Raw genomic sequence first — 57,671 nt, forward strand, 5'->3', positions numbered from 1 at the left:
TGGGCGCTGAGATTGCAGGTAAGATCATTAAACTGAATGTACGAAAAGGTGACTCAGTTAAAGCCGGTCAGTCTATCGCTCAAATCGATCTCGGTGATTTGCAGATACGCTTAGAGCGTGCTCAAGCGATGCTAAATGTCAGACAGCAAGAATTCAACGCCTCTAAATCTTTAAAAAGTAAAGGACTTCAAGGTGAAGTTGCCTACTCAACCGCTGCCGCTAATTTAACTGAAGCAAAAGCTATGGTGAGTGCGGCGAAGTTGGCACTACGTAACACATCAGTTAGAGCTCCATTTTCCGGTATTGTAGACCATCTGTATATTGAACTTGGTGATTTTGTTTCGGTTGGTGACCCTGTGGCGACGCTGATTGATTTAGAAACGTTGATCATCGAAGCGGATGTCAGCGAGAGACATATTCAGCAATTGGTCACTAGTCAACCATCGCAAATCCGCTTTATTGGCGGTGATGAAGTGACCGGAAAGTTGCGCTATATCTCTCGAGTCTCTTCCGAGTCGACGAATACTTTCCCGATTGAAATCGAAGTGCCAAACCCTAATCAACGTATTCCGGCAGGCGTCAGTGCTGAGGTTGAGCTTGCGTTAGATGAGCAATTAGCGATTAAGATTACGCCTGCAATGCTGGCGCTAGATGAAAGTGGAAATCTAGGGGTGAAAACTCTCAAGGAAAATCGAGTCGCCTTTATACCGATTCAGCTTGTTAAGGCTGAGCAAGATGGCGTTTGGTTGACCGGACTGGGCAAGCAAGTAGACATTATTGTGCTCGGACAAGGGTTTGTTCGTGATGGTGACAACGTTGAAGCGATCAGTGTTGAGCAAGCCAATCAAATCGCCCAGCAGCAAGAGCAATAAGGAGCTGCCATGTTTGCATTAATTGATGCGGCGCTGTCTCGCTCCAGAACCATGTTGAGCTTACTGGTTCTAATTTTGATTGCTGGTATTGCGACTTATAACTCGATACCAAAAGAATCGAGCCCAGACATTACCATTCCAATCATTTATGTTTCTGTTAGCCACCAAGGTATTTCTCCTACTGACAGTGAACGCTTGTTAGTCCGTCCCCTTGAAAAAGAGATGCGCTCCGTAGAGGGAGTGAAAGAGATGACGGCGAAGGCTTCAGAAGGGCATGGCTCAGTGACGTTGGAATTTAACGTCGGTGTCGATCTGGCCAAAGCGATGGCCGATGTCAGAGATGCGGTAGATTTAGCGAAACCTAAGTTACCCGATGGCAGTGATGAGCCGACGGTAAACGAAGTAACCCTTGCCTCTGAGCAACCGGTCTTATCAGTCGTTCTTTACGGTACAGTTCCAGAGCGCACAATTGTCCAACTCGCTCGCCAATTGCGCGATAAGCTGGAAAGTTATAGGCAGATCCTTGAAGTGGATATCGCAGGTGACCGTGAAGACATCGTTGAAATCGTTGTCGATCCATTATTGATGGAAAGCTATGGCTTAGATCAGGGCGATATCTACAACTTAATCGCATTGAACAACAAGGTGGTGGCTGCAGGTTTTGTCGATACTGGATATGGACGTTTTTCCGTTAAAGTCCCTTCCGTGTTTGATAGCTTGAAAGATGTGTTAGAGCTACCAGTTAAAGTCGATGGCAAACAGGTAATTACATTTGGTGATGTGGCGACAGTGCGCCGCGCATTTAGAGATCCTGACAGCTTTGCCCGTTTAGATGGTCGTTCGGCAGTGGTACTCGATGTCAAAAAACGCTCGGGTGAGAACATCATTGAGACCGTTGATCTCGTTAAAGAAGTGTTGCGCCAAGCGCAAACGCTACCGGAGTGGCCGAATAACCTTCTGGTGAAATTCACCAAAGATGAATCGAAAGACGTAAAGATCATGCTTAATGATCTCCAAAACAATATTCTTTCGGCCATCATTTTAGTAGTGATCGTCATTATAGCTATCCTTGGTGTACGCACGGCCTTGTTGGTAGGGATATCAATTCCAGGCTCTTTCCTAACGGGTTTATTGGTGCTCTCTGTATTTGGTTTAACGGTCAACATTATCGTACTGTTCTCGCTAATTATGGCCGTGGGGATGCTGGTTGATGGGGCCATTGTTGTGACTGAGTTTGCTGACCGTCGAATGCAAGAGGGTACGCCTCGTAAACAGGCTTATCGCGACGCTGCAAGGCGAATGGCTTGGCCAATTACAGCCTCAACGGCCACTACGTTAGCAGCTTTTGCGCCGCTACTATTCTGGCCTGACACCACCGGCGAATTTATGAAATTCTTACCGTTGACTCTTATCGCAACCCTCACTGCATCGCTTGTCATGGCGCTGTTGTTTGTACCTGTGATCGGTGGTTTGATTGGCAAGCCTCAGTATGTTTCAGAGAAACGCCAGCAACAGATGGTTGCGTTACATAACGGTGAGTTTGCTCAAGCAACTGGGATCACTAAGCTCTATTACCACACACTAGATATTGCCATTGGTCACCCACTGAAAATACTGTTGTTGGCGATTTTGATGGCGATAGGAGTCGGGTTCGCTTACAACAAAGCAGGTTTAGGTGCCGAGTTCTTCCCTGAAGTAGATCCTCCTTACTTCAATGTAAAAGTGCGTTCTCATGGTGACTTATCGATCAATGAAAAAGATGAAGTGATGAGAGTGGTGGAACAGGTCATGTTTAACCACAAAGAGTTTGAGAGCGTTTATACCAAAACCGGTGGTAAGGATGAAATTGGTACGATTCAGATCACTCCGGTTGATTGGCAAGATCGTCGTCGTGTGAATGTCATCATAGAAGAACTCAAGCAGACCACGGATCAATTTGCTGGTGTAGAGATCGAGTACAAATTCCCAGATGCTGGTCCGCCTGTTGAACACGATTTAGAAATTGAGCTCTCAGCGCGTTTCCCAGAAAAGCTCGATGAAGCTGCTAAAATGATACGTCGCTGGGCTGATGGTAACTCTAAGCTGACCAATATCAGTGATACTTCGAATAAACCGGGTATTGATTGGCAAATTGATATCAGTCGCGATGATGCCTCACGGTTTGCTGCGGATGCAACTCTGGTTGGAAATACGGTACAGTTTGTAACCAATGGATTGAAAATTGGCGACTATTTGCCTGATGACTCGACGGAGGAAGTGGATATTCTCGTTCGTTTCCCAAGCGACAAACGAGATATTGGCCGATTTGATGAGCTTCGTATCAAAACCCCGGCAGGATTGGTGCCTATAACCAACTTTGCGGAGATAACTCCTCAGCCTAAACAAGATACGATCAACCGTTTAGATGGCGTTCGCATTATTAGTGTGAAGGCTGATATGGCGGAAGGGTATAACCTTGCGGTCGAACTTCCTGGGTTTCAGCAGCAACTGAGTAATATCGATTTACCAGCAGGTATCGATTATAGAATTCGCGGTCAAAACGAAGAGCAGAAGAACTCATCTGAATTCCTGCAAAGTGCGTTTTTGGTTGCTCTAGCGGTGATGGCATTGATTCTAATTACTCAGTTCAATAGTTTCTATCAAGCCTTCCTTATCTTAAGTGCCGTTATATTCTCGACAGTGGGGGTGTTTGCAGGTCTGCTTATTTTCCAGCGACCATTTGGCATTATCATGTCGGGAATTGGGGTTATCGCTTTAGCAGGGATCGTCGTGAACAATAATATCGTGCTGATCGACACATACAACCAACTGCTAAAACGAGGTTTGGACAAGCGAGATGCCATATTGAGAACCGGAGTGCAGCGTTTGCGTCCTGTCTTATTGACTACAGTAACGACCATACTCGGCCTTATGCCTATGGTGCTGGAGATGAATGTCGATATCATTAACCAAAAAATAGAGTTTGGGGCTCCGAGCACTCAGTGGTGGTCGCAGTTAGCAACAGCTATCGCTGGTGGTTTGGCATTCGCGACAGTATTGACATTAGTATTGACCCCTTGCTTGTTAATGTTAGGAAAGCGAGAAGAGAAGCAATCTAAACCCTCTATCTTCAAGCGTTGGCGCTTTAGTAAGAGAAAACCTCCAGTAAAAGCGGCTTAAAAAGATATAGCCTTCAAATTCGAAAGCCTCCTTTGGGAGGTTTTTGTTTTTTCTGTGGATGGCTTTGTTGTGAATTATCCAGCTCAACGATAGGTTTGCGCGGTTTTTGGGGTAATTTGAAAGAATTTAATACTGAATTTTCATTAATATCTTTGTTGATCGTTTGGCTAGTGGTTCAAGCTTGTAACAAATGTTTGCAAAACAACTCATTCAAAGTTGAGTGTGTTTTTTGAGAACTTGATAGGGTTAGATCTTGTGCTAAGAAAGAGTTAAAGTTGTTGCGTAAACGAATAGCTTGTTATGACAAGCTAGGCGTGACATAGCCGAAAGTGAGTAATTTCGATTTAGGCTACGAATAAGACCTAACTATGTAATGCCAGCTCAGCAATAACCAAATTGCTGCGATAACTGGTAAGGAGACAATATGGCAGATTCAACCCCAGAAATGCTATCTGGTGCAGAGATGATCGTGCAATCTTTGATTGACGAGGGTGTTCAACAAATCTTTGGCTACCCAGGTGGTTCCGTTCTCGATATCTACGATGCGCTGCATGAAAAGCGCGAAAACATTCAACACGTACTCGTTCGTCACGAACAAGCTGCGACTCATATGGCTGATGGCTATGCACGTGCAACTGGTAAACCTGGTGTTGTATTAGTGTGTTCTGGTCCTGGTGCAACCAATACGATTACTGGTATTGCAACCGCATACATGGACTCTATCCCTATGGTCGTTATCTCTGGTAACGTACCAAATAACCTGATTGGTAATGACGCATTCCAAGAGTGTGACATGGTGGGTGTATCACGTCCGGTGGTCAAACACAGCTTTCTAGTACAACGTGCAGAAGATGTACCTGAAACATTAAAGAAAGCGTTCTATATCGCTTCTTCAGGTCGTCCAGGTCCAGTTGTTGTTGATGTTCCAAAAGATGTCATGAATCCGCAAATTAAGTTTCCTTACGAGTATCCGGAAACGATTAAGATGCGTTCTTACAACCCGACAATGACGGGTCATAAAGGACAAATCAAAAAAGCACTAAAAGCGATTCTAGAAGCGAAGAAACCCGTACTTTATGTCGGTGGTGGTGCGGTGATGTCAGAAGCCGACCAGCATATTATTAAGCTAGCTGAAACGCTTAATTTACCTGTTATTAGTACTTTGATGGGGCTAGGCGCGTTCCCTGGCACTCACAAAAACGCGCTAGGTATGCTGGGTATGCATGGTACCTACGAAGCGAATTTGGCAATGCATAATGCCGATCTGATTTTTGGTGTAGGTGTACGTTTTGACGATCGTACAACTAACAACCTTGATAAGTACTGCCCTAATGCCAAAGTGGTCCACATCGATATCGATCCATCGTCGATTTCTAAAAACGTTCGTGCTGACCTGCCGATTGTTGGCTCTGCAGATGTGGTGCTTGAGACCATGCTTAGATTGCTTGTAGAGCAAGGCGGAACGAATGATGAAGCTGCGCTTAATGCTTGGTGGGATGACATTGCGGGATGGCGAGCGCGCAACTGCTTAGGTTATGAAACTTCAGAAGAACGCATTAAACCACAACAAGTTATTGAAGTGCTGCACAAATTGACTGGTGGTGATGCGTATGTCGCGTCGGATGTTGGCCAGCACCAAATGTTTGCTGCGCTTTATTACCCATTCAACAAGCCTCGTCGTTGGATCAACTCTGGTGGTCTAGGGACCATGGGCTTTGGTTTCCCAGCAGCCATGGGCGTGAAATTTGCGCACCCCGATGAGGAAGTGGTATGTGTCACCGGTGACGGCAGTATTCAGATGAATATCCAAGAGCTGTCGACGGCGATGCAATACGATGTGCCAGTTAAGATCATTAACCTAAACAACCGTTTCTTAGGAATGGTAAAACAGTGGCAAGACATGATTTATCAAGGTCGTCACTCAAACTCATATATGGACTCTGTTCCAGACTTTGCTGCGATTGCAGAAGCTTACGGCCATGTTGGGATTCGAATCTCCAACCCAAGCGAGCTTGAGTCTGGCTTGAAGAAAGCGCTAGAAATGAAAGATCGCTTAGTGTTTGTCGACATCAATGTTGACGAAACAGAACATGTTTACCCAATGCAAATTAAAGGGGAAGGCATGGATAAGATGTGGCTAAGCAAAACGGAGAGAACATAATATGAGACATATCATTTCACTACTAATGGAAAACCAACCGGGTGCACTTTCTCGAGTGGTAGGTTTGTTCTCTCAACGTGGTTATAACATCGAGTCACTCAACGTATCACCAACAGATGATGAAACCCTGTCTCGTCTCAATATCACGACTGAGTCGGACGAAATGGAACTTGAACAGATTCAAAAGCAGCTTCATAAACTTATTGATGTTCTGAAGGTTCAAGAAGTAACTGAGTTTGACCACATTGAGCGTGAGCTGATGATGGTGAAAGTAAAAGCCAGCGGTTTCGCTCGTGCGGAAGTAAAGCGTACAGCAGATATTTTCCGTGGTCAGATTGTTGATGTAACAGCCTCTCAGTATACCGTGCAGCTAGCGGGCACCGCAGAGAAGTTGGATGCGTTTGTTTCAGCACTCTCAGAAGTGACTGATGTGGTTGAAGTTGCTCGAAGTGGTATCGTGGGTATCGCCCGTGGTGAGCGAGCACTTAAACCATAGGGTTAAAGACGAACCAATAAATTAAAAAAGCGAGCATCAAGCTCGCTTTTTACGTTTAACAGGACGTTAACCTTCTATTTCATGAAAAGGTGCAGGCTCTTCAATGATTGGTCTCATTTCTTCTTCAGGTTCGGCATTTTTAACCGGAGCTTCTGGCTGTTTTGTTTCTTCAACCGGAGCCTCTGTATTGAGTTTGTCTTGCTGCTCACTAAATTGGAAAGCACGAATAACTTGGTTTACCCCAGAGACGTTACGAGCGATTTCAGTGGCAACATCTGCATGCTCTTTAGAAACGTAACCGAGTAAGAACACTTCTTTGTCTTCAGTGATGACTTTAACTTTTACACCGTTAAGACGCTCATCGGTCAATAACGCTGACTTCACTTTCGTCGTTAACCAACTGTCATTACTGACACTCGTGAAGCTGATCGGAGCTTTAATTCGAATTTGGTTATAAACTCGTTTAACGCCTTTTAAGCTTTTGACTTGAGCTTCAAGTTGGTTGCTTAGTGCTTGAGTCTTAGCTTGTCCCATCAGAACCACGGTACCGCGTTGAGAACTTGCAACCACACGTACTTGTCCTACGTAGGGGGCTTTATTACTCATACCTGCGACTTCGGATTCTAATGAGTTATCGTTCCAAATTTCTTTTGTGGTTCGAGTATCAGTCACTAAATTAACAGTGGTAGCAGCGCCAGCGACAAACAAGCCAGCACATCCAGACAACATGGTGCTAACCAATAGCAAAGTCAGAACTTTGTACATCTTCATGGTATTACTCTTCGTGTGAAGGGAACAGAACTTGGTCAATAAGATCGCATAGGCAATGTAGAGTTACCATATGCACCTCATGAATGCGGGCGGTTCTGTGAGATGGGATACGGATTTCAACATCGTTCTCACCCAGCAGACCAGCCATTTCGCCACCGTCCTTACCAGTAAAGGCGATGATGGTCATATCTCTAGTTACTGCGGCTTCCATAGCTTTGATAACGTTTTTACTGTTACCACTTGTAGAAATCGCAAGCAATATATCTCCAGCCTGACCAAAGGCGCGTACTTGCTTGGCAAAGATATCTTCAAAGTTATAGTCGTTTGCTACTGCCGTCATAGTGGTGCTATCGGCAGTTAGAGTCATAGCGGGTAAGCTGGGACGCTCAGTTTCGAAGCGGTTTAGTAAACAAGAGACAAATTGTTGGGCATTAGAAGCAGAGCCGCCATTACCACAGCAAAGAATTCTGTGACCGTTAAGTAGTGTTGCTACCATGGCTTGAGCTGCGTGGGTAATAACGTCAGGAAGCGCTTCTGCAGCCGCAATTTGAATTTGAATACTTTCAGTGAAACTTTCTTTAATGCTATCGCGCATGGTTATCCTTGAGTGATCGCGTTCTTTATCCAGTTAATGTCATTACCTTGTTGATGAATGGCAACGACATCGAATCGAAAATCAGTATCGTAGGGCGATAAGCCGTTTTGCAGCAACCAAAGGGTGGCTGCTTTTTGTAGCTTTCGTGCTTTAGAGGGGGTCACCATCTCTTGAGCTAAGCCATACTGAGTGCTTTGACGATACTTTACCTCGACAAAGACAAGAGTGGAACCGTCTTGCATAATGAGGTCCAGCTCACCGCATTTTGCGGTGTAATTCTCCGCTAAGGCTACTAGGCCTTGTCGACCTAAATAGTCCTTAGCGAGGGTTTCGTAGTTTTTGCCAACCGCTCTTTTATTGGCTGATCGGTTGTTCCACGGCAACAGTGCCATCCGTACCTTCTTTCGTGTTAGGTGCTTGTGTCTCAGAAGCTTCCGTTACTTGAGTTGGCTTTTGACCATATACACCCCAGGAAATTTGGCGCTGTACTACACAGTCAGAATCAACGCTCAATGTGCCGGTTTGGCCATCTACAGAATAACCTTGAACGGCTTTTAACTGCGGTAACTCTTTGGTTAATGAATAAGCATCCATACCCAATGCTTGCAGACGTTTCTCTGCATTCGAGCTCTTCGGCCAGAACTTGGTCATTTGTGCGTCAAGCTGAGGATCTTGGTCAATTAGCAGAGGGATATCACTGTAGACAACACCAGTGAGATCTTCGTATTGACGTTTAGTCGTATGGCTGTGTGAATCAGCAAACAATTGCGGTTGCTTCGCATCTGGGTTAATTGCCACTTCAATAAACGGCTTGATCAACGTCAGATCCGCACTGTTAGCAACGATATAAACAGAGTCAATATCGCGGCGGCTACGTGGTTGATTCTCTAGCTTCATGCCTGTCAACGCTTCCATTTGGGCGATACGCTGCTGACTTTGCTGAAGACCGAATACATTATTGATGGTTTTTTGCAGCTGAGCGCGATTTCCATATTGTGCAATAGCGACTTTGTTGTCACTGACTTTTGCCCACTCTTCTTCAAATGCTTTCACTACGCGGTCACCGAGGTTGCCTCTTGGTGCTAGGACCAGAGGATACTCATAGTTGCCTTCAGAAAGATGAGCGGCCGCTTGCGCCACTTCTTGCTCTGGTGAAAGCGTTAGGTAACACATCATTTGTGATGGTTCTAACTCACTAGGAATATTGAGTGCGAGTGCTGGAATTGGAGTTTCCGATTGTTTTTGCGCTTGTTGCAGCTTCTCAACATTTTCTTTGATGAGTGGACCAACAATGAAGTCTACTTCATTGGCAATTAATTGTGCTTTGATATCTGCCGGAGCCGTTTCATTAGTATCGATAACGGTAAAGATGGCCTCTGGGTCGCGCTGCTCATCGTCCATCATTGCCATCATAAACCCGTCACGAACTAGCTGCGCTTGTTTCGCATATTTGCCCGTTAATGGAAGCAGTAGTGCAGTGCTGTGAGGCGTCGTGATCTCTAAACTTAAAATATCTAAGATACTTTGAGGCGTGTATTCAGCAGCGGGATGGTCAGGGTTTTCGGCCAACCAGTTCTTTAAGGTGTTTTGTAGTTGTGGAAGGCTACCACCTAACGCTTTCATGTAGGTTGCAAGCTGTAACCAGCCATCAAGAACTTCTTCTTTAGGTTCTGCGACTAAGGTTGAAAGCTGGTCAGCAGAATACTGGTTGAGGTTATTCCAAATCTCATCATTGATGCCTTGCTGCTCTTCGCGTGGAGCGAAACCTGACATGGCAATCAATTCTCGGCTAGCCTCAAAGTAGCGGCCTAATTGGGCCAGACTTTGCGCTCTTAACTCGTAGTAACGTTGCCATTGCTGTTGGGCAAGAGGCCATTCCGCAGGGAAGTTAAGTTGTAGATACGCATCCTGTGCATTGCCTTGCGCTAGGTTAAGCTCTGCACGAGCTAACTGCCATTCTGCTTGCTGAATAACGGTTAGGTTTTGTTTGGCTAGACGATTAGAAAGTCGCTTAGCTTGTTCGTAGTTGCCTTCTTGAATCGATGCCTTGAACGCTAGAATTAGCCATTCGTTAGCGAAACCACCTTGATCGGCATCGGCACGCATTAAGTACGTTTCAGAAGATGCGGTTGGAGCAAGGGTGATATCAACACTCGTTGGGGCGCTTGGCTGAGTAGAACAAGCGGCAATGGACAAAGCCAATGCAATTGGAGTCAGTAGGCGTGTTACACTATTTCTCTTTGGGTTCATCATTGCCATGAGCTCTTTAATCACTATTCGTGTAAAATCATTATATTAATCGTTGAAGTGCTGGTAAACAAATGACAAGCAACAAAACCACTTATATTGAGCAACCAACGCTCTTTATTGTACCGACTCCTATTGGAAATCTCGGTGATATCACACAAAGAGCGCTCGATGTCTTAAACAGCGTCGATATTATTGCTGCTGAAGATACTCGTCATACGGGTAAACTTTTATCGCACTTCAATATTCAAACTAGGACATTTGCGCTCCATGATCACAATGAGCAGCAAAAAGCACAAGTTTTAGTCGATAAATTGTTAGCGGGCGAATCCATCGCATTGGTTTCTGATGCGGGTACGCCACTGATCAGCGATCCAGGGTACCATTTAGTGTCTCAATGTCGTCAAGCGGGCGTTAAAGTTGTGCCATTACCTGGTGCGTGTGCCGTAATAACTGCCTTGAGCGCCTCAGGTCTACCATCTGATCGATTTAGCTTTGAAGGTTTCTTGCCTGCAAAAAGCAAAGGTCGTAAAGACAAGTTTATGGAAATTGCTAAGGCAGAGCGTACCTGTATTTTCTATGAGTCACCACATCGAATCACTGAGTCGTTGGCAGATATGCTTGAAGTCCTTGGTCCGGAGCGTGAAGTTGTATTGGCACGTGAGCTGACAAAGACTTACGAAACCATACAGGGACTGCCATTAGGTGAATTGGTTGAATGGATTGAAGAAGACGAAAACCGCAAGCGCGGTGAGATGGTTTTATTGATTCATGGATACCGCGAACCCGTGACGGACACGTTACCAGACGAGGCGACTCGAACCTTAGCGATCTTAGTTAAAGAGCTGCCATTGAAGAAAGCTGCGGCAGCAACGGCAGAGATTTATAACCTGAAAAAGAACGCATTATACAAATGGGGCTTAGAAAACCTTGAGTAATTGCTCGCGCTCCGCTACAATCCGCGCCCTGAAGTTGACTGGATAGTCGCTGCTTCGTTGACGTCCCCTTGAGCTTGTCTTGGGGGAGACTGACGGAGGGGAGGAACGTCCGGGCTCCACAGAGCAGGGTGCCAGGTAACGCCTGGGGGGCGTGAGCCCACGACAAGTGCAGCAGAGAGAAGACCGCCGATGGCTCTATTTCTTCGGAAGGAGTACAGGTAAGGGTGAAAGGGTGCGGTAAGAGCGCACCGGACGACTGGTAACAGTTCGTTGCAAGGTAAACTCCACCCGGAGCAAGACCAAATAGGCTTCCACATTGCGTTGCTCGCGTATGGAGGCGGGTAGGTTGCTCGAGCCAGTGAGCGATTGCTGGCCTAGACGAATGGCTATCACCGCTTCGGCGGATACAGAACCCGGCGTACAGGTCAACTTCACCTATTATAAAAAAACCCATTACAAATTGATTTTGTGATGGGTTTTTTGCTTTTTTATCACCTATCTTTACGTTAGGCTGAACTTAACCAGATGACGTTACTGAAGGAAATCAGTACACTTGTCTACTTTGCCTTTAGCAACTCTCGAGATCACCAATGAGCGAATCATTCCAACATATTTCGGTACTACTTCATGAATCTATCGATGGCTTAGCCATTAAACCTGACGGTATCTATATCGATGGGACGTTTGGACGTGGTGGTCACAGTCGTCAAATTCTTTCACAATTGGGTGAAAATGGTCGCCTTTATAGTATTGACCGAGATCCTCAAGCGATTGAAGAAGCGGGTAAAATCGATGACCCTCGATTCACCATTATTCACGGCCCGTTTTCTGGTATGGCAGAATATGCGGAACGCTATGATTTGGTTGGTAAAGTTGACGGTGTGTTGCTGGACTTAGGTGTCTCTTCACCACAATTGGATGATGCGGAACGTGGTTTTAGCTTTATGAAAGACGGCCCATTGGATATGCGCATGGACCCAACATCAGGCATGCCGGTTTCTAAGTGGTTGGCTCACGCTGAGCTTGATGATATCACTTGGGTTATTCGTGAGTTTGGTGAAGATAAGCACGCTCGTCGAATCGCTAAAGCGATTGTTGCTCATCGTGAAGATGAAGAGAAAGAGCCACTTACTCGTACAAGCCAACTAGCGAAGTTAATTTCTGACGCGGCACCAAAAAGCTTCAAAGAGAAGAAGCATCCAGCGACGCGTTCATTCCAAGCATTTCGCATCTATATCAACAGTGAACTTGAAGAGATCGATACGGCTTTAAAAGGAGCAGCAAGCATTCTTGCGCCAGAAGGTCGTTTATCTGTGATCAGTTTCCACTCGTTGGAAGATCGCATGGTGAAGCGTTTTATGCGCAAAGAAAGTAGAGGCCCTCAAGTGCCTCACGGTATTCCGATGACAGAAGATCAAATTCGTGCTTTGGGGAGTGCAAATCTAAAAACAATTGGTAAAGCACTTAAACCATCGGATCAAGAAGTTGAAATGAACACGCGATCACGCAGCTCTGTACTTCGAGTTGCAGAAAAACTGTAGCGGACAAGTGGATGTCTAACGAGCCAAAACACAACTTAGCCAAACTCATCGGGATAGATATTATAACGGTGGGTCGAGTACCTTTAATGGTATTGCTATTAATATTCGCGACAGCGATGGGGGTCGTCTTTGCTACTCACCATACTCGCCAGGCAATAAACCAAAAAGATGTGGCGCTCCAAGAGCGTGAAAGGCTTGATAATGAATGGCGCAACTTGCTTCTTGAAGAAAATGCGTTGTCTGAACACAGTCGAGTCCAAGCGATGGCAAAGCAAGAACTGGATATGAAGCGTCCTGATGCTGACAAGGAAGTAGTGGTTTCCCTGAAATGAAAGGCAAAAAAGTTGTAAAACCCTCCAACAAGAAGAAAAGTACACAAACTGCAGAAGCTCCAACGCTGATTGCATGGCGCTTTCGTCTCATCTTAGGTTGCGTGTTATTAATCTTCACTGCACTGGTAGCCAGAATCGGCTATATCCAAGTTATCGAACCGGATAACTTAATTAAGCAAGGTGATTTACGTTCGGTCCGCGTTAAAGCACTTCCCTCTGCCCGCGGCATTATTTCAGATCGCAATGGCGAGCCGTTGGCGGTCAGTGTTCCGGTTCAAGCAGTATGGGCAGATCCTGCTACGATATTTAAAGATAATGGTTTGGCAAAACTTGACCGTTGGCATGCCCTAGCGGATGTACTCGGTCTTGACCGACAGGCCCTTATCAACAAGATTCAGAAAAACAAAACTCGCCGCTTTATCTATCTACAGCGCCAAGTCAGCCCAGCCATGGCAAAGTACATCAAAGAGCTCAAACTCTCGGGAGTTGGACTGAAAGCGGAATCTCGCCGCTATTACCCTGCTGGTGAAGTTAGCGCACACTTAGTTGGGGTCACTGGTATTGACGGTCATGGTCTCGAAGGGGTAGAACGCAGCTATGATAAATGGCTGACGGGTGAGGCGGGTAAACGAATTATTCGTAAAGACCGTTATGGTCGTGTCGTAGAAAATATCTCGCTAGAGGAGCGTGAAGAAGGTAAGCCGCTCGAACTTACTATTGACCAGCGTTTGCAAGCGATCGCTTACCGTGCAGTCAAACAAGCCGTTGCTGATTACCGCGCGACCTCAGGCAGTGCTGTGATTATCGATGTTAAGACTGGCGGTGTGTTAGCTATGGTTAATGCCCCATCATACAACCCGAATAATCGCTCCTCTCGTCAGTCCTTTACGATGCGTAACCGGGTGATAACCGATGCGATGGAACCGGGTTCGACGGTTAAACCGTTTGTTGTGTTAGCTGCATTAGAAGCGGGTGTAGCCGATGAAAATACCGTGATTGATACCGGTAATGGCATCATGCAAATTGGTGGCAGTCGTGTTCGTGATACTTCAAAAGTTGGCAAGGCTAACTTGGCGAAGATTCTTCAAAAATCCAGTAACATCGGTGTGGCTAAGCTTGCGTTGGAAATGCCTCTGCAAGAGCTATTAGGAATGTATAGCTCGATCGGTTTTGGCCAGCTTTCTGGGCTGAACTTAGTCGGCGAAACCACTGGTATTTTCCCTAACCGTCGCCGTTGGTCTCAATTTGAAATTGCAACGCTTGCCTTTGGCTATGGTATCTCGATTACTCCACTACAATTAGCGCATGCCTATGCGACATTGGGTAATGGTGGATTATATCAACCAGTACATATCATTGAGAATAACCAGCAAGATTTATCGAAGCAGGTCATCGACCATCACTATGCGGTTGAAGTATTAAACATGCTGGAAGCGGTAACTCAACCAGGTGGTACAGCGACGCGTGCCGCCGTTCCTGGATATCGTGTTGCAGCCAAAACAGGTACATCACGAAAAGCAGCCGCTGGTGGCTATAGTGACGAATACGTAGCAATTACGTCGGGTGTTGCTCCTGTAAGTGACCCTCGTATTGCGCTTGTTGTGGTGATTAACGAACCACAAGGTGATCAGTATTATGGTGGTGCTGTTGCAGGCCCAGTATTCTCAGAAATTATGAAAGGTTCGCTGCAGATATTAAATGTAGCGCCTGATGAAAATCAGTTTCAAAAATAGGTGAAAACAATGTTGACCTCTTTGACATTGGCAAAACTGCTAAAACCTTGGATTAGCGAAATGGAAAGCTCAGTGAGCTACTTGTCACTTGATGACATAGTCGTTTCCAATTTGGAATTAGATAGCCGGGCTATTCAACAAGGCGATAGCTTCGTCGCGATCATTGGTCATACTGTCGATGGCCGTCTGTTTATCGAAAGAGCAGTGCAAGCAGGCGCTACGTCTGTGCTGGCTCAAGCAGACAGTGAGCATAAGCATGGTGAAGTGACCTATATTGGTGAAGTGCCAATTATCCATCTCTACCAACTCGATACGCTGCTTTCTGTCATCGCGGCACGCCTATATCAATATCAGCAACAAGTCATTGGTGTAACTGGGACGAATGGCAAAACCACCATCACCCAGCTTATTGCTCAATGGATTGATTTACTCGGTGATAAAGCCGCTATTATGGGCACGACGGGTAATGGCTTCTTAGATCAGCTTGAAGAGGCAAAAAACACCACAGGCAGTGCCATTGATGTACAGCGAATCTTAGCAAAGTTAGATCAGCAAGGTGCGCACTATACAGCGATGGAAGTGTCTTCTCACGGCTTAGTTCAAGGTCGCGTTGCCGCTGTGCCATTTAAGTTAGGTATTTTTACCAATCTGAGCCGTGATCATCTCGATTATCACGGCACAATGGAAGGATACGAGGCCGCGAAGAAGCTCCTGTTTACCGACCATCATTGCGAACATGCGGTTCTCAATATTGATGATGTCGTTGGTCGCCGTTGGTTGTCGGAACGAAGTGATGCCATCGCGGTGTCTGTTGAAGGACGTCAAGAGGGTGAAAGAGGGCTGTGGGCAACAACAGTAGAATACAGCGATAGCGGAATCTCACTTGAATTTGATGGTTACTTTGGGCAAGGCAATCTGCAAGCACCACTGATTGGTCAATTTAACGCTAGCAATCTCATGCTGGCGTTTGCGTCGTTATTAGCGCTCGGCTTTGATATCGAACATCTGCAACAAACTGCGCCGAAACTGCAACCAGTGCTTGGCAGAATGGAACTATTCCAAACCACTAGTAAACCTAAAATAGTTGTCGATTATGCTCACACCCCCGATGCTCTTGAAAAAGCGCTGTTGGCGTTGCGAGTACATTGTGAAGGTAAACTTTGGGTGATTGTCGGCTGCGGTGGTGACAGAGATAAAGGTAAACGACCAATGATGGCGGCGATCGCTGAACGCTTAGCTGACCACGTTATTCTTAGTGATGATAATCCTCGAAGTGAAGACCCTGCTGCTATTGTCGAAGATATGTTGGCCGGTATGAGCCAACCGCAAGCTGCTATTGTTGAACACAAACGGTTTGATGCGGCGCAGGTGGCGATGAACCAAGCTGGGGCATCGGACATTATTTTACTCGCTGGTAAAGGTCACGAAGACTATCAGGTTATTGGCACCAAAGCGGTGCATTACTCGGACAGAGAATCGGCCGCAACATTATTGGGACTTACATTATGATTGCATTAACACTATCTGACATTGCCAATATTGTTGAAGGTACGCAGAGTGGCGGTGAGATTCAAATCCAAGAAGTCACGACAGATACTCGTGCGATTCAGTCTGGAGCACTGTTTATTGCGTTAGTCGGTGAGCGCTTTGATGCTCACGATTTTTGCCAGCAAGCTGCTGATAAAGGTGCCGCCGCACTCATTGTTGAACGTCAACTGGATATTGATATTCCGCAGGTTATCGTAGCAGATAGTAAAGTTGCACTTGGCTTATTAGGGGCTGAAGTGCATCGTCGTTGTGGGACAAAAACTCTTGCTATTACTGGTAGCTGTGGCAAAACCACAGTAAAAGAGATGGTGGCGAGTATCTTATCTGGCCTTGGACAAGTGCTATACACAGCTGGCAACTTCAATAATGATATTGGTGTTCCACTGACATTACTTCGCAGCACACCACAAGATGACTTTTCTGTTATCGAACTAGGTGCGAATCATATTGGCGAGATTGCTTACACCACGGCGCTGGTGAAACCTGATATTGCCATGGTTAATAATGTGGCAGAAGCGCACCTGGAGGGCTTTGGTTCTCTTGATGGCGTGAAAACTGCGAAAGGTGAAATTTACCAGGGTCTCACAGCCAACGGGACAGCGCTGATCAATCTCGATAGTCAAGGTGAGTCGATTTGGTCAGAAGTTTTACAAGATAAAAACCTTATAACGTTCTCTAAACAAAACACTAACGCCGATTTTTATGGCGCTGACATAGCGATGTCATCAGAGGGCTATCCGTTATTTACACTGCACACACCAATCGGCAATGTCGAACTGCAGTTGTCATTGCTAGGTGAGCATAATGTGGCGAATGCCGTTGCTGCGAGTGCTTTGGCGATTCAATGTGGTGCGACCTTAGAGCAAATCAAAATAGGTTTGCAATCGCTAAGTAAGGTTAAACGTCGTGTTGATGTAGAAAAACTTACTGAGCACATTACCTTAATTGATGACAGCTATAACGCCAGTGTGCCTGCGATGAAAGCGGCGGTTGACTTGCTTGCACAGTTTAAGCAAGGGCAGCGCTGGTTGATTCTGGGTAATATGGCAGAATTGGGGCATGAAAGTCTTGCACTTCACAAAGAAGTCGGACAACATGCTGCTCCTTTCGCATTTGAACATGTTTTGACCTATGGTGAAGATGCGAAGATTATCAGTGACCTATGTGGTGGTATGCATTTTCAGAGTCACGACAGCATGCTTGAATATATCGAGCGCAATTTAACACAGCTAAACCAGACCTCTCATACCTTATTGGTGAAAGGGGCACTAAGTGCTGGCATGTACACCATTGCTAATGCACTGAAGGAGACTTACACATGATTATTTGGCTTGCGGAATTACTACAGCCATACTTTTCTTTTTTTCGACTGTTTGAATACCTGTCATTCAGAGCCATAGTCAGTGTGTTAACCGCTTTAGGGTTGTCCTTATGGATGGGACCTAAAATGATTGCTCGCCTGCAAATGTTGCAAATCGGTCAAGTTGTTCGTAACGAAGGTCCTGAATCGCACTTTAGTAAGCGCGGAACGCCAACCATGGGCGGCGTGATGATCTTGTTTGCGATTACATTAACAGTGTTGCTGTGGTCTGACTTAAGCAACCCTTATATCTGGGCTGTATTGGTTGTTTTACTTGGCTACGGCGCAGTGGGTTTTGTCGACGATTATCGCAAAGTTGTTCGTAAGAACACTGACGGTTTGATTGCTCGTTGGAAGTATTTTTGGCAGTCAGTTATCGCTCTGTTCGTGGCTTTCGCTTTATATGCTCATGGACAAGATACAGCTGCAACTCAATTGGTTGTGCCTTTCTTCAAAGACGTGATGCCGCAGATGGGACTGTTTTATATCGTCTTCACCTATTTTGTTATTGTAGGCACAAGCAACGCTGTAAACCTGACGGATGGTTTGGATGGCTTGGCTATTATGCCGACAGTACTTGTAGCGGCGGGTTTTGCGGTTATTGCTTGGGCTACGGGCAACGTTAACTTCGCTAACTACCTACATATTCCTTATATCCCATATACCTCAGAGTTGGTCGTTGTATGTACCGCAATGGTTGGTGCTGGCCTTGGTTTCCTTTGGTTTAACACGTATCCAGCACAAGTGTTTATGGGTGATGTTGGCTCACTGGCACTTGGTGGTGCACTTGGTGTGATTGCGGTGTTGGTTCGTCAAGAGTTTGTGCTTGTTATTATGGGCGGTGTATTCGTAATGGAAACGTTGTCGGTTATTCTTCAGGTAGGTTCATACAAACTGCGTGGCCAGCGTATTTTCCGTATGGCGCCTATTCACCACCACTATGAGCTAAAAGGATGGCCGGAACCACGTGTTATTGTTCGTTTTTGGATTATTTCAATCGTACTAGTTCTTATTGGATTAGCCACTCTTAAAGTACGTTAGAAACGCAGTAGGACAATCAGTTCATGGATTCTTGGCAAGACATAAAGCAAGTCGTTGTAGTTGGGCTCGGTATTACCGGGCTCTCTGTCGTTAATCATGTTAGTAAAAACCATCCTGACGTGACTGTTCGTGTGATGGACAGTCGGGAGAACCCTCCCGGTGCTGAGCAGTTGCCAGAAGGTGCAGAACTGCATGCTGGAAGCTTTAATACTGAGTGGTTGAATCAAGCAGACCTGATTGTTTGCAACCCTGGTATTGCTTTGGCAACACCAGAAATTCAGCAGGCACTGGAAAAAGGTATTCGCGTTGTTGGCGATATTGAACTGTTTGCGTGGGCAACTACCAAGCCTGTTATTGCTATTACAGGCTCCAACGGTAAAAGTACAGTGACCGACCTAACAGGGGCAATGGCCAAAGCTGCGGGTATCAATGTCGGTGTTGGCGGTAATATTGGTGTTCCTGCTTTAGATTTGCTGGAACTGAATGCCGACTTGTATGTCCTAGAATTATCTAGCTTCCAACTCGAAACAACCTATTCTCTAAAAACCAAAGTATCGACATTTTTGAATCTGTCCGAAGATCATATGGATCGCTACCATGGGATGGAAGATTATGCACAAGCGAAACGACGTATTTTCTTCAATGCAGAACATGCTTTGGTGAATCGTGATGAGCCAGAGACTTCCCCTGAGCTGGCCGGGCTTCCTGTAGCAACGTTTGGTTTTAATGAGCAAGACTTCGGTATGCGTGAAATCGACGGACAAGTCTGGCTAGTCGATAACGGTGAAACCATTATTTCCACCGACCAACTTCGTTTGGTTGGCAAGCACAATTGGTCCAATGCGCTGGTGGCCTGTGCATTGCTCAAACTGAGCGGTATCAACTACCGAAAAGGTTTGGCGTGTTTGGCTGCGTACACTGGTTTGAGTCATCGTTGCCAAGTGGTTGCAGATGAAAAGGGCGTCAAGTGGGTGAATGATTCCAAGGCTACAAACGTGGCGAGCACACTTGCGGCGTTATCTGGCTTAACCTTAGAGGGTAAACTGTATCTTTTGGTAGGTGGCGTTGGCAAAGGCGCTGACTTTTCTGAGTTAGCCAAACCACTGTCTGAGCTGAATGTGAAGTTGTGCTGTTTTGGGAGAGATGGTGAGGAGTTCATGGCCTTGCATCCATCGGCGGTTCGATATGACACGCTCAACAATGTCCTAACCGATATTACACCCGAACTGCAAAAGGGTGATATGGTTATGTTATCTCCAGCTTGTGCAAGCTTTGATCAGTTTGCCAATTTTATGGCTCGTGGAGATGACTTTACCCAGCTGGCTCAGCAATTTTCAAAACAAGTTAGTTAAACGGACTCGCTACTATGTTCCATCAATTTCGACAAAGGGTAACAGGTTGGTTTTCACATCCAGCTCCTGATGCCCTCTACGATAGACAGTTAGTGTGGTTAGCGTTTGCATTGATGATTACCGGCTTGGTTATGGTAACATCGGCTTCTTTTCCTATTAGTTCAAGACTCACTGACCAACCATTCCACTTCATGTTTCGACATGCGATTTTCTTGGTGCTAGCGCTTGGGACATCGTCCATTGTTCTGCAAGTTCCAACGGAAAAATGGTTTCGTTACAGTACTTATTTGCTTGCGCTGTCGATATTTCTTCTGGTCGTCGTATTGGCCGTCGGGAAGTCGGTTAATGGTGCTTCGCGCTGGATCCCTCTTGGGCTCTTTAACCTGCAGCCCGCTGAAGTCGCTAAGTTGTCACTGTTCATTTTCATGTCGAGCTATCTAGTTCGCAAGCAAGATGAGGTAAGGCAATCCTTCTTTGGCGGCTTTATCAAACCTATCATGGTGTTTACTACCTTTGCTATTTTGTTGCTTGGTCAGCCTGACTTAGGAACCGTGGTGGTAATGTTGGTGACCCTATTTGGTATGCTGTTTATAGCGGGCGCAAAGCTGTCTCAGTTTATCGCGTTATTGGTAGCTGGTGTTGGTGCGGTTATTGCCCTGATCTTGGTGGAGCCCTATCGTGTTCGCCGAGTGACATCTTTCCTTGACCCATGGGAAGACCCTTTCGGAAGTGGCTACCAGCTAACACAATCATTGATGGCGTTCGGCCGCGGTAATTTGATGGGGCAAGGGTTAGGTAACTCGGTGCAAAAATTGGAGTACCTGCCTGAAGCGCATACTGACTTCGTATTTGCGGTTTTAGCTGAAGAGTTAGGTTTTATTGGTGTGCTTCTCGTGTTGATGTTGGTGTTTGCTTTGGTGATTAAAGCTCTGTACATCGGCAAGCGTGCCTTTGAGAAGAAGCAACTGTTTGGGGGCTATCTCTCTTTTGCCATCGGAATTTGGTTTGCTTTTCAAACGTTAGTCAACGTTGGTGCTGCCGCTGGTATGGTTCCTACCAAAGGTTTGACATTGCCCTTAATCAGTTATGGTGGCTCCAGTCTTATAATTATGTCCGTTGCGGTGTCGATACTGCTACGTATCGACCACGAATGCCGTCTGTTACCAGACATAGATGAACCTACACCTCAGGAAGCGCCTCCTGAGAAAGACAAGAAAAAAGCCAAAGATGAAAAAGAATAAACGTTTGATGGTGATGGCTGGTGGTACTGGTGGTCACGTGTTTCCAGGGCTTGCTGTTGCGCATCGACTACAAGAACAAGGTTGGGAGATTCGCTGGTTAGGAACGGCTGATCGTATGGAAGCCGACTTGGTTCCCAAGCATGGTATTGAGATCGATTTCATTAAAGTGAAAGGTCTTCGAGGACAAGGAATTACCAAGCTTATGAAAGCGCCATTTCAGATATTTAGCGCTATATTACAGGCTAGAAAGCACCTAAAAAAATGGCAACCGGATGCCGTGCTAGGCATGGGTGGTTATGTGAGTGGCCCTGGTGGTATTGCGGCTTGGACCATGGGCATTCCAGTTGTATTACACGAACAAAATGGTGTAGCGGGATTAACCAATCAATGGTTGTCGAAAATTGCCAAGAAAGTATTCCAGGCGTTCCCTGGTGCATTCCCTAACGCTGAAGTAGTTGGGAACCCAGTAAGACAAGATTTAATTGATACTGAAGAACCGCAACAGCGACTTGAAGGCCGCGAAGGTGATATTCGTATTCTTGTCATGGGTGGCAGTCAAGGTGCACGTATTTTAAACCAAACGCTACCTCCCGTAATGGCAAAGCTTGGTTCAGGCTACACAATCCGTCATCAAGCGGGTAAAGGTAATAGCGAAGAAGTGGCTGAGCTATATCGTTCCAATGCAGTTGACAATGCAGACGTTACTGAGTTTATCGACGATGTTGCCCAAGCCTATCGTTGGGCTGACCTAGTAATTTGTCGCTCTGGTGCTTTGACTGTCTCTGAACTAGCTGCGGTCGGCGTAGGCGCAATATTTATTCCATTTATGCACAAAGATCGGCAGCAAGCACTTAATGGTGATCACCTAGTGCACAGTGGCGCTGCCTATATGATTGAACAGCCGGATTTAACGGTAGAAAAATTGGCGCAACAGGTAAAACAGCTCGATCGACTGCAACTACTAGAGCTTGCGAAGAATGCACGAAAAGCCGCTAAACTTGATGCAGATACACGCGTCGCCCAAGAAATTATCGAATTAACAAAATAGATTGACGAGATTTAATCCATGACACAGCAACATACTCAAGACCTAGCACAAATACGGGCCCTGATACCTGAAATGAGACGAGTGAAGTGTATTCACTTTGTCGGAATTGGTGGTGCTGGCATGAGTGGTATCGCAGAGGTACTGCTTAATGAAGGCTATCAGATTACCGGTTCAGATCTTGCTGAAAATGCTGTGACAGAGCGTCTGACTCAAAAAGGTGCCACTGTCTATATTGGCCATCAGGCGAGCAATATTGAAAATGCAAGTGTGGTAGTGGTGTCTACGGCTATCGATCCAGAAAACCAAGAATTAGTTGCTGCAAAAGAGCTGAGAATTCCTGTAGTTCGCCGTGCTGAAATGCTAGCGGAACTGATGCGTTTTAGACATGGGATCGCTGTGGCTGGTACGCACGGTAAAACCACGACGACTGCACTGGTTACTCAGATTTATTCGGAAGCTGGAATGGATCCGACGTTTGTTAACGGTGGCTTGGTAAAAAGTGCTGGTACTAATGCTCGATTAGGCTCAAGCCGAATATTGATCGCTGAAGCGGATGAAAGTGATGCGTCTTTCCTTCACCTGCAACCGATGGTGAGTATTGTGACTAATATTGAAGCTGACCATATGGATACCTATGGTGGAGACTTTGATACGCTAAAACAAACCTTTATCGATTTCTTACATAACCTGCCTTTCTACGGTCAGGCGGTGATGTGTGTTGACGATCCGGTAGTTCGTGAATTGATTCCAAGTGTTAGTCGTCAAGTGATTACTTATGGTTTTTCTGATGATGCAGATGTGCGAATTGAGAACTATCGTCAAGACGGCCAGCAAGGTAAATTCACGGTTGTCAGAAAAGGCCGAGAGAACTTAGAAATTACTCTAAATATTCCAGGTCAACATAATGCTCTTAATGCAGCGGCGGCGATTGCTGTTGCAACGGAAGATAATATTGCCGATGAAGCTATCGTTAACGCCATGTTAGGGACTGAAGGTACTGGCCGACGCTTTGAGCACCTTGGTGAGTTTGAAACAGGTAACGGTAAAGTGATGCTAGTGGATGACTACGGCCATCACCCAACAGAAGTGGATGTTACGATTAAAGCGGCGCGCAATGGCTGGGCTGAAAAACGCTTAGTGATGATTTTCCAACCTCATCGATATAGTCGTACTCGCGATTTATATGATGACTTTGCCAATGTGCTGGAACAAGTTGATGTTTTAGTGATGTTGGATGTTTATTCGGCAGGAGAGGCTCCGATTGCTGGGGCTGATGGACGCTCACTATGTCGTACTATTCGTACAAGAGGTAAGTTGGATCCTGTTTTTGTTCCAGACGTGAATGCGTTACCATCTGTTTTATCGAATCTTTTGCAAGAAGGCGACCTTCTTCTGACGCAAGGTGCTGGTGATATCGGTAAAGTAGCCAGAAAGCTAGAGCAGATGAAGTTAGATATCCAGCTAATGCAGAATAGTTAGCAACGTCAGTTCAATTAGTAAAAAACTTAACTGTTCGACCGAGCTATCGAGAATTTTGATCGCTTAGTCGAACATTTTTGTTATTTCAATGTGTAAAAGCCGATATTTCTTAGGTTCAGTGTTTGATAGTTTGATATTCATTAGTATAATCCTAAGGTTAACAATATTAGATTAGACTCTTATTCCACTATCTTAAGGAAAGGCGAAGAGAAGTTAATAAAGGACCAAAGAGTTTGACTGAAACTTCAGAGAGCAGTGCAGAATCAACGCGTCGAATTACCTTGTTTTCTAAACATGGGGTCGGGGCTGTTTTTTTATTAGCTGTAATCACCGTAATAGGTTCAACACTTTATTCCACCATTAGCTGGATGTGGGACGACCAGCGCCTCCCTTTATCAAAGATAGTGTTGCAGGGCGATTTGACTCATGTAACTGCCAAGGATGTGCAACACGCATTTGCCAACCTTGAACACATTGGCACTTTTATGTCTCAAGACATCAATGTGCTGCAGCAAAGTGTCGAGCAAATCCCTTGGGTATCTCAGGCCTCCGTTCGCAAACAATGGCCAGATACAGTAAAAGTCTTTCTGACAGAGCATCAAGCTAGTGCCATCTGGAATGGTATTGATATGTTAGACACAAACGGTGTTGTGTTTAGCGGTGATGTGTCGGCAATTGAAGAGCAGAAAGTAAAACTTTATGGGCCAAAAGGCACTGAGTTACAAGTACTTCAAACTTATCGAAACAGCAACGGGCAATTAGCACCGCTTGGGTTATCCATATCATCATTGGTACTGAACGAACGCCGAGCTTGGCAAGTTATTTTGGACAACGGTATCCGTTTAGAGTTGGGTAAAGACTCGATGCAGGAGCGCTTGGAGCGCTTTATTTCGCTTTATCGAAAGTTGGGCGATCAAGTCTCTAAAATTAGTTATATCGACTTAAGATATGATACCGGCGCTGCGGTTGGCTGGTTCCCTGCGGAAGAGGCTGGAACCGCTCACGCAGAGAGCAAAAAAGTAGGATGACTGCTATTACGTATCGGTAGAGCAATTTATCGATACCTAAGTTCAGTTTGGACATTGAGCAACAAGATTGTTCGCTGGAAATTGAAATATCTATAACAAAGAGAGTACAGATGACGAAGACCACGGATGACAATATTATTGTCGGTCTTGATATAGGCACTGCAACTGTATCTGCGTTGGTCGGTGAAGTATTACCCGACGGTCAGGTCAATATCATTGGTGCTGGCTCCAGTCCTTCTCGAGGCATGGACAAAGGCGGTGTAAACGACCTAGAGTCAGTGGTTAAATCCGTGCAGCGTGCGATCGATCAAGCTGAGTTGATGGCAGAATGCCAGATTAGCAATGTATTTATTTCTCTTTCAGGCAAGCATATTGCGAGTCGAATTGAAAAAGGCATGGGAACCATTTCTGAGGAAGAAGTGTCACAGGATGATATGGACCGAGCGATTCATACCGCGAAATCCATTAAAATTGGTGATGAACAACGTATTCTTCATGTGATTCCTCAGGAATTTACCATAGACTATCAAGAAGGGATAAAAAATCCGCTTGGCTTGTCTGGTGTTCGAATGGAAGTGAGTGTTCATCTGATTTCTTGTCACAATGATATGGCAAGAAATATCATCAAGGCCGTTGAGCGTTGTGGATTAAAGGTAGAGCAGTTGGTTTTCTCTGGATTAGCTTCCAGTAACGCTGTTATTACTGAAGATGAACGAGAGCTGGGCGTTTGTGTCGTAGACATTGGCGCGGGAACCATGGATGTCTCTATTTGGACCGGTGGTGCACTTCGACATACAGAAGTGTTCTCTTATGCTGGTAATGCGGTGACCAGTGATATTGCATTTGCATTTGGTACACCTCTTAGTGATGCAGAAGAAATAAAAGTAAAGTATGGTTGTGCTCTAAGCGAACTAGTGAGCAAAGATGATACAGTTAACGTTCCAAGCGTTGGTGGTCGACCTTCTCGTAGTTTGCAACGCCAAACATTGGCAGAAGTGATAGAACCACGCTATACAGAGTTAATGGGACTAGTAAATCAAACCATTGATAATGTTCAAGCTAAACTAAGAGAGAATGGTGTAAAACATCATCTAGCAGCAGGCGTGGTCTTAACGGGCGGCGCAGCACAAATTGAAGGGGTTGTGGAGTGTGCAGAGCGCGTCTTCCGCAATCAGGTTCGTGTAGGCAAGCCTTTAGAGGTTAGCGGTCTCACGGACTATGTAAAGGAGCCGTATCATTCTACGGCCGTTGGATTACTTCATTACGCAAGAGACAGTCAGATCAATGACGACAATGATTATAACGAACCAAAACGTCAATCGGTGTCGACAATCTTTGGAAAGTTGCGTAATTGGATACAAAAAGAGTTTTAACCTGAGTTGCAGGAAAACGGAGATAACAAATGTTTGAACCGATGATGGAAATGTCTGACGAAGCAGTCATTAAAGTAGTTGGAGTCGGCGGTGGCGGTGGTAACGCTGTAGAACACATGGTTCGTGAGTCAATCGAAGGGGTTGATTTCATTAGTGTGAATACGGATGCTCAGGCACTTCGCAAAACGAGTATTAGTCACGTCATTCAAATCGGCGGCGATATTACAAAAGGCTTGGGTGCGGGTGCAAACCCACAAGTTGGACGTGATGCAGCTCTCGAAGATAAAGAAAGAATTAAAGAAAGCATTACTGGCGCCGATATGGTATTTATCGCAGCTGGTATGGGTGGTGGTACCGGAACCGGTGCAGCTCCCGTTATTGCTGAAGTAGCGAAAGAGCTTGGTATTCTTACTGTTGCGGTGGTGACTAAACCATTTAGCTTCGAGGGTAAAAAGCGTCTTGCATTTGCAGAACAGGGTATTGAAGAGCTATCAAAGCATGTTGACTCTTTAATCACTATTCCAAATGAAAAGCTACTTAAAGTACTAGGTCGTGGTGTTACGCTTTTAGAAGCCTTTGCAAGTGCGAACGATGTTCTTAAGAATGCCGTTCAAGGTATTGCAGAGCTAATTACTCGCCCAGGCATGATTAACGTCGACTTTGCGGACGTACGTACTGTGATGTCTGAGATGGGTCATGCGATGATGGGTAGCGGTGTTGCTAAAGGCGAAGACCGTGCAGAAGAAGCCGCTGAAATGGCGATTTCTAGCCCGCTTCTAGAAGATATCGATCTTGCTGGTGCTCGTGGTGTTCTAGTGAACATTACTGCTGGTCTGGATATGCGTTTAGACGAGTTTGAAACAGTCGGTAATACAGTGAAGGCTTTTGCTTCTGATAATGCAACAGTGGTAATTGGTACTTCGCTAGACCCTGACATGAGCGACGAAATTCGCGTGACTGTGGTTGCTACTGGTATCGGTAATGAGCGCAAACCTGACATCACGCTTGTTGCAGGTGGTAAAACACCAGTAACAGCAAGTCAGCCACAACAACAAACGCAAGCTCCAGCTGCGAAAGTTGAAGAGAAAGTGGCACAAACTTTGCCTGTAAATAGTCAGGACAAGGTTGAAGTGAACACACCGAGTCATTCGGGATCAAATGCACCTGCATCTGGCGCGAATACTAGTGCTGCACCTAAACCTGAAAAGGAAAGTGGCTACTTAGATATTCCAGCATTTTTGCGTCGTCAAGCAGACTAAGCTGTCTGCTTAAATTTGACACAGCTCAAAAATCTGGTAGGATTCGCGGTTGCTTACATAATCAACCGTGATTTGTAGCGTTGAAGAAGAGGTTTGTAGATGATCAGACAACGTACGCTTAAAGAAATAGTGACTACTGTAGGAGTGGGTCTCCACTCTGGCCGTAAAGTAACACTAACTTTGCGTCCAGCGGCTGCTAATACTGGTGTCGTTTACCGTCGTACTGACGTGAATCCGCCTGTGGATTTTCCTGCGGATCCTCTTTCTGTGCGCGACACAATGCTATGTACTGCGCTTGTTAATGATGACGGTGTTCGTATTTCAACAGTCGAGCACTTGAATGCAGCATTAGCGGGTATGGGCATTGATAACATCATCGTTGAAGTTGATGCGCCTGAAATCCCTATTATGGATGGTAGTGCAAGCCCGTTTGTATACTTGCTACAACAAGCCGGCATCGAAACTCAGAATGCACCAAAACGTTTCATCCGTATCAAGAAACCAGTGCGTTTCGAAGATGGTGATAAGTGGGCAGAGCTTCGTCCGTACAACGGTTTCCGTATGGATTTCGAAATTGAGTTCAACCACCCTGCAATTGATGCTGACGAACAGCGTCTGCAGTTTGATTTCTCGTCGCAAGGCTTTATCAAAGATATCGCTCGCGCTCGTACTTTTGGTTTCATGCGTGACATCGAGTACCTACAATCACAAAATCTTGTGTTAGGTGGTAGCTTCGATAATGCTATCGTTCTTGATGAATACCGTATTCTTAACGAAGAAGGTCTTCGTTTCGATAATGAGTTTGTTACTCACAAAGTATTGGATGCGATTGGCGACCTCTATATGGCTGGTCACGCGATTGTTGGTGAGTTCTCTGCGTATAAATCGGGTCATGGTCTAAATAACCAACTACTGCGCGCGGTATTGGCAGACCAAGAAGCGTGGGAATGGGCAACATTCGAAGAGCAAGCTGGTTCTCCAGTTGCTTTTGCAGAACCAAACATGGTTCTTGCTTAAAAAACTACTAGTGTTTAAAAAACCAGACCTTGAGTCTGGTTTTTTTATGCCTACTAAACAGTGATGTGGCAGTTTGTTGCCTGTTGAACTTTACTTAACAGTGGCAAAGATCTGCAGTGGATCTTCGTGATCTTGCAGTTTGGCTGCTTTAAATGAAACTCGCTGTGCAGTTTAAGTTTTCACTTTTGATGTATGCTGCCGCTATCTCCGTTTAGAAATATCCGCCACAATGCTGCGCTGAATGCGGCTTTATATTACAAAACTTCCAAACACATCAAACTAATTACGGTTAGTTTGTATTGAAGCTTGGTTGTTAGGGCAAAAATTCCTTAAACTATGTGCCATTAATTGGTATATCTGCCTTGAAATTTAACAGCTTGAACTCAATATCAGTTGGTATAGATTTTATCTCAGTTAGGTCAGTAGACCCTAGTCGAGACGGAAGGCAATTTTAATAGGTCGATATGATCTAATGGTAGAGAGAATAAAAACACAATGATTACTAACCTACTGACAAAGGTCATCGGTAGTCGTAACGACAGAACACTGCGTCGACTAAGAAAAATCGTAAAGCAGATCAATAACTACGAGCCACAGTTCGAAGCATTGTCTGACGAAGAACTGAAAGCAAAAACAGTAGAGTTTCGTGAGCGATTGGATAAAGGTGAAAACCTAGACCAACTTCTGCCAGAAGCATTTGCTACAGTTCGTGAAGCGTCTAAACGTGTCTTCGGGATGCGCCATTTCGACGTTCAGCTTATCGGTGGCATGGTGTTGAACTCTGGTCAAATTGCAGAGATGCGTACTGGTGAAGGCAAAACGCTAACAGCAACTTTGCCTGCTTATCTAAATGCTCTACCGGGCAAAGGCGTTCACATCGTAACGGTGAATGACTACTTAGCAAAACGCGATGCTGAAACAAACCGCGCTCTATTTGAATTCCTAGGCATGAGTGTTGGCGTGAACGTGCCAAACATGCACCCGCAAGAAAAGAAAGAAGCTTATCAAGCGGACATTCTATACGGTACCAACAACGAATTTGGTTTTGACTACCTACGTGACAACATGGCTTTCCGTGTGGAAGACCGAGTTCAGCGTGAGCGATTCTTTGCTGTTGTCGATGAAGTGGACTCAATTTTAATTGATGAAGCTCGTACTCCACTTATTATTTCAGGTCCTGCTGAAGACAGTTCAGAGCTATATACACGTATTAACACGTTAATTCCTCAGCTTGAACAACAAGATCAAGAAGACTCAGAAGAGTACCGTGGTGATGGTCACTACACGGTTGATGAAAAATCAAAACAGGTTCACTTAACCGAAACAGGTCAGGAGTTTGTTGAAGAACTATTGATCAAGAATGGTTTGATGGAAGAGGGTGACACACTTTACTCGCCAACCAATATTAGCCTATTGCATCACGTGAACGCAGCCCTTCGTGCTCATGTTTTATTTGAGAAAAACGTTGACTATATCGTTAACGAGCAAGGCGAAGTAGTTATCGTTGATGAGCATACTGGTCGTACTATGCCAGGCCGTCGTTGGTCTGAAGGTCTTCACCAAGCTGTTGAAGCGAAAGAAGGGGTGAAGATTCAAAACGAAAACCAAACACTTGCTTCTATTACGTTCCAGAACTACTTCCGTCTTTATGAAAAACTGTCGGGTATGACAGGTACGGCAGATACTGAAGCGTTTGAGTTCCAGTCTATCTATGGTTTAGAAACAGTTGTTATCCCAACCAATAAACCAATGGTTCGTGATGACATGGCTGATGTGGTTTATCGTACTGAAGTTGAAAAATTCAACGCGATTATCGAAGACATTAAAGAGCGCAGTGCAAAAGGTCAGCCTATTCTGGTTGGTACGGTTTCGATTGAGAAGTCAGAGCTGTTATCTAATGCGTTGAAGCAAGCTAAGATCAGGCACAACGTTCTTAACGCGAAGTTCCACGAACGCGAAGCTGAAATCGTTGCTGAAGCGGGTACGCCAGGTGCAGTAACTATCGCAACTAACATGGCGGGTCGTGGTACCGATATCGTGTTAGGTGGCAGCTGGCAGTCTAAAGTTGAACAGATTTCTGAGCCTACGCAAGAGCAAATCGATGCCATTAAAGCAGAATGGAAAGTGATTCATGATCAAGTTCTTGCTGCTGGTGGTCTACATATCATTGGTACAGAGCGTCATGAATCTCGCCGTATCGATAACCAGTTACGTGGTCGTTCTGGTCGTCAAGGTGATGCTGGTTCATCTCGTTTCTATCTATCAATGGAAGATCAACTACTCCGTATATTCACTTCTGATCGTATGGCTAGCCTTATCCAAAGTGGTATGGACGAAGGTGAAGCGATTGAAAGTAAGATGCTATCACGCTCTATTGAGAAAGCTCAGCGTAAAGTGGAAGGTCGTAACTTCGATATCCGTAAGCAATTGCTTGAGTTTGATGACGTGGCCAATGACCAGCGTAAAGTTGTCTACGAGCTTCGTGATGAATTAATGACGGCAGAAGACATCAGTGAAATGCTTGAGCAAAACCGTGCTGATGTGTTCACTTCTGTTATCGATGAGTACATCCCACCTCAATCTCTAGAAGATATGTGGGATATCGAGGGTCTAGAAGAACGTCTGAAGAATGACTTCGATTTAGAGCTTCCAATCAAAACTTGGCTTGATGAAGATGACAAGCTCTATGAAGAAGCACTTCGTGAGAAAATCCTTGATACAGCAGTAACGATTTATCAACAGAAAGAAGAAACTGTTGGTGCACAAGTACTTCGTAACTTTGAAAAATCGGTCATGCTGCAGACTCTAGATACGCTATGGAAAGAGCATCTAGCGGCTATGGATCATCTACGTCAAGGTATTCACCTTCGTGGTTATGCTCAGAAGAACCCGAAACAAGAATACAAGCGTGAGTCGTTTGAGTTGTTTGAGCAACTGTTGGATTCTCTGAAATTTGACGTGATCACTATACTTTCAAAAGTACGCGTGCAACAGCAAGAAGAAGTTGAGCGTATGGAAGCTCAGCGTCAAGCGCAAGCAGAGGCAGCAGCAGCAAAAGCGCATGCTCAACACGCGGATGCTGAGAACCAACTTGCTGATCACTCAGAAGAGTCTGGTGATGATTCACAACAGCCTATGGTTCGTGAAGAACGTAAGGTTGGGCGCAATGAACCATGTCCTTGTGGATCTGGTAAGAAATACAAACAATGCCATGGTAAGATTAACTAAACCATGATGTAAAAATGAAGAGTCGCATTATGCGGCTCTTTTTTTAATCTGAATTTACGAGAAACACAGAAATAGGTGGGGAAAAACGTGAAGCGAGTTCATATCGTTGCCGCAATTATCTTTAATCAAGATAAGTCGCAAATCTATATCACTAAACGTCCTGATAATCTTCACAAAGGCGGCTTTTGGGAGTTTCCTGGGGGTAAAGTCGAGGTAGGAGAATCAGTCGGCGAGGCGATAACTCGTGAGCTGTTCGAAGAGATCGACATAAAAGTTAAAGAGTTTGAGTTGTTCGAGCACCTACTTCATGACTACCCAGAAAAATCGTTGAAGTTTGATTTTATCTCGGTGACGTCGTTTGACAATGAACCATACGGAAAAGAGGGGCAGGAAGGCTGTTGGGTAAATATTGCCGATTTACCGAATTATGCATTCCCCGAAGCGAATGTACCCATCCTAAACAAAGTGGTCGAAAAATACCGTTAAAATCTGTAACGACTCTGGTAGCCCTAGTGTCTTTGCGTTACATTGGTAGCAACATAAACAACGGAGAATAACGCAATGGTAAGAATTGCGATTGCAGGAGCAGCGGGCCGTATGGGTCGCAACCTAGTGAAAGCAACGTTTCACAACAATCAGGCTGAAGTAGGCGCAGGTTCTGAACGCCCAGAGTCATCTTTAGTTGGTGTTGATGTTGGTGAATTATGTGGTGAAGGGCGATTTGACGTCGCTTTGGTGGATGATCTTAACAAGTCTATTGATGACTTTGACGTTATCATCGATTTCACCGCGCCAAAAAGTACCCTTGCGAATCTAGAGCTATGTAAACAGCATGGCAAAAAAATGGTGATTGGTACAACTGGCTTTAGCGAAGAAGAGAAGGCGATTATCGATGAGGCTGCTCAGTCTGTGCCAGTGGTTATGGCGCCGAACTACAGCGTAGGGGTTAACCTTGTCTTTAAGCTTCTTGAGAAAGCGGCGAAAGTTATGGGCGATTACTGCGACATCGAAATTGTTGAAGCACATCACCGCCATAAAGTAGATGCTCCATCTGGTACTGCTATCGGTATGGGAGAAGCGATTGCAGGCGCAATGGGTAATGAACTCAACGATGTAGCCGTCTATGCTCGTGAAGGCATCACTGGTGAGCGTACTCGTGACGAAATTGGCTTTGCTACGATTCGAGCTGGCGATATTGTTGGTGAACATACCGCTATGTTTGCTGATATTGGTGAGCGCGTCGAGATTACCCACAAAGCGACCGATCGCATGACGTTTGCCAATGGGGCCGTTAAAGCTGCAGTATGGCTCAATGATAAGCCTGCGGGCTTTTATACCATGACTGAAGTTCTCGGTCTCGATAGCATTTAACGAAAAGCGCCAGTCGGCGCTTTTTTTATATCTCATGGCGTCGAATCTCAAAGCTCAATTGTTTTACATAATTATTCTCAAGGTCAGTATTGTTCTAGGGTATGAATAGCCATCTCGCTAAATCGACCAAAAACACAATAACTGTACAAAATAAATGGATTTATGTGTGAATTTTGTAGCTTTGAGATAAAAACTGTCTCTTATGTCTTATTTTTATATGTTAACTTGTTTCGGTTAACGTTTGCGTAGTTATGAGGTAAAAATTGCGGGGTTGTTATTAACTTTGCTAGCACGAAAAACTATGCGGAATCATAACTGATTGATTTTTGCTCTTGAAATGTGTTTTTTTGAGGGTTTAGAGTAAAAAAATGGTCAATGGCGATAAAATTTAATTTTATTTTTCGGCAGTTGTTGACACTTGTCACGGGCATCATTAGAATACCGCCAATTTGTCTGAACTACCTAAAAGCGCTTATTTATAGCGAAGAGGAAGGCAAATCTGCAATTTAATTTAAAATTTATGCATTTTTATTCTGGAGGTTGTCTTGAGTAAATCAGCACTGTTAGTCCTAGAAGATGGGACAGTGTTCCACGGTGTTTCCATTGGAGCAGATGGTTTATCCGTTGGTGAAGTTGTTTTTAATACCTCGATGACGGGGTACCAAGAAATCCTCACTGATCCTTCCTATTCTCAACAGATCGTAACTCTTACTTATCCTCACATTGGCAATACTGGTACTAATAAAGAAGACGAAGAGTCTTCAGCAATCCACGCACAAGGCCTTGTGATTCGCGATCTTCCTCTTATCGCATCAAACTTCCGTAACGAACAATCCCTTTCAGACTATCTCAAGTCTCAGAACATCGTTGGTATCGCTGATATCGATACACGTAAGCTGACTCGCCTTCTTCGTGAAAAAGGTGCGCAGAACGGTTGTATCGTAGCGGGCGATAACCTAGATGAAGCTCTAGCACTTGCTAAAGCAAAAGAATTCCCTGGCTTGAAAGGTATGGATCTTGCGAAAGAGGTTACAACAAAAGAAACGTATCAATGGAAACAAGGTTCGTGGACGCTCGAGGGTGGACTTCCTGAAGCGAAAGACGACAGTGAATTGCCATATCACGTTGTTGCCTACGACTTCGGTGCCAAGCGTAACATCTTGCGCATGCTTGTTGACCGCGGCTGCCGCCTAACGGTGGTTCCAGCGCAAACTTCAGCAGAAGAAGTGCTCGCGCTTAACCCAGATGGCGTGTTCCTATCGAACGGCCCTGGCGACCCAGCTCCTTGTACTTACGCTATTGAGGCAACTAAGACTTTCCTAGATAACGGACTGCCTATCTTCGGTATCTGTCTGGGTCACCAAATTTTGGCGCTAGCATCAGGTGCACAAACTGTGAAAATGAAGTTTGGCCACCACGGTGCCAACCATCCGGTAAAAGATCTCGATCGCAATGTAGTGATGATTACCTCTCAGAACCACGGTTTTGCTGCTGATGAAGAGACGTTACCTGAAAACCTGCGTGCGACGCACAAGTCTCTATTTGACGGTACGCTTCAAGGTATCCATCGCACTGATAAGCCGGCATTTAGCTTCCAAGGTCACCCTGAAGCAAGCCCAGGTCCACACGATGCTGCACCATTGTTTGACCACTTCATTGAACTGATTAAAAAACACAAAGCGTAATTCGGAGTAGTTGAGAATGCCAAAACGTACTGACATTAAAAGTATTCTAATTCTTGGTGCTGGCCCGATTGTTATCGGTCAGGCTTGTGAGTTTGACTATTCTGGCGCACAAGCGTGTAAAGCGCTACGTGAAGAAGGTTATCGAGTTATCCTAGTGAACTCGAACCCTGCAACAATCATGACTGACCCGGACATGGCGGATGCGACGTACATCGAACCTATTCAGTGGGAAGTTGTTCGTAACATCATCGCTAAAGAACGTCCTGACGCGGTTCTACCTACAATGGGTGGTCAAACCGCGCTGAACTGTGCACTTGACCTAGAGAAGCACGGCGTACTTGAAGAGTTCGGTGTGGAAATGATTGGTGCAACGGCCGACGCTATCGATAAAGCAGAAGACCGTTCTCGCTTCGATAAAGCGATGAAATCAATTGGCCTAGAATGTCCACGCGCTGATACTGCGAAAACTATGGAAGAAGCGTACGCGGTTCTTGATATGGTTGGCTTCCCTTGTATCATTCGTCCTTCTTTCACTATGGGTGGTACTGGTGGCGGTATCGCATATAACAAAGAAGAATTCGAAGAAATCTGTCGCCGTGGTTTAGACCTTTCTCCAACGAACGAACTTCTTATCGATGAATCCCTTATCGGTTGGAAAGAATACGAAATGGAAGTGGTTCGTGACAAAGCGGACAACTGCATTATCGTTTGTGCGATTGAAAACTTCGACCCAATGGGTATTCACACGGGTGACTCAATCACAGTCGCACCAGCGCAAACGCTGACAGATAAAGAATATCAATTGATGCGTAACGCTTCTCTAGCGGTACTGCGTGAGATTGGTGTTGAAACAGGTGGTTCAAACGTTCAGTTTGGTATCAACCCGAAAGATGGCCGTATGGTTATCATCGAGATGAACCCACGTGTATCTCGCTCTTCTGCTCTAGCGTCTAAAGCAACGGGTTTCCCTATCGCTAAGATTGCAGCGAAACTAGCGGTTGGTTTCACACTAGATGAACTGATGAACGATATCACGGGTGGTGCCACACCAGCATCGTTTGAACCAACTATCGACTACGTAGTAACTAAGATTCCTCGTTTTAACTTCGAGAAGTTTGCTGGCGCTAACGACCGTCTAACAACACAGATGAAGTCAGTTGGTGAGGTAATGGCGATTGGTCGTAACCAACAAGAGTCGCTACAAAAAGCGCTTCGTGGCCTAGAAGTTGGCGCGACTGGCTTTGACGAAATGGTTGACCTTGATGCTCCTGATGCACTGTCTAAAATCCGCCACGAGCTGAAAGAAGCTGGTGCCGAGCGTATTTGGTATATCGCTGACGCATTCCGTGCAGGTCTATCTGTAGATGGTGTCTTCAACCTGACACAAATCGACCGTTGGTTCCTAGTTCAAATCGAAGAGATTGTGAAACTAGAGCAAGAACTGCGAGCGAAAGGTTTTGCAGGCCTTGATAAGCAAGAGCTAAACAAGCTTAAGCGTAAAGGTTTTGCTGATGCGCGCCTATCTAAGATTCTAGGTGTAGCGGAAAGCGAAATTCGTCGTCTGCGTGACCAATACGATATCCACCCAGTGTACAAGCGCGTTGATACTTGTGCGGCTGAGTTCTCTTCTGATACCGCTTACATGTACTCCTCTTATGATGACGAATGTGAGGCGAATCCAACAGATAAAGACAAAATCATGATCCTAGGTGGCGGTCCAAACCGTATCGGCCAAGGTATCGAATTTGATTACTGTTGTGTACACGCATCTTTAGCACTACGCGAAGACGGTTACGAGACCATCATGGTTAACTGTAACCCAGAAACGGTTTCAACTGACTACGATACGTCTGACCGTCTGTACTTCGAACCAGTTACACTGGAAGATGTATTGGCTATCGCTCGAGTAGAGAAACCGAAAGGCGTAATCGTTCAGTACGGTGGTCAAACGCCTCTGAAACTGGCTCGTGCTTTAGAAGCTGCTGGTGTGCCAATCATTGGTACTAGCCCTGACGCTATCGACCGTGCAGAAGACCGTGAGCGTTTCCAAGTAGCGGTAGACCGTCTTGGCCTTCTACAACCAGAAAACGCAACAGTAACGACAATGGAGCAAGCGGTAGAGAAATCTCGCGAAATCGGCTTCCCATTGGTTGTTCGTCCATCGTATGTACTAGGTGGTCGCGCAATGGAAATTGTTTACGACGAGCAAGATCTACGTCGTTACTTCAACGAAGCTGTGAGTGTTTCTAACGAGTCTCCTGTTCTGTTAGATAGCTTCCTAGATGACGCCGTTGAGGTTGACATCGACGCACTATGTGACGGTGAGCGAGTGGTTATCGGCGGGATTATGGAGCATATCGAACAAGCAGGTGTTCACTCTGGTGACTCAGCATGTTCACTTCCTGCATACACGCTAAGCCAAGAAATCCAAGATACAATGCGTGAGCAAGTTGAAAAGCTAGCGTTTGAGTTGGGTGTTCGTGGTCTAATGAACACTCAGTTTGCGGTTAAGAACAACAAGGTTTACTTGATTGAAGTTAACCCACGTGCAGCGCGTACCGTTCCGTTTGTATCGAAAGCAACAGGTGCACCTATTGCTAAGATTGCTGCTCGTGTTATGGCGGGTCAATCTCTAGAGTCGCAAGGCTTCACTAAAGAGATTATTCCGCCTTACTACTCAGTGAAAGAAGTGGTACTGCCATTCAACAAGTTCCCTGGCGTTGACCCACTATTAGGCCCAGAAATGCGTTCTACTGGTGAGGTAATGGGTGTCGGTGCGACATTTGCTGAAGCTTATGCGAAAGCAGAGCTAGGTTGTGGCAATGTTTACCCTGAAGGAGGTCGTGCGCTATTGTCTGTTCGTGAAGGTGATAAAGAGCGCGTGGTTGACCTAGCTTCTAAGCTAACGAAGCTTGGCTACCAACTAGATGCAACACACGGTACAGCAGTAATCTTAGGTGAAGCTGGAATCAACCCTCGTCTTGTAAACAAGGTACACGAAGGTCGTCCACATATCCTAGACCGTATCAAGAACAACGAGTACACCTACATCGTTAACACGGCAGCAGGTCGTCAAGCGATTGAGGACTCAAAAGTTCTACGTCGTGGCGCGCTTGCGGAGAAAGTGAACTACACCACAACGCTAAATGCAGCGTTTGCAACCTGTATGTCTCATACCGCAGATGCGAAGTCGACAGTGACATCGGTTCAAGAGCTTCACGCACAAGTAAAAAGTGCTTAATAGATAAAAACTAAGAAGCAGGTCTAACTCCTGCCTTTTAGACAACCTCATTGCCCGCTCATTTGAGCGGGCTTTTTTTGTCGCATTCTTTATTCAGAGAGTGTTTTTTAAATAATTATTTTAGTCGTTATATTCCTACCCCCAATTAAAACGTAGGAAATTAGCAGTGAAAATTAAACATACTTTATCTATCTTAACGGCGGCAATGACATTGTCTTTTTCAGCTTTGGCTGACGATAGTTTTTACCTAGGTACCATATATAGTGCGGTGCGAGCAGCGGATGAGAGCGTTGACAAATCGACTTCCAATATTAGTAATTTAGGACTTCAGGCAGGGTACTCATTCAATCAGCATTTTGCCCTTGAGGGACGATATTTCTATGCACTCAATCGTTCAAGTTCTTTGCCTCAACACCAGTCGCAAATTTATGCCAAAGCAAGCTATCCACTCAATGACACTTTTTCGATCTACGCCTTAGCTGGGGTCAACTTTGCGAAAGAATATTCCGCAAGTAGTCAAACTAAAGGGTATTTTTCGGGAGGTGCCGGAGTCTCTTATACCTTTACGGATAAACTTAAAGGGTCATTAGAATATGTCTCTTTAGCTCATAGCAAGTTTTATAAAGGTAATGCTGTCAATATCGGCTTAAGTTACTGCTTCTAATTAATTCCTTAGGGGAATAGGTTTGTATCCATGATTTCGCTAGTGTTGATGTTTGTCGCGAGTAAAATGAGACAATATTTCACGTTGAGTTAGCATAATGGAAGTTACGATAGAAATTCTTGGACTCCTATTCCTGGTGGCAGGATTAGCGGGTTTTATTGATGCGATGGCTGGTGGTGGCGGGTTACTTACTCTTCCTGCTCTCCTGTCAGTCGGCGTTCCCCCAACTCAAGCATTGGCAACTAACAAGTTACAAAGCTCATTTGGTAGCTTTTCGGCAACTTGGTATTTTGTGCGCAATGGTATTGTTGACCTCAAGGAAATGCGACTTGCGATTCTATGTACTTTTATAGGATCTGCAGTTGGTGCTGAATTAGTACAGCATATTGATGCAGGGGTGCTGACGAGCTTGATTCCAGTTTTACTGCTGGGGATTTCTCTGTACTTTTTGCTGGCTCCACAAGCAGGAGAGGGCGGTGGCAAACCTAAAATGTCAGAAACCCTATTTGCCTTTTCTGTAGGTACTGGTGTCGGATTTTACGACGGCTTCTTTGGACCGGGTACCGGTTCTATCTTTACCATTTGTTTTGTCGCCATCGCACAACTGTCGATTGTTCATGCGACAGCAAAAACCAAAGTGCTCAATTTTACTTCCAATCTAGCCGCATTAATCTTTTTCATTATTGCAGGCTTACCGGTTTGGGAAATCGGCTTAGTTATGGCAGTGGGCGGTTTTTTGGGTGCCAGAATGGGAGCTAAGGTCGTTGTATCTAAGGGGAAAAAATTCATCCGCCCATTGGTTGTGATCATGTCAATGGTCATGGCATTGAAGCTACTTTGGGAACAGCATCCTCAATGGTTTCAATCACTGTTCTAACTCGTTCTAATTTCAGTGCCGAGGGACGATAAACAAGGTGCACGGGACGTGTCAACGTAGCAAGAAAATCGAAGTCAAAGCAAAGCCCTTCATCAATGTGAAGGGTTTTTATAATTGATAATGGAACCAAAGCGGCAGAGACACCTTTGATTGCCAACTGCGCTGCTGCAGTATAAGAGTCCATCTGCATGCTAGGAATAATACCCGCTTGCTGAAGCAAGCCCGCTTGATAGGTATTGGCCGGATTGTTGAGGTCGTTAGTGATGAGCTTAGCGGGCGGTGCGGTAAGCGGTTGATGGCTCACGACTCGAAACGGTTCGTTGAATAGATGGGTCGCATGCAGGCCAAGACGACTATTAAGATGCCCTGCACAGAGTCCAATCGCTGCGTCTCCAGCTTTAACGTGTTCAATGATTCGAGGTGTATGGTTGGTGGTAATGGTGAGGAATGGGTCTTTAAGCAGCAACATGGGAAATACTTCACTGAGATAACCTGCCACTAAGGTTTCCGAACAATCCACACGAATAATCGTTTGATCATCAAGAGTCTGCTCTTCAGCAATTAATCCGCGAAGCTCATGCAAACTTGGACCAACACGGTCGATAAGAGAGAGAGCGTCAGGAGTTAGTTTTATTTGCCTCCCTTCTGGCTCGATTAATTTTTTGCCAAGTTTTCTTTCTAGATTGGCTATTCGCTTACTGACCGCCGACTGGCTGATATATAGTCTGCTGCCAGTACGGCTCATGGTTTTTTCTTGTGAGAGCACAAGTAAGGTCTCAATGCCTTCTAATAGCATAAGCTTTGATGAAAATTGGGAATGGATTTTATTATTCTAACATAACCTGATGACGACGTTGGTAGGCTAAGTCAGCAATTCGGTGACCAAAGTAATGGGCAGTTTCTAAGTCATTAGGGTGAACTTGCGCATTGTCATCGTAGCTTGCCACTAAGCCAATTGAGGAGCCTGTGCGGTTCAAAGCTTTGTTATCTGTGTGTTTTGAAACATCTAACCCTGCCCAGATCATACCGTGCTGGCAGGCTAAGGCAAAGAAACCAAGCAGCGTTTGTTGCTGCTCACCATTGAGACTACCGCCCATGGTAAATACTGCGGCAAGCTTATTACGCCAATTGAGTTGGACATATTCATCGCTACTCGCATCCATAAAAGCCTTAAATTGAGCGCTGGCCGAGCCCATGTAAGTAGGACTTCCGAAAACAATAGCATCGAAATGCTTTAGTGATGAAAGTAAATGATTATTGACGTAACGACCCTCTTCAATATCACGGCTCTCAATCTCAAACAGAGTGGCACTATAGAGCGCAGACTCGATGCCACTTTGAATGGCTTTTGCGAGTGCTCGGGTCGCTCCACTCTTAGAGAAGTAAACAATAGCGATGTTTGACATCTCAATCTCCTACTTAGGCTGTGTGAGTTCAACGCGATAGTATTCATCGTCTTCATCTTTAATAAAATCGACAAAATGGTGAATGCTGTCTAGTTCATCTTCCACATAATGGGAGACATAGAGCAACTGGCTTAAGTTTTCTTTGGCTATCATATCGAGGGCATTCATCACCAGCTTACGACCTAGAAAATCAAGCCCTTGATAAGGCTCATCCAAGATAAGGATAGTAGGCTGCTTGATGATAGCTCGAGCAATTAAAAGGAGTCTTTGTTGACTATATTCGAGGGACTTAAAAGAACGGTCGTGCAAGTGCTCCATATGAAGCAGCGTTAACCACTCTTTCGCCGCATCTATCTGATTTTGGCTAGGCTTATCATAAAGTCCGATAGAGTCGAAAAAGCCCGATAGCAAGACTTCCAAGGCGCTGCAACTGACACGATATTGCAAGTGAAGTGCAGAAGAGACCATACCGGTATGCTGTTTGATGTCCCACACGGTTTCTCCGCTGCCGCGCTTCAAACCATAAATCAGAATGTCATTGCTATAACATTGTGGATGATCGCCAAAGATCATGCCGAGCAATGTACTTTTTCCACAACCGTTTGGTCCACGAACTTGCCAGTGCTCTCCATTGTTAATCTGCCAGTTCACGCCGGAGAATATTTTTTGGTCGACGTATTCTACGTGTCCGTCGGTAATTTTAACCAAGGGGTCTGGAAACTTCGATTGATGTTGATGCTTACGAATTAGCGCAAGCCATTGTTCGCTTTGCGCTGAAGATTGAGCCAGTAGCTGCGAAATGACAGGGTGAGCGCGCCATTGCTGGTAGCTTAGTTGTTCGGTCAATGTACCATCTTCAAACATGGCGACATGATTAACCCAAACAGGGATTTCATCTTCCCTTGAGGTGATCACCACCAATTGAATATGCAGTGATAGGTCGCGAAGGTAGTCGGCAAGCATCTTGCGATGCAACGTATCTAAGCCGACAAATGGCTCATCCAAAATAAGCAGTTTAGGTGAGGTTGCTAATGCTCTGGCTAACATAACGCGACGTGTTTCGCCGGTTGATAGTTGCTTAAAGCCTCGCTCTTTTAAGTGCAAAAGATCCAGCTCTTGAATCAACTGATCTGCTACAGTTTCGTTGCTGGCAAACTCGGATACCAGTTGAGTCACGGTGCGACCAAAATCGATTCGATCCATAAAGTCGGTATCGTCATTGGCATTTTCCAGTTCAAGTAATCGCTGCTGCTCTGCTAAAGAAACTTGTGCAATGCCGGTTTGTAAACCAAGAATCTCCCCTTCTTTAGGAAAGATTTCTTGGCACAATAAGTCGCCCAATAAAGAGCCTACATTGCCTTGGGTTTCAAATACTGCCCAATGTTCACCAGATTGAATGCGCCAATCTGGAATAGAGATAGAACCAGCTTGGTCAAAAGAAACGTGATTGAAGATGACATCCATAGACTTTTCCCTGTCATTGGTCTGAGAGACGATGAATTAACCAACATACTAAAGCGAATGGGAAAAATGAAGAGTAAAAGCTAGAGATTGTTATCTCTAGCTTTTGGTAATCAGGTTACTTATCTAAAGCAAACGTAGGTAAGGATAAGTGCCAGCGAATAGCGCCTAAGCGAATAACCAGCGTTGCAACAATACAACACAAGAAGGCTACTTCTGAAGAAGCACCAAGTAACAGAGCTGAGGTATGGAAAACACCACCTATGATACAGGCTGTTGCGTATACCTCACGGCGCAGTACCATAGGAACCTCGCGAGCCAGTACATCCCGAATTATACCGCCACCGCATCCGGTAATTACTCCCATAATGACTGCAACCATATAGGAGTCTTGGAATAGCATTGACTTCTCAACCCCGATACCGACAAAAACCGCAAGACCAACGGCATCGCACACTGGTAACACATACCAAGGAAGTCGACGTGGATGGCGAATCAATAGCATGGTCAAAATACAGGTGATGAAAATGACCCAAAGGTAAGTGTTGTCGGTGATCCAGAAAACTGGCGTTGCACCGAGTGCCATGTCTCGAATCGTGCCGCCACCTATCGCAGTGACGCTACCGAGTACCATTACACCAAAAGGATCCATCCTGAGTCTTCCTGCGAGTATCACTCCTGATATCGCAAACACTGCCGTACCAAATAAGTCGACCAAATAGAGCATGGAGTCCACAGCTAGTTTCTCACTGAAGCATAAAAGGAAAGTTCGCCAATTTTACGGGATTTAACGATTGCGCCTAGTGGTTCGTAGCTGAATGTGATCTATCTCTCAATTATTATTGAGTTCTTACCTGATCCAGATACTGGCAAACCTGTTGTATGGCTAGAAGTGTTCTTGGTGTTGGTCTGTTTAGCCAGTCAGACGTCAATGACCACACATGATGTTGGCTAACGGCTGGTAACTCCTGCTGCCACTTGTGCCACATGGTGCCGTTTTTAATGGCATGCTCTGAAGTAAAAATGGCTTGAGGCTGGCGAACTATTACCTGTTCAGGGCTGACTTGTGGATAGGGGGCTTTGCTATCGGCAAAAATATTTTCACCACCACAAAACTCAAACACTTCGCTCGGCCAACTGCCTTGCGCTAAGGTGATAATGGGCTTTTCACTTAGCTGGTAAAAGTAGCGAACGGGTGTTTCTGTGTCATATTTTTGCTTTAACTGCGCTAAACCTCGACGAAACTCTTTGGCTGCGTTTAAGCCAATGGAAGGGTCATCGGCATATTGGCTTAATTTCTCGATGTTGATAGCGATATCATCGAGAGTTTTGGTTTGTGAGTAAAATAGGTTAAATCCCAGCTTTTCTAGTTTCTCCAATTCACGTGCAGGGTTTCCCGCAGGCCAGACAAGAATGAGGTCAGGTTGCATCGCCACGATTCGTTCCAATTTGATACCTTGGTAATTGGCCACTCGCTCCAACTCTTTCGCTTGCTCTGGATAGTCACTGTATTCACTTACTGCGATAAGCTTATCACCAAGTCCTGCGGCATACGCCAGTTCCGTAGCATGAGGAGCTAAACTGATAATACGTTGTGTGTCTGCTAGAGCATGTTGAGTTGCCAAAAAAGTAATGACAAGTATGAGCCAATTCTTCATGAAATTAGAAACCTCTGTGAATGATAAACATGACTAGGCTCTGCATCACTAGCCAAAAATAGATACGCCAAGCAATGTGTTTCTGCAACAAGGCCAAGTGATAAGCCGACGGTGCTACTTTTCCGCCGATACGTGCTCGCTGAAGTTTTTCACCTTGATAGATAGCTGGCCCACCAAGAGCAAGCTCAAAACGGTGTGCACAGCCACTGATGAGCCAAGCCGTGACTGGGTTATGCCACGATTTAGCTTGCATTATGGCGTGTTTAATAGAGGTAATGGGCAGACCAGCAAACATGAGTATTGAAAACAGCTTCTGGGGTGCGAAATCCAACAGTGAAAATAGCCAAGCAATAGGTTTACCGAAACTAGCAAAGCCTTTTTGGCTAGGACTCCAATTGCGAGCGAGCTCTAAAGTCAGTCGATACAGCAAGGCGCCAACACCACCACTAACGCCGTACCAAAACAGCACGCCGACTACGTTTCTAGCATAACTCAGAAGTAGCGTTTCAGAGCCTGCTTTGCCTATGCCCAGAAGCGATAGGTTGTTGGTCTCTCGGTTTACTTTGGTTGAAAGCAGTCTACGCGCATTGGCTTTATCTTCTTGAGCGAGGGCATTAATAAGTTTGTGGGCGTACTGTTCGTTGTTGCGCCAATCAATGGCCAAGAGAAGCAAGGCTAATTGATAGAATTCTGGCTTCCAAACTAATGGCTCAAGAGCCCAAAGTACTAGGCCAGTGGGGACTAACATTAGTAACAGGGCAAGCCAACCCGCAAGGTGCTGTTGCTCGTTTGTTGACGATGGAGAATTGACTTTATCTGCCACTAGCGCAGCAATCTGTTGCCAAAATCGAACAGGATGAGCGGCGGAGGGGATTGGAATTAGCAGATGAAATAACAGCGCACTCCACATTACCAGCAGTGCGCCATTTCCATATAAACTCTCTAGAAAAGAGCTCATTCAGCAGTCCTTGCGTTTTATTTCCCTTAGGAGGCTTAAGTTGAAGGGTTACTTAAGCAAATCCACCATATTTACTACCATTTCAGACGAGCTTTGTGCTGCCAAAGGTAGGAATTCTTCGAAGCTCATTGGTGACTCTTTGTCTGCCACGTCAGAGATAGCACGTACCACGACGAAAGGTGTATTGAACTGGTGGCAAACTTGTGCGATCGCTGATGCTTCCATCTCGACAGCGATAACACCAGGGAAGTTTTTACGGATAGTTTCTTGACGTTCTGGACGACATACAAACTCATCACCAGTACAAATTAGACCACGTACTGCGTGCTTATCTTTCATCTGTGCAAGCGCTTGTTCTGCTGTTTCCATCAATTTAGCGTCGGCAGCGAAGGCCGCTGGTTGACCCGCCATCTGACCAATTTCATAGCCAAATGCCGTCACATCAGCGTCGTGATGACGAACTTCAGTGGAGATGACGACATCTCCTAGGTTTAGTGAAGACTCAAAGCCACCTGCAGAACCTGTGTTAATAACCACATCAGGTTGGTAATCGCTAAGAAGAATCGTTGTTCCTACAGCTGCCGCTACCTTGCCAATACCTGACTGTAGCAAGACAATGTCTGCACCGTTAAGTTGACCAGTAAAGAAGGTGCAACCGCCTTTTTTAGTTTCAACAAGGTTTGTTAATGCTGATTTTAGGATGGAAACTTCTTGTTCCATTGCGCCGATTACGCCGATTTTCATAGAGATTCTCTCAGGTTGGAAAACGTATTTGGCGTGCAGTATAGCAATAGTCTTTGCACAGCCCAACCATTGCTATAGCAATTACTCAAGGGTTTGCTTCAATCAGTCCTGATTCGATCAACTTGAGGCGAAATGCTTCAACTCTTTCACGGTTCACGTCAAAGTCGTAATAGCCAATTCTAGCTTCGGAGCGAACCAATAATTGGTCTCCTTCAATTTTTAGCTCCATATCATCGACATAGCGAAAAACACTGGAGGTGTATTCGACTCGCAGATAATTGCCTTCTTTGGCCGCAACTTCGGCATTCGGAAGGGTTAAGGCGACTTGTTCTATCTGATTGATATTGGTGTTTGGCGTCAATGTGAATGGGGCAAGTGTAAACTCTTCTCGGCTATCTTGAGTTGAAACACACCGAGGACTATCGCCACAGGGTTGCTCTGTCCGGTCCGTTGTTGTTTTATAACCTGCACAGCATGCGGTTAGGATCATCACTGAAGAAAGTGTAAGCCACTTGGGTAATGTCATAATCATCCCTTAAACAAAAGCCCAGCTAGGCTGGGCTAAGAAAACAATGGTCATTCTGATTGATGAAGATCGGAATGGCGTGTCTGGTGTTAGACCTCTAAGAAGTCTAGTATGCCTTCTGCCGCTTTGCGCCCTTCGTCAATGGCAGTAACCACGAGATCTGAACCACGAACTGCATCACCACCAGCGAAGATCTTCTCATTGGTCGTCTGATACATAAATTCTTGAGAGGCTGGAGCTTTGATCCGTCCCCATTGATCGAGTTCTACACCGTAAGGTTCAAGCCATGACATCTGGTGCGGTTGAAAACCGAACGCCATGATAACAGCATCAGCGGCAAGAACGTGTTCACTGCCTTCTACTGGTTCTGGACGACGACGACCAGCCTCATCGGGCTCACCTAGTGCCGTTTTCACTACTTTAACGCCGCATGTGTTGCCATTGGCATCCACCTCTATGCCTAGAGGCTGCAAGTTGAACATAAAGTTCACGCCTTCTTCACGAGCATTTTTTACCTCGCGTCGGGAGCCCGGCATGTTAGCCTCATCTCGTCGATAAGCACAGACAACGCTACTAGCGCCTTGGCGAATAGACGTTCTGACACAGTCCATAGCTGTATCACCACCACCAAGAACGACCACTTTTTTACCTTTCATATCAATGAAAGGATCAGAGGCTTCCAACTCCATAACTTTGTAGGTGTTGGAAATCAAAAATGGTAGGGCATCAAATACACCAGATGCCTCTTCATTTGTCAGACCTGCCCGCATGTTTTTATAAGTGCCGACACCTAAAAACACCGCATCATAGTCTTTAACTAGTGTTGCCATGTCGATATCTTTACCCACTTCAGTATTGAGCTGAAACTCGACGCCCATTTCGCTAAAGATTCGACGTCGGTTTAACATGACATCCTTTTCCAACTTGAACGATGGGATACCAAAGGTCAGCAGTCCGCCGATTTCTGGGTAGCGGTCAAAGACAACGGGCTTAACACCATTACGAACTAGGATATCGGCAGCGGCGAGTCCCGCCGGGCCTGCACCTATAATAGCCACCTTCTTGTCCGTCCACTCTACATGGGACATATCCGGCTTCCAGCCCATTTCAAAGGCTTTGTCGGTAATGTATTTCTCGACATTACCTATAGTAACGGCACCAAAATCCTCGTTGAGTGTACACGAGCCTTCACAAAGGCGATCTTGTGGACAAACTCGCCCGCAGACTTCAGGTAGACTGTTGGTTTGATGTGATAACTCGGCAGCTTCAATGATTCGTCCCTCATTCGCCAGCTTAAGCCATTGAGGGATATAGTTGTGAACGGGGCATTTCCACTCACAATAAGGGTTACCACAATCAAGACATCGGTCTGCTTGAGCGGTTGCTTGTTGTTTCGTAAAGGGTTCGTAAATCTCTACAAACTCAATTTTGCGAACCTTGAGCGGCTTTTTAGCCGGGTCGACGCGGTTCACATCAATAAATTGGTATACGTTCTGGCTCATAATTCTGGCTCCTTCCAATTATTGTGCTTGAACGCGCAGCTCAGCGGCGCTTCTGCTTTGATGACCAAGTAGTGTGCGTAAATCCGCAGCTTTTGGTTTGACGAGGTAGAACTTTGGAATCCATTCATCAAAGTTCGCCAGAATGTTCTCAGCATGCACAGAGCCTGTTTCTTCTAAATGCTCGGCAATCAGTCCACGAAGGTGTTCTTGGTGGATGTAGAGGTCAGATAAAGAGATAGCTTCGACAGATTCGGTGTTCACGCGCCCTTCAAAGTCCTCGTTAGTGTCCATCACATAGGCAAATCCACCCGTCATACCCGCACCGAAGTTCACACCTGTTGCACCTAGAATCGCCACGATGCCACCGGTCATATACTCACAAGCGTTGTCGCCTGCCCCTTCGATCACTGCAATCGTGCCTGAGTTACGAACACCAAAACGCTCGCCAGCGGTCCCCGCGGCGAACAACTTACCGCCAGTGGCGCCATACAAACAGGTGTTACCAATAATAGTGGCTTCATTACAAGTGAATGTTGTACCGACATGTGGCTTCACGACTAGTTTACCGCCAGCCATGCCTTTGCCTACATAGTCGTTAGCATCACCGGTTAGATAGATTTCAACACCGCCCGCGTTCCATACCCCAAGAGACTGACCTGCTGTCCCATCGAGGTAAAGCTTAATAGGGCGACTCGCCATCCCTTGGTTGCCATAGCGTTTGGCTACTTCACCTGAGAGTCTCGCTCCTGCAGAGCGATCGGTATTACGGATATCAAAGTAGAAGCTACCACCTGATTTAGCCTCGACCGCAACTTGTGTTTCTTCGACAATCTTTTGGTTTAGCAGTGCTTTATCAAACGGCTGATTTGGCTCTGTCCAGTACAAAGGCAGCGAAAGAGGTGAGATAGGGGCCTCTAAGATATTCGACAGATCAAGCTTGGCTTGTTTCGCTGTCATGCCTTCAAGACTCTCAAGCAGATCAGTACGACCGATAAGGTCAGTGAGCTTTTCTACTCCTAACTGAGCAAGCAACTCTCTTACTTCATCAGCAAGACCTGTGAAGTAGTTGACCACCATTTCAGGTAAGCCCTTAAAGTACTCTTTTCGTAAGGTCTCATCCTGAGTGGCTACGCCCGTGGCACAGTTATTCAAGTGACAAATACGTAAGAACTTACAACCCATAGCCACCATTGGTGCAGTACCAAATCCAAAGCTTTCCGCACCTAAAATTGCAGCTTTGACTACATCAAGCCCTGTTTTAAGACCTCCATCAACTTGAAGACGAATCTTGTGTCTTAAGTTGTTGGCAACAAGAGCTTGTTGAGTTTCAGCCAGACCGAGTTCCCAAGGACAACCTGCGTATTTGACCGACGTTAGTGGACTCGCCGCAGTGCCGCCATCGTAGCCGGAAATAGTGATAAGGTCGGCGTAGGCTTTTGCTACTCCTGTTGCGATAGTGCCAACTCCCGGCTCAGACACCAACTTAACTGACACGAGCGCATTTGGGTTGACTTGTTTAAGGTCGAAAATCAGCTGTGCTAAATCCTCAATAGAATAGATATCGTGGTGAGGAGGTGGGGAAATCAAGGTAACACCTTGTACTGAATGGCGCAGTTTGGCAATCTCCGCTGTCACTTTATGGCCAGGAAGCTGTCCGCCTTCACCGGGTTTAGCGCCTTGAGCCACTTTGATTTGCAACACATCGGCATTGGTCAAATAGTGCGGCGTGACACCAAAACGTCCAGAGGCGATTTGTTTAATGCGAGAGTTACGATTAGTGCCAAATCGACGCGGATCTTCGCCACCTTCACCTGAATTAGAATATCCGCCAAGCTTATTCATCGCCATGGCCAGTGCTTCATGAGCTTCTGGGCTTAAAGCACCAATGGACATTGCAGCAGAGTCGAAACGTTTATACAGCTCTGCATTCGGCTCGACTTTGTCTAGTGCCAGTGGTGAGTCTGACTTTTTAAGCGCCATCATATCGCGCAGCATAGACACAGGACGTTCATTTACTTGTTTGGCAAACGTCTGATAATCAGATGATTCACCACTTTTCACTGCTTTTTGCAGCGTACCAACAACATCTGGGTTGTAGGCGTGGTATTCGCCGTCATGAACATATTTTAGTAGTCCACCGTGCTCGACAGGCTTGCGTTTAGCCCATGCTTTTCTAGAAAGATTAAACAGGTCTTGTTGGAAGTCTTCGAAGTTTGCACCTTGTATACGAGTAGTCACTCCCTTGAAGCAAAGATCGACGATATTGGTGTGCAGACCAACGGCTTCGAACAGCTGAGAGCAGCGATAGGAGGCAACGGTGGAAATACCCATTTTGGACATAATTTTATACAGACCTTTATTGATACCGTATTGATAGTTTTGCATCACGTCTCGGTAGCACTTATCAATAGCACCATCATCGATCAGTTTACCAAGTGCTTCATAGGCCAAATAAGGGTAGATAGCCGTAGCGCCGAAACCAAGCAATACAGCAAATTGGTGAGGGTCTCGGGCCGTTGCAGTTTCAACGATAATATTGGCGTCACAACGTAAGTTGGCTTCGATTAAACGAGTTTGCACCGCGCCGACGGCCATTGCTGCCGGAATAGGTAGTTTTCCTTTGACTAGAGCTCGATCTGAAAGAACCAATAAAACGGTTCCTTGCTTGATAACGCTCTCGGCACTATCGCAAAGGTCAAGCAGAGCTTGCTTGAGATCTTTCTCATTTGGGTCGTAATTAATGTCCAAAATAGTATTGCGATAGTGCTTATCACTCAGCTCTAACAGTTGCTGCATATCAGAGTAAAGGAGTACTGGAGAGTCGAATGTGACTCGATAAGCGTGACCATCGGTCTCACAAAATACATTCATCTCTTGACCAACACTGGTCGCCAATGACATCACATGCTTTTCGCGCAGTGGATCAATTGGTGGGTTGGTGACCTGAGCAAATTTCTGACGGAAATAGTCGGTGACCAAGCGCTCTTTAGAAGAGAGGACTGCCATTGGGGTATCATCACCCATAGAGCCGACGGCTTCTTGGCCCATATCACCTAAAACACGTAATACCTGATCCGTCTCTTCGTTCGTCATAGCGAACTGCTTTTGATAGGTTTTCAGCAGGGGTTCATCAAAACTGCGAGCTCCGACTTGGTCGTCCGGTAATTCACTAAAGGAGGTCAGTTTGTGGACGTTGTTTTCCATCCACTCTCGGTAAGGATGACGGCTCTTTAGATCGTTATCTATGTCTTCTGAATGCCATAGCTCACCTTGTTGAGTATCGACAACAAGCAGCTCGCCGGGGCCAACACGACCTTTCTCTGCAACTTCATCAGGCGCGTAGTCCCAGATACCCACTTCAGACGCTAAGGTAATCAAATTGTCTTTGGTAATCACGTAACGCGCTGGACGTAGGCCGTTTCTATCTAGGTTACATGCAGCATAGCGACCATCTGATAATACGATCCCAGCGGGTCCATCCCATGGCTCCATGTGTTTGGAGTTGAAGTCATAGAAGGCACGCAAATCAGGATCCATATCTGGGTGATTTTGCCATGCTGGTGGCACAAGCATACGCATGGCACGGAAGATATCCATACCTCCAGACAGGAACAGATCCAGCATGTTATCTAAGCTGGATGAATCTGAGCCAGTCTCATTCACGAATGGTGCAGCTGTTTGTAAGTCAGGCAGGAGCGGTGATGCGAACTTGTAGGCACGCGCTTTTGCCCATTGTCTATTCCCCTCAATAGTATTGATCTCACCATTGTGCGCCAAATATCTGAATGGCTGTGCTAATGGCCAGCGAGGTTGAGTATTCGTTGAGAAACGTTGGTGGAATAGGCAGATCGATGACTCCATGCGGAGATCAGCAAGATCGAGATAGAAGCGTGGAAGATCAGCTGGCATGCACAGCCCTTTGTAGACGATCACTTGCGTCGATAAGCTACAAATATAGAAATCTTCATCATCGATGATGCGCTTTTCAATGCGACGTTTGGCTATATATAAGCGTCGTTCAACATCTTGTTCACGCCAACCTGCGGGTGCAGAAATAAAGACTTGAACGATGTTAGGTACCGAGCTCAGTGCGATTGGACCAAGTACGTCATCATTGGTAGGAACGTCTCGCCAACCGGAAACAGTGAGTGTTTCCTGTGACAATTCTTGGTTGATGATATCTTTCGCTGACTGCGCTTTTACCGGGTCTTTGGAAAGAAATAGCATGCCTACGGCGTATTGTTTGCCAAGGTTCCAACCATTTTCTTCTGCGATGAGTTTAAAATAAGAATCCGGTTTTTGGAGTAGTAGGCCACATCCGTCGCCTGTTTTTCCATCTGAGTTGATACCGCCACGGTGAGTCATGCGGTCTAATGCTGAGATTGCGGTGCGAACCAGTTTGTGGCTGGGCTGACCTTGCATATGCGCAATAAGACCAAATCCACAGTTGTCTTTTACAAGACTTGGATCGTAAAGAGCCATTGCCTTTCTCCCTTTGAGCTTGCTGTCATCCTGACAGTAAATTAATGCTTTTTAATGACTTTTTGTTGTTATTTGCGTCAAATTTTTAGAATTTATAAACTTAACAAATTGTATCTATTCTATTTTCACGAACTTCACAACGTATAGCTTATGGCGATAAAGGTCAAGTTTTCAGAAATTTGTTGTGTATGATTCAGAAATTCAAACGATTTATCTGCGATAAGTGACAAGTCATTGCTGTGAAATAGTGAGAAGGTTAACAGTTTGTTGGGGTTGCAATGAAGACGGACACAAAAAAGGCCAGCAAACTGCTGGCCAAATTAGGAAGGAATACTGTTAGTTACTTATTGGTGTAACCAGACAGACAACCTTTAGGCTGAAAGCATTAATGAATCTGCTTTCGCTTCAAGGTTGGTGTTGCCCATAAGGTATTCATCGATGGCACGTGCACACTCACGTCCCTCGTTGATGCAACGCACGACCAGAGACTGACCAGTACGCATATCACCTGCGGCAAAAACACCTTGCTGGTTGGTTTGGAAACCTTGTGACGCTACGTTTCCTCGCTCATCCAGTTTGATATCAAGTTGTGCTAATACGCCCGTTGGTTCTGGGTGTAAGAAGCCCATTGCTAGGAATGCCATATCACAAGGAATGACACGCTCAGAGTTAGCCACTTCTTCAAAACTTGGGCGTTCACCTGGCGCAGCGTCTTTCCATACGATGTCAGCAATACGAAGACCTGTTACTTGACCTTCATCGTTACCGATGAATTCTTTTGTCAGGATATTCCAATGACGGTCACAGCCTTCTTCATGAGAAGTGGTTGTTTTCATAATCATTGGGTATTGAGGCCAAGGCATATTCGCAGGGCGTTTTTCTGGTGGAATCGGCATGATTTCGACCTGAGTAACACTCGCCGCTTTGTGACGGTTTGATGTACCCACACAGTCAGAACCTGTATCGCCACCACCGATAACCACAACGTGCTTATCTTTAGCGTGGATTTCTTCGCCTTTCAGATCCATATCGTTAGCACGACGGTTATTCTGAGCAAGGAACTCCATAGCGAAATGTACGCCTTTAAGTTCACGTCCAGGAACAGGTAAGTCACGAGGAACGGTAGAGCCACCTGTTAACAGCACCACATCAAACTCTTGGCGCAGTTGCTGAGCATTAACATCAACGCCCACATGTTGGTTTACTTTAAACTCAACGCCAGCTTCTGCCATCAGATTGATCTTACGGTCAATGATGTCCATACCCAGTTTGAAATCTGGGATGCCGAAGCGAAGTAGGCCACCCACTTTCTCATCGCGTTCAAATACAGTCACAGAGTGACCTGCACTGTTGAGCTGTTCAGCGGCAGAGAGACCAGCAGGGCCAGAACCGATGATAGCAACAGTTTTACCAGAACGAGAACGTGGCGTTTTCGGTTTTGCATAACCTTCGCGGTATGCTGTTTCAACGATAGTTTTCTCGATATTACAGATAGTGATAGGGTCTTGGTTAATACCCAGTACACAAGCACTCTCACAAGGAGACGGACAGACGCGACCTGTAAACTCAGGGAAGTTGTTAGTAGAACTTAGGATGTTCCAAGCTTCTTCCCAGCTATCACGATATACGGCATCGTTGAACTCTGGGATAATATTGCCGATTGGGCAACCACTGTGGCAGAACGGCACGCCACAATCCATACAACGAGAAGCCTGAGTATTGATTTTGTCGCCAAACTCTTCGTTTAGTACGAACTCTTTGTTGTCTTCAATACGAACGGCTGGGTCGAGCTTCTTTGGAAGCTCGCGACCATGTTCTAAAAATCCAGTAGGCTTACCCATTATACTGCCTCCACTTCTTCCGTTTGAGCTTGCTCAGCTTCTGCTTTGCGCTTTTGAAGTACCGCTTTGTAATCACGCGGCATAACCTTAACGAGTGACGCTAGGCTTACTTCAAAGTTATCTAAGAACGACTGAGCGACTTCACTTCCTGTGAACTCTACATGCTTAGTCAGCATATCTTTAAGTAGTTCGCGATCTTCTTGTTCGATTGGGTCTAGGTCGACCAATTCAGGGTTTAGCTTGGTTTCAAAATCACCCGCTGTATCCCAAACGTAGGCAACACCGCCACTCATACCAGCCGCAAAGTTACGTCCTGTCGAACCAAGGATGATGGCCGCACCGCCAGTCATGTATTCACAACCGTGGTCACCGACACCTTCAACAACGACTTTAGCACCAGAGTTACGTACACAGAAACGCTCACCAGCCATACCGCGAATGAAGGATTCACCAGACGTTGCACCGTAGAAACATACGTTACCAACCACGATGTTATCTTCAGCGACAATCGTTGATTTCGCATCAGGGTAGAGTACTAACGTACCGCCTGACAGACCTTTACCCCAGTAGTCGTTCGCATCGCCTTCCACTTCAAACTTAACGCCTTTAGCAAGGAAAGCGCCGAATGATTGACCTGCGCTGCCAGTGAACTTCACGTTCATTGGTTGAGGTAGACCTTGGTCCTTGTAGACTTTAGAAATCTCATTCGACAGCATGGTACCAGCTGAACGGTCGGTGTTGATGATAGGGAACTCAGCATTTACGGCTTCGCCCTTCTCAAGTGCTGGAATCGCTGCTTGAATTAACTTACGGTCCAGAACCTGTTCTAGGTTGTGGTTTTGTTCCGTTTGGTTGTAAACGCCATCTTGCTCACGAGCCTGTTCAATATGTAGTACAGGTGTTAGGTCGAGGTTCTTATATTTCCAGTGACCAATATCTTCACGAACTTTTAGTTTGTGAGATTGACCCACCATCTCATCGATAGTGCGGAAACCAAGTTCAGCCATCACTTCACGTAAGCCTTCAGCCATGTATTGGAAGAAGGTAACAACATCTTCTACGCGACCATCGAAGCGCTCACGTAGTGTTTTGTTTTGTGTTGCGATACCCACAGGGCAGGTGTTCTTATGACACTTACGCATCATGATACAGCCTTCAACCACAAGCGCTGCGGTTGCGACGCCCCATTCTTCAGCACCAAGTAGAGTTGCTACCGCAAGGTCACGTGGCGTTTTCATCTGACCATCAGATTGAACCACGATACGGTTACGTAGACCGTTCTTCAGAAGCGTTTGGTGTGTTTCTGCCAAACCAAGCTCCCAAGGAAGCCCTGTATGGCGAATTGAAGACATTGGTGAAGCACCAGTACCACCGTCGAAGCCCGCAATCAGGACAACGTCAGCTTTCGCTTTTGCAACACCTGAGGCGATAGTACCTACACCTGCTTCTGATACTAGCTTCACGTTAACGCGACCCGCACGGTTAGCGTTTTTCAAGTCGTAGATCAGCTGTGCCAAATCTTCGATTGAGTAGATATCGTGGTGTGGTGGTGGTGAAATCAAGCCAACTCCTGGCGTTGAGTGACGAGTCGCACCGATCCAATCATCGACTTTATCACCAGGAAGCTGACCACCTTCACCTGGCTTAGCCCCTTGAGCCATCTTGATTTGTAGCTCATCAGCGTTAGTTAAGTAGTAAGACGTGACACCGAAACGACCTGATGCAACCTGCTTAATTGCTGAGCGTTCCCAGTCACCGTTTTCTTTACGTTCGAAACGAGTTGGATCTTCACCGCCTTCGCCTGAGTTAGACTTAGCACCGATACGGTTCATGGCTACAGCAAGTGTTGAGTGAGCCTCGTAAGAGATAGAACCGAATGACATCGCACCTGTAGCAAAGCGCTTCAGAATGTTTTCAATTGGCTCAACTTCTTCCACCGGAATGGAGCCAGCTGGGTTCTTAACGAAGTCTAATTGGCTACGCAGAGTCGCAGCGTTATCGCCTTGGTCATCGACGGCTTTCGCATACTTCTTAAACTGAGAGTAATCTTTGTTGCGAGTTGACTCTTGCAGTAGGGAAATAGTTTCTGGGTTAAACAGGTGCTTTTCACCACGCTGTTTCCACTGATAAACCCCACCCACATCAAGAACTTGAACTGGAATTTCACGTGTTGGGAAACCAATACGGTGACGAACCAAGACTTCTTTGGCGATATCATCGATGGTAAGGCCTTGAATACGTGAAACCGTACCCGTGAAATACTTCTCAACTACAGACTTACTGATACCTAGCGCTTCGAAGATTTGTGCACCATGGTAAGACTGAAGTGTGGAGATACCCATTTTCGAGAAAATCTTTAATAGGCCGCCGTTGATAGACTTACGGTAGTTCTCGAACAGCTCAGAGATGCTGGTTTCTGGATCCAGTTTTTTAGTGCGCTGTAACTCAACCATGGTCTCGATAACGAGGTATGGGTTAATCGCGTTTGCACCATAGCCAACAAGCGTTGCAAAGTGGTGCGTTTCACGTGCGTCACCGGTTTCTACCACGATGTCACACTTAGCACGCAAGCCCTTACGGATTAGGTGGTGGTGAACAGCGCCTACTGCCAGCATAGCTGGGATAGCTGCGTGGTTAGAGTTCACTGCTCGGTCAGTTAGCAAGATGATTGAGTAACCATCGATAACCGCGTCTTCTGCGTATTGGCAGATACGTTTTAGGGCACGCTCTAGCTTACCTTCTTCTTCGCTTGCTTGGAATACAATGTCCAGTGTCTTCGCTTGTAGATGCTCATTATCGATAGCACGCAGCTTTTCAAGCTCTGAGTTGGACAGAACAGGGGACTCAAGCTCAACTTTTTGACAGTGCTCTGGCGATTCAGACAGTAGGTTCTGATCTTTACCTAGGTAAGTGTTCAGAGACATCACCATACGCTCACGAATCGGGTCGATTGGTGGGTTAGTTACCTGAGCAAACAGCTGCTTAAAGTAGTTAGACAGATGTTGTGATTGGTGCGAAAGAATCGCTAGTGGCCAGTCAGCACCCATTGCAGACAATGGCTCTTTGCCATCTTTTGCCATAGGTACAATGATTTCGTTTACTTCTTCCGAGCTAACACCAAACGCTTGCTGTTTGTGCAGTAGCTTTTCAGGAGAAGGTTGGCTGAACTCGTTGCTCGCGTCTGGAAGCTTTTTAAGGCTTAGCAGGTTCTCTTCCACCCATTTCTGGTATGGCTGAGCACTGGCGATGCCATCTTTTACTTCTTCATCAGAGATAATGCGACCTTGCTCAAGGTCGGCAACGAAGATACGACCCGGTTGCAGACGACCACGGAACTCAACGTTTTTTGGCTCAATATCAACAACACCAGACTCAGAGGCCATCACTAGGAAGTCATCTTTAGTCACGGTATAACGTGATGGACGCAGACCGTTAC

General features: G+C 45.7%; 42 protein-coding genes and 1 other RNA gene (2 of these 43 running past the window's edge). 27 read left to right on the plus strand and 16 right to left on the minus strand.

All coding sequences use genetic code 11. The features are described from left to right. The 4 genes from AWH66_RS00550 to ilvN all read left to right on the plus strand — a co-directional run. On the plus strand, positions 1–872 hold the 3' portion of the coding sequence (locus tag AWH66_RS00550) for an efflux RND transporter periplasmic adaptor subunit (protein WP_063606594.1). The gene continues 244 nt to the left of window position 1, outside the view; 872 of the gene's 1,116 nt are visible here — the last part of the coding sequence; the start codon falls outside the window, past its left edge; it ends in the stop codon at positions 870–872. A gap of 9 nt (positions 873–881) precedes the next feature. Then, entirely contained in the window at positions 882–4,031 is a 3,150-nt protein-coding gene (locus AWH66_RS00555) for an efflux RND transporter permease subunit (RefSeq protein ID WP_063606593.1), read from the plus strand. Between the two features lie 424 nt (positions 4,032–4,455). Further along, positions 4,456–6,192, plus strand: a complete 1,737-nt coding sequence (locus AWH66_RS00560) for an acetolactate synthase 3 large subunit (RefSeq protein WP_006072689.1) — start codon at positions 4,456–4,458, stop codon at positions 6,190–6,192. Position 6,193: 1 nt separating this feature from the next. Continuing rightward, the gene (gene ilvN, locus AWH66_RS00565; protein ID WP_006072691.1) at positions 6,194–6,688 is read left to right on the plus strand and encodes an acetolactate synthase small subunit; all 495 of its coding nucleotides are present in this window, start codon (positions 6,194–6,196) and stop codon (positions 6,686–6,688) included. Positions 6,689–6,754: 66 nt separating this feature from the next. Here ilvN and AWH66_RS00570 read toward each other — a convergent pair whose 3' ends face one another. From AWH66_RS00570 to AWH66_RS00585, 4 genes are read right to left on the minus strand one after another with little or no spacing between them, the layout of a single operon-like run. Further along, a complete protein-coding gene (locus AWH66_RS00570) occupies positions 6,755–7,453 on the minus strand; it encodes a BON domain-containing protein (protein ID WP_240495581.1) in 699 nt (232 codons plus the stop codon). Between the two features lie 10 nt (positions 7,454–7,463). Next, entirely contained in the window at positions 7,464–8,054 is a 591-nt protein-coding gene (locus AWH66_RS00575) for a phosphoheptose isomerase (protein ID WP_006072694.1), read from the minus strand. Between the two features lie 2 nt (positions 8,055–8,056). After that, positions 8,057–8,446: a YraN family protein gene (locus AWH66_RS00580; RefSeq protein ID WP_063606591.1), complete on the minus strand. Its 390-nt coding sequence runs from the start codon at positions 8,444–8,446 to the stop codon at positions 8,057–8,059. Further along, entirely contained in the window at positions 8,409–10,313 is a 1,905-nt protein-coding gene (locus tag AWH66_RS00585; RefSeq protein ID WP_240495579.1) for a penicillin-binding protein activator, read from the minus strand. The genes AWH66_RS00580 and AWH66_RS00585 overlap by 38 nt, the downstream gene beginning before the upstream one ends. A gap of 62 nt (positions 10,314–10,375) precedes the next feature. Here AWH66_RS00585 and rsmI point away from each other — a divergent pair, with 62 nt between their 5' ends. From rsmI to AWH66_RS00700, 23 genes are all read left to right on the plus strand, one after another. Next, on the plus strand, positions 10,376–11,239 hold the full coding sequence (rsmI, locus tag AWH66_RS00590; protein WP_006072698.1) for a 16S rRNA (cytidine(1402)-2'-O)-methyltransferase: 864 nt from the start codon (positions 10,376–10,378) through the stop codon (positions 11,237–11,239). A gap of 30 nt (positions 11,240–11,269) precedes the next feature. Next, positions 11,270–11,676, plus strand: an RNA gene (gene rnpB, locus AWH66_RS00595) — RNase P RNA component class A. A 153-nt stretch (positions 11,677–11,829) separates the two neighbouring features. Continuing rightward, positions 11,830–12,780, plus strand: a complete 951-nt coding sequence (gene rsmH, locus AWH66_RS00600) for a 16S rRNA (cytosine(1402)-N(4))-methyltransferase RsmH (protein WP_063606590.1) — start codon at positions 11,830–11,832, stop codon at positions 12,778–12,780. Between the two features lie 11 nt (positions 12,781–12,791). Beyond that, positions 12,792–13,112, plus strand: a complete 321-nt coding sequence (ftsL, locus tag AWH66_RS00605) for a cell division protein FtsL (protein ID WP_063606589.1) — start codon at positions 12,792–12,794, stop codon at positions 13,110–13,112. After that, complete coding sequence (locus AWH66_RS00610) at positions 13,109–14,845, plus strand: penicillin-binding transpeptidase domain-containing protein (protein ID WP_063606588.1); 1,737 nt, start codon at positions 13,109–13,111, stop codon at positions 14,843–14,845. Before ftsL ends, AWH66_RS00610 begins: the two co-directional genes overlap by 4 nt. Positions 14,846–14,854: 9 nt before the next feature. Beyond that, positions 14,855–16,354, plus strand: coding sequence for a UDP-N-acetylmuramoyl-L-alanyl-D-glutamate--2,6-diaminopimelate ligase (gene murE, locus AWH66_RS00615; protein ID WP_063606587.1), 1,500 nt, complete (start codon positions 14,855–14,857; stop codon positions 16,352–16,354). Further along, entirely contained in the window at positions 16,351–17,715 is a 1,365-nt protein-coding gene (locus AWH66_RS00620; protein ID WP_063606586.1) for a UDP-N-acetylmuramoyl-tripeptide--D-alanyl-D-alanine ligase, read from the plus strand. Before murE ends, AWH66_RS00620 begins: the two co-directional genes overlap by 4 nt. Further along, positions 17,712–18,794, plus strand: a complete 1,083-nt coding sequence (gene mraY, locus AWH66_RS00625) for a phospho-N-acetylmuramoyl-pentapeptide-transferase (RefSeq protein ID WP_062459874.1) — start codon at positions 17,712–17,714, stop codon at positions 18,792–18,794. The genes AWH66_RS00620 and mraY overlap by 4 nt, the downstream gene beginning before the upstream one ends. A 23-nt stretch (positions 18,795–18,817) precedes the next feature. Next, entirely contained in the window at positions 18,818–20,146 is a 1,329-nt protein-coding gene (gene murD, locus AWH66_RS00630) for a UDP-N-acetylmuramoyl-L-alanine--D-glutamate ligase (protein ID WP_006072712.1), read from the plus strand. 14 nt (positions 20,147–20,160) lie between these two features. Continuing rightward, positions 20,161–21,387, plus strand: coding sequence for a cell division protein FtsW (gene ftsW / locus AWH66_RS00635; protein ID WP_006072713.1), 1,227 nt, complete (start codon positions 20,161–20,163; stop codon positions 21,385–21,387). Further along, positions 21,374–22,435, plus strand: coding sequence for an undecaprenyldiphospho-muramoylpentapeptide beta-N-acetylglucosaminyltransferase (gene murG, locus AWH66_RS00640; RefSeq protein ID WP_031494213.1), 1,062 nt, complete (start codon positions 21,374–21,376; stop codon positions 22,433–22,435). Before ftsW ends, murG begins: the two co-directional genes overlap by 14 nt. A gap of 18 nt (positions 22,436–22,453) precedes the next feature. Continuing rightward, on the plus strand, positions 22,454–23,914 hold the full coding sequence (murC, locus tag AWH66_RS00645) for a UDP-N-acetylmuramate--L-alanine ligase (protein WP_006072717.1): 1,461 nt from the start codon (positions 22,454–22,456) through the stop codon (positions 23,912–23,914). Positions 23,915–24,147: 233 nt separating this feature from the next. Next, positions 24,148–24,942, plus strand: coding sequence for a cell division protein FtsQ/DivIB (locus tag AWH66_RS00650; protein ID WP_143081445.1), 795 nt, complete (start codon positions 24,148–24,150; stop codon positions 24,940–24,942). Between the two features lie 110 nt (positions 24,943–25,052). Next, positions 25,053–26,315, plus strand: a complete 1,263-nt coding sequence (gene ftsA / locus AWH66_RS00655; RefSeq protein WP_038223983.1) for a cell division protein FtsA — start codon at positions 25,053–25,055, stop codon at positions 26,313–26,315. A gap of 29 nt (positions 26,316–26,344) precedes the next feature. After that, positions 26,345–27,574, plus strand: coding sequence for a cell division protein FtsZ (ftsZ, locus tag AWH66_RS00660; protein ID WP_031495612.1), 1,230 nt, complete (start codon positions 26,345–26,347; stop codon positions 27,572–27,574). 99 nt (positions 27,575–27,673) lie between these two features. Continuing rightward, positions 27,674–28,591 (plus strand): UDP-3-O-acyl-N-acetylglucosamine deacetylase, encoded by a 918-nt coding sequence (gene lpxC / locus AWH66_RS00665; RefSeq protein WP_031494089.1) that lies wholly within the window; start codon positions 27,674–27,676, stop codon positions 28,589–28,591. Positions 28,592–29,086: 495 nt separating this feature from the next. Continuing rightward, the gene (gene secA, locus AWH66_RS00670; RefSeq protein ID WP_063606585.1) at positions 29,087–31,819 is read left to right on the plus strand and encodes a preprotein translocase subunit SecA; all 2,733 of its coding nucleotides are present in this window, start codon (positions 29,087–29,089) and stop codon (positions 31,817–31,819) included. Between the two features lie 87 nt (positions 31,820–31,906). Continuing rightward, positions 31,907–32,305 carry an 8-oxo-dGTP diphosphatase MutT gene (mutT, locus tag AWH66_RS00675; protein ID WP_071487836.1) on the plus strand — a complete coding sequence of 133 codons (399 nt, stop codon included), beginning with the start codon at positions 31,907–31,909 and terminating at the stop codon, positions 32,303–32,305. 75 nt (positions 32,306–32,380) lie between these two features. Next, positions 32,381–33,190: a 4-hydroxy-tetrahydrodipicolinate reductase gene (dapB, locus tag AWH66_RS00680; RefSeq protein ID WP_006075634.1), complete on the plus strand. Its 810-nt coding sequence runs from the start codon at positions 32,381–32,383 to the stop codon at positions 33,188–33,190. 545 nt (positions 33,191–33,735) lie between these two features. Next, the gene (gene carA, locus AWH66_RS00685) at positions 33,736–34,875 is read left to right on the plus strand and encodes a glutamine-hydrolyzing carbamoyl-phosphate synthase small subunit (protein ID WP_062459866.1); all 1,140 of its coding nucleotides are present in this window, start codon (positions 33,736–33,738) and stop codon (positions 34,873–34,875) included. 16 nt (positions 34,876–34,891) lie between these two features. Then, positions 34,892–38,116 carry a carbamoyl-phosphate synthase large subunit gene (carB, locus tag AWH66_RS00690; protein ID WP_062459864.1) on the plus strand — a complete coding sequence of 1,075 codons (3,225 nt, stop codon included), beginning with the start codon at positions 34,892–34,894 and terminating at the stop codon, positions 38,114–38,116. A gap of 166 nt (positions 38,117–38,282) precedes the next feature. After that, positions 38,283–38,780 carry a porin family protein gene (locus AWH66_RS00695; protein ID WP_062459862.1) on the plus strand — a complete coding sequence of 166 codons (498 nt, stop codon included), beginning with the start codon at positions 38,283–38,285 and terminating at the stop codon, positions 38,778–38,780. A 97-nt stretch (positions 38,781–38,877) separates the two neighbouring features. Then, the gene (locus tag AWH66_RS00700; protein WP_006072885.1) at positions 38,878–39,657 is read left to right on the plus strand and encodes a TSUP family transporter; all 780 of its coding nucleotides are present in this window, start codon (positions 38,878–38,880) and stop codon (positions 39,655–39,657) included. Here AWH66_RS00700 and AWH66_RS00705 read toward each other — a convergent pair. From AWH66_RS00705 to gltB (AWH66_RS00760), 12 genes are all read right to left on the minus strand, one after another. Continuing rightward, the gene (locus AWH66_RS00705) at positions 39,599–40,453 is read right to left on the minus strand and encodes a LysR family transcriptional regulator (RefSeq protein WP_063606583.1); all 855 of its coding nucleotides are present in this window, start codon (positions 40,451–40,453) and stop codon (positions 39,599–39,601) included. The genes AWH66_RS00700 and AWH66_RS00705 overlap by 59 nt on opposite strands. A 31-nt stretch (positions 40,454–40,484) precedes the next feature. Continuing rightward, positions 40,485–41,069 carry a flavodoxin family protein gene (locus AWH66_RS00710; RefSeq protein ID WP_206360028.1) on the minus strand — a complete coding sequence of 195 codons (585 nt, stop codon included), beginning with the start codon at positions 41,067–41,069 and terminating at the stop codon, positions 40,485–40,487. Positions 41,070–41,072: 3 nt separating this feature from the next. After that, positions 41,073–42,527: an ATP-binding cassette domain-containing protein gene (locus AWH66_RS00715; RefSeq protein WP_063606581.1), complete on the minus strand. Its 1,455-nt coding sequence runs from the start codon at positions 42,525–42,527 to the stop codon at positions 41,073–41,075. A 115-nt stretch (positions 42,528–42,642) separates the two neighbouring features. Next, the gene (locus tag AWH66_RS00720; RefSeq protein ID WP_216610721.1) at positions 42,643–43,251 is read right to left on the minus strand and encodes a TRIC cation channel family protein; all 609 of its coding nucleotides are present in this window, start codon (positions 43,249–43,251) and stop codon (positions 42,643–42,645) included. A gap of 112 nt (positions 43,252–43,363) precedes the next feature. Continuing rightward, positions 43,364–44,182: a vitamin B12 ABC transporter substrate-binding protein BtuF gene (btuF, locus tag AWH66_RS00725; protein WP_063606580.1), complete on the minus strand. Its 819-nt coding sequence runs from the start codon at positions 44,180–44,182 to the stop codon at positions 43,364–43,366. Positions 44,183–44,186: 4 nt separating this feature from the next. Then, positions 44,187–45,140, minus strand: a complete 954-nt coding sequence (locus AWH66_RS00730) for a cobalamin biosynthesis family protein (RefSeq protein ID WP_063606579.1) — start codon at positions 45,138–45,140, stop codon at positions 44,187–44,189. A 48-nt stretch (positions 45,141–45,188) separates the two neighbouring features. Then, positions 45,189–45,884, minus strand: coding sequence for a 5'-methylthioadenosine/S-adenosylhomocysteine nucleosidase (gene mtnN / locus AWH66_RS00735; RefSeq protein WP_006072892.1), 696 nt, complete (start codon positions 45,882–45,884; stop codon positions 45,189–45,191). A gap of 85 nt (positions 45,885–45,969) precedes the next feature. Continuing rightward, entirely contained in the window at positions 45,970–46,410 is a 441-nt protein-coding gene (locus AWH66_RS00740) for a DUF1499 domain-containing protein (RefSeq protein ID WP_063606578.1), read from the minus strand. 89 nt (positions 46,411–46,499) lie between these two features. Next, the gene (locus tag AWH66_RS00745) at positions 46,500–47,912 is read right to left on the minus strand and encodes an FAD-dependent oxidoreductase (protein ID WP_063606577.1); all 1,413 of its coding nucleotides are present in this window, start codon (positions 47,910–47,912) and stop codon (positions 46,500–46,502) included. An 18-nt stretch (positions 47,913–47,930) separates the two neighbouring features. After that, entirely contained in the window at positions 47,931–52,394 is a 4,464-nt protein-coding gene (gene gltB / locus AWH66_RS00750) for a glutamate synthase large subunit (protein ID WP_063606576.1), read from the minus strand. A gap of 371 nt (positions 52,395–52,765) precedes the next feature. Next, on the minus strand, positions 52,766–54,235 hold the full coding sequence (locus AWH66_RS00755; RefSeq protein ID WP_038223963.1) for a glutamate synthase subunit beta: 1,470 nt from the start codon (positions 54,233–54,235) through the stop codon (positions 52,766–52,768). Next, positions 54,235–57,671, minus strand: partial view of a glutamate synthase large subunit gene (gene gltB, locus AWH66_RS00760; RefSeq protein WP_063606575.1) — the 3' portion only. It continues 1,111 nt past the right edge of the window; only the last 3,437 of its 4,548 coding nucleotides appear in the window; the start codon falls outside the window, past its right edge; it ends in the stop codon at positions 54,235–54,237. Before gltB (AWH66_RS00760) ends, AWH66_RS00755 begins: the two co-directional genes overlap by 1 nt.

Source organism: Vibrio barjaei (genome assembly GCF_001639065.2).
GTDB lineage: Bacteria > Pseudomonadota > Gammaproteobacteria > Enterobacterales > Vibrionaceae > Vibrio > Vibrio barjaei.

Bases quoted from the DNA above. Each gene is read 5' to 3' on its own strand.
- mraY (WP_062459874.1), top strand. From the start codon at position 17,712: ATGATTATTTGGCTTGCGGAATTACTACAGCCATACTTTTCTTTTTTT.
- murG (WP_031494213.1), top strand. From the start codon at position 21,374: ATGAAAAAGAATAAACGTTTGATGGTGATGGCTGGTGGTACTGGTGGT.
- AWH66_RS00610 (WP_063606588.1), top strand. From the start codon at position 13,109: ATGAAAGGCAAAAAAGTTGTAAAACCCTCCAACAAGAAGAAAAGTACA.
- secA (WP_063606585.1), top strand. From the start codon at position 29,087: ATGATTACTAACCTACTGACAAAGGTCATCGGTAGTCGTAACGACAGA.
- AWH66_RS00560 (WP_006072689.1), top strand. From the start codon at position 4,456: ATGGCAGATTCAACCCCAGAAATGCTATCTGGTGCAGAGATGATCGTG.
- gltB (WP_063606576.1), bottom strand. From the start codon at position 52,394: ATGGCTCTTTACGATCCAAGTCTTGTAAAAGACAACTGTGGATTTGGT.
- murC (WP_006072717.1), top strand. From the start codon at position 22,454: ATGACACAGCAACATACTCAAGACCTAGCACAAATACGGGCCCTGATA.
- dapB (WP_006075634.1), top strand. From the start codon at position 32,381: ATGGTAAGAATTGCGATTGCAGGAGCAGCGGGCCGTATGGGTCGCAAC.
- rsmI (WP_006072698.1), top strand. From the start codon at position 10,376: ATGACAAGCAACAAAACCACTTATATTGAGCAACCAACGCTCTTTATT.
- btuF (WP_063606580.1), bottom strand. From the start codon at position 44,182: ATGAAGAATTGGCTCATACTTGTCATTACTTTTTTGGCAACTCAACAT.
- rsmH (WP_063606590.1), top strand. From the start codon at position 11,830: ATGAGCGAATCATTCCAACATATTTCGGTACTACTTCATGAATCTATC.
- AWH66_RS00740 (WP_063606578.1), bottom strand. From the start codon at position 46,410: ATGACATTACCCAAGTGGCTTACACTTTCTTCAGTGATGATCCTAACC.
- mtnN (WP_006072892.1), bottom strand. From the start codon at position 45,884: ATGAAAATCGGCGTAATCGGCGCAATGGAACAAGAAGTTTCCATCCTA.
- AWH66_RS00620 (WP_063606586.1), top strand. From the start codon at position 16,351: ATGATTGCATTAACACTATCTGACATTGCCAATATTGTTGAAGGTACG.
- AWH66_RS00715 (WP_063606581.1), bottom strand. From the start codon at position 42,527: ATGGATGTCATCTTCAATCACGTTTCTTTTGACCAAGCTGGTTCTATC.
- AWH66_RS00755 (WP_038223963.1), bottom strand. From the start codon at position 54,235: ATGGGTAAGCCTACTGGATTTTTAGAACATGGTCGCGAGCTTCCAAAG.
- AWH66_RS00745 (WP_063606577.1), bottom strand. From the start codon at position 47,912: ATGAGCCAGAACGTATACCAATTTATTGATGTGAACCGCGTCGACCCG.
- AWH66_RS00705 (WP_063606583.1), bottom strand. From the start codon at position 40,453: ATGCTATTAGAAGGCATTGAGACCTTACTTGTGCTCTCACAAGAAAAA.
- lpxC (WP_031494089.1), top strand. From the start codon at position 27,674: ATGATCAGACAACGTACGCTTAAAGAAATAGTGACTACTGTAGGAGTG.
- ilvN (WP_006072691.1), top strand. From the start codon at position 6,194: ATGAGACATATCATTTCACTACTAATGGAAAACCAACCGGGTGCACTT.
- AWH66_RS00720 (WP_216610721.1), bottom strand. From the start codon at position 43,251: ATGCTCTATTTGGTCGACTTATTTGGTACGGCAGTGTTTGCGATATCA.
- AWH66_RS00730 (WP_063606579.1), bottom strand. From the start codon at position 45,140: ATGAGCTCTTTTCTAGAGAGTTTATATGGAAATGGCGCACTGCTGGTA.
- murE (WP_063606587.1), top strand. From the start codon at position 14,855: ATGTTGACCTCTTTGACATTGGCAAAACTGCTAAAACCTTGGATTAGC.
- carB (WP_062459864.1), top strand. From the start codon at position 34,892: ATGCCAAAACGTACTGACATTAAAAGTATTCTAATTCTTGGTGCTGGC.
- AWH66_RS00580 (WP_063606591.1), bottom strand. From the start codon at position 8,446: ATGGCACTGTTGCCGTGGAACAACCGATCAGCCAATAAAAGAGCGGTT.
- AWH66_RS00575 (WP_006072694.1), bottom strand. From the start codon at position 8,054: ATGCGCGATAGCATTAAAGAAAGTTTCACTGAAAGTATTCAAATTCAA.
- ftsA (WP_038223983.1), top strand. From the start codon at position 25,053: ATGACGAAGACCACGGATGACAATATTATTGTCGGTCTTGATATAGGC.
- AWH66_RS00555 (WP_063606593.1), top strand. From the start codon at position 882: ATGTTTGCATTAATTGATGCGGCGCTGTCTCGCTCCAGAACCATGTTG.
- AWH66_RS00585 (WP_240495579.1), bottom strand. From the start codon at position 10,313: ATGGCAATGATGAACCCAAAGAGAAATAGTGTAACACGCCTACTGACT.
- AWH66_RS00700 (WP_006072885.1), top strand. From the start codon at position 38,878: ATGGAAGTTACGATAGAAATTCTTGGACTCCTATTCCTGGTGGCAGGA.
- ftsL (WP_063606589.1), top strand. From the start codon at position 12,792: ATGTCTAACGAGCCAAAACACAACTTAGCCAAACTCATCGGGATAGAT.
- murD (WP_006072712.1), top strand. From the start codon at position 18,818: ATGGATTCTTGGCAAGACATAAAGCAAGTCGTTGTAGTTGGGCTCGGT.
- AWH66_RS00570 (WP_240495581.1), bottom strand. From the start codon at position 7,453: ATGTACAAAGTTCTGACTTTGCTATTGGTTAGCACCATGTTGTCTGGA.
- ftsZ (WP_031495612.1), top strand. From the start codon at position 26,345: ATGTTTGAACCGATGATGGAAATGTCTGACGAAGCAGTCATTAAAGTA.
- ftsW (WP_006072713.1), top strand. From the start codon at position 20,161: ATGTTCCATCAATTTCGACAAAGGGTAACAGGTTGGTTTTCACATCCA.